Here is a 43,441-nt window from a genome sequence, read left to right as displayed (position 1 = left end):
ACAGAGCGGGGCTTCCAGGACTACGTCCCGCTAGCGCGAACGGCGGATTAGCTAACCAAACTTGCTCACTTGAACCTTGACAAACAAAGCCGGGATAGCCTCAAAAAGGCTACAGTAAAGCTACGGAGGCGGAAGCGCCGCCTGAAGGTTTCTGCGGGATTCTGGGCAAAATGCTCTTATGAGATCCGTGGAATTGTCCTGGGTTGGGATTTGACGCACGGGGAGAGAGGGGTATGGGCAAAGTCATCGGGATTGACCTGGGAACCACCAACAGTTGCGTGGCGGTTTTGGAAGGGGGCAAGCCCGTGGTGATCACCAACGCCGAAGGAGGGCGCACCACCCCCAGCATCGTCGGCTTTGCCAAGAACAACGTCCGCCTGGTGGGCCAACTGGCCAAGCGTCAGGCGGTTACCAACGCCGAAAACACCATCTTCAGCATCAAACGCTTCATTGGCCGCACCTTCGCCGAAACTGAAGAAGAGCGCAAGCGAGTCCCCTACAAGGTGATCCCTGGCCGGGACAACATGGTGGAGGTGGTGGTGCAGGATCGCGCCTACACGCCCCAGGAGATCTCCGCAATGATCCTGCAAAAGCTGAAGGCCGACGCGGAGGCTTATCTGGGGGAGCCGGTGACTCAGGCGGTGATCACCGTCCCCGCCTACTTTACCGATGCCCAGCGCCAGGCCACCAAAGACGCGGGCACCATTGCCGGACTGGAGGTGTTGCGCATCATCAACGAACCGACGGCAGCCGCCCTGGCCTACGGGCTGGACAAACAAGATCAAGATCTGCGCATCTTGGTTTTCGACCTGGGTGGCGGCACCTTCGACGTCTCGGTGCTGCAACTGGGCAGCGGCGTGTTCGAGGTACAAGCCACCGCCGGCAACAACCACCTGGGCGGGGATGACTTTGACCAGAGAATTGTCGATTGGCTCAACCGCCAGTTTTTGGAGACGGAAGGGATCGACCTCTCCCGGGATCGCATGGCCTTGCAGCGGATGCGGGAGGCGGCGGAGAAGGCCAAAATCGAGCTGTCCAGCACCCAGGTTACGCTCATCAACCTGCCCTTTATCACCGCCGACGACTCCGGGCCCAAACACCTGGAAGTGGAGCTGACCCGCGCCAAGTTCGAGGAGTTGGTGCAGGATCTGGTGGAGGCTACTGTTGAGCCCACCGAGCAAGCTTTGCGGGATGCCGGCCTCTCCCCTGAGGATATCGACCGCGTGCTGCTGGTGGGTGGCTCTACTCGCATTCCCGCTGTTCAGGAGAAGATTCGGCAAATCTTCAAAAAAAACCCGGATCGCTCCGTCAACCCCGACGAGGCAGTAGCCCTTGGCGCAGCCATCCAGGCAGGGGTGGTAGGCGGAGAAGTGAAAGACCTGCTGCTGTTGGATGTGATTCCCCTCTCCATTGGCGTGGAGACCTTGGGCGGGGTATTCACCCGCATCATCGAGCGCAACACCACCATTCCCACCAGCAAAACCCAAATTTTCTCCACCGCCACCGACGGCCAGACAATGGTGGAAATCCACGTCTTGCAGGGAGAGCGGGCTATGGCCAAGGACAACAAGACCTTGGGCCGCTTTCAACTAACCGGGATCCCGCCAGCTCCCCGCGGGGTGCCCCAGATCGAAGTCTCCTTTGATATCGATGCCAACGGCATTTTGAAAGTCTCCGCCCGCGAGAAGGGGACGGGGATCGAGCAGAGCATCAAGATCACCAACCACGGCGGCTTGAGCAGCAGCGAGATCGAGCGGATGCGTCGGGAAGCCGAGGCCTACGCCGAAGAAGATCGGCGCCGGCGGCAGTTGGTGGAAGCCCGCAACCAAGCGGACAGCCTGCTCTACAACTACGAGAAGACCCTGCAGGAGCACGGCAGTCGCCTTAGCGAGATCTGCCTCCAGAGGGGGGCCCAGGCGGCGGGCACATTGAGGGCGCTGCTGGCAAATGATAACGTAGACTTAGCAACTTTACGGAATGCAATGGAAGAGCTGCGGGCTGTGCTCCTAGAGATGGGGAGTGAGATCTATGGCACTCGCTGAGGATACTCGGCGAAGGCTTTTGCTCAGCTCTGGGGCATGGCAGAGGGGCATTGCCTGGGCCATCCGGCAAGCTGTGTTTCCGGCGTCATTCGATCCTTGTTCTCTGAAGCGCTTCTATGGCTCGTGACTACTACGAAATCTTGGGGGTTAGCCGTGATAGCTCCAAGGAAGAGATTAAGCGCGCCTATCGTCGGCTGGCCCGCAAGTATCACCCTGACGTCAACAAAGAGCCAGGGGCTGAGGATCGCTTCAAGGAAATCAACCGCGCCTATGAGGTGCTCTCGGACGACGAGCTGAGGGCTCGCTACGACCGCTTTGGGGAAGCTGGGCTGAGCGGTGCGGCGGCTGCCGCCAGCGGGTTCCAGGATTTCGCCGGAATCGGTGGCTTCGCCGACCTTTTCGAGAGCTTCTTCACCAACTTTGCGGGAGGGGGAGTTGGCTACAGCCGCAGCCGCCAAGGGCCGGTACGCGGGGATGACCTGCGCTTTGACCTGAAATTGGAGTTTCTCGAGGCCATCTTCGGCGGCGAAAAGCAAATTCGCATCAGCCACTTGGAGGTCTGCCCGGTCTGTGGGGGCAGCGGGGCCAAGCCCGGCACAGATGTGAAAGTCTGCCCCACCTGTGGCGGCGCTGGTCAGGTGCGGCGGGCCACCCGCACCCCCTTTGGCAACTTTACCCAGGTCTCGATCTGCCCCACCTGCGGCGGTGCCGGCCGGGTGCTGGAAGAGCCCTGCTATAACTGCAATGGCGAGGGCCTCGCCCAGACCACCAAGAAGCTGCGCATCAACATCCCTGCCGGCGTGGACAGCGGCACCCGTCTGCGGGTTTCTGGCGAGGGGGATGCCGGTCGGCGCGGTGGCCCACCTGGGGATCTCTACGTTTACCTCTTCGTCGAGCCGGATCCCGACTTCCAGCGGGATGGTCTCACCATCTTCTCGCAGGTGCGGGTAAGCTATCTGCAGGCCATTTTGGGGGCTAAAGTCTTGGTGCCCACGGTGGACTCGAAGGCGGGCCTGGAGGAAGAGGCGGAGCTGACCATTCCGGCGGGTTCCCAGCCGGGTACGGTGCTAACTCTGGAGGGCAAGGGGGTACCTCGCCTTGGCAATCCGATGTTGCGGGGCGACCACAAAATCACCCTGGTAGTGGAGATTCCCACCCGCATCAGCTCGGAAGAGCGGGAACTGCTTATGCGCCTGGCCGAGTTGCATGGGGAACGCATCAACAAGCGGGACGGTTTCTTGGGCGGGCTGTTGCGGGGGCTGGCCCAAATGCCCGGCAACCGAGAGCGAGAAGAAGAATGACGGCAGAGGCAATTCCCCCCCACGAGGTGAAGCTGGTTCTGGATCAACGCGGGATCCCCTGCCCGCTCAACTACGTGCGCGCCAAGTTGCGCCTAGAACGCATGGCGCCGGGGGAGGTGCTGGAGCTGTGGCTGGATGCAGGAGAGCCTCTGGAGCAGGTGCCCAAGAGCCTGACGATGGCGGGGCATTACATTGAAGGGCAACAAGCGGCGCCCGAGGGACACCACATCCTCTGGGTACGCCGTGGGAATTTGGCATGAGCCACCGGAGCGCCGTCCAAGAGGAGGGGCAGGGATCCACTTGCACTGGCTGGGTGCGCGCCGCCCAGGCCAACTTTTATCGCGTGCGCATCGATCCCGAGCTGGCTGCCCTTTTTCCTGAGATCGAGGCGCATTTCCCGGCCCAAAAGCCGATGCCGGCGGAGCTTCTCTGCACTGCTCGGGCCAAGCTCAAAAAAATGGGGCAGTCGGTGATGGTGGGGGACTGGGTGGAGGTTAGCTTACCGCCGGCTGCCGACTCTCTCTGGCCGGAGCGGGGGGCAATTGAGGCCATTCTGCCGCGGCGAACTCAGTTGCCTCGACCGGCCATCGCCAACATAACCCAAGTCTTGGTGGTGATGGCCCTGGCCGAGCCGGAGCCCGAGCCCAACGCCCTCAGCCGTCTGCTGGTGCAGGCCGAGGCCAGCCACCTGCGAGTTCAGGTGGTGTTCAACAAGTGCGATTGTGTAGAGGCGGCGGTGGCAGAGAGCTGGCGACAGCGTCTGCAGCGGTGGGGGTATGAGCCTCTATTGGTCAGTGCCCTTACTGAGGCAGGGATCCCCGAGCTGCGCCGCCGCTGTCGGGATCAGATTTCGGTGGTGGCTGGCCCCTCAGGGGTAGGCAAGTCAAGCTTGCTCAACCGACTCTTGCCGGCTGTTCAGCTGACCACCCAAGCGGTGTCAGAGAAGTTGCGCCAGGGGCGGCACACCACCCGCCATGTGGAGCTGTTCCCTCTGCCAGAGGGGGGTTGGATTGCCGACTCTCCGGGGTTCAATGCCGGCGAAGGGATCCCGCCGGTTTCCCCTCAGCAGCTAATACGTTGCTTTCCGGAAGTGCGGGAGCGGCTGGGCACCTGTCAGTTTCGCGATTGCTTGCACGATCGGGAGCCGGGCTGTGGGCTGCGGGAGCTGGACTGGGAGCGGCGGGGGTTTTACCTACAGCTTTTACATGAACTCCAGGAAGCGCAAGCGGCAAACTCTGCCCCAGCTTGCCCAGGTCTCAAGCGAAGGGGGGAGGGGCACCACCTGACCTGCCGTAAGCAGAGCCATCGCATCCTGACCGATTCCGACCTAGACTGGCAAGAGGATTGAGGCGGATAGAGCCTTTGGCCCTGGTTGATTGCCTTCGCCGCTTCCTTACATGATGATGCTCCTCCAGAAACGGCCTTTTAACCCCAAGGCCTAAAACTCCCACTGAGCAGCTCCTATGGTTCTCTCGGATCCCCTTCACCTTATCGTCCAAGAGGTGCAGCAGGGCGAGTACGCAGACCGGGTAAAAAAGCTGGTTTACTTCACCTGCACCCGCACTTGGACAAACGACGCTGTCAAGCTGAGCGGGGAGGAGCTAAAGGCTCTGCTGGAGCAGCTCTACCGCGAGCATGCGACCCTGGAGGACCTAGTCCGGCGTTTTCGCGACGCCATCAGCCAAATCAACAAGAAGGCTGAATACGCCCGCGTCGCCAAACTGCTGCTGAGCAAGCTCGAGCTCCTCTATCACCAGTCTCAATCGGATCCCGGCAGCCCTCTGACTGCTTCATCTGGGGATCTGCCGGCTTGGGTGGCGCCTGCGCCCAGCTTACCTGTGAGATACGGCGGCCTACAACTGCACAAGCAAGACTACGACCCGTTCGAGTTGCGGGCGGGGGTGATGCAGCAGACAAGTCCCTTGCGGGCCAAGCTGGTTTTGTTCACGGCTTTGCACCACAGGCTAGAGCCCACGGTGCAAGGGTTGGCGGCCCTACGGCGCTACAGTCTCGACGAGCTGCTCAGAGCCCTTTACGACGCCTGCAACTCCCCGCAGGAGCTGGAAGCGCGGCTGCAACAGGCGGTGCAGCAGCTCCAGGAGCCGGAGCAGGATAGCCAAGCAGCTAACGCCGTGCTGCAGATGCTGCAGCCTCTCTACGTTTACGTGTCCCAAGAAACAATGGCCGGTGGGGGGCTAGCTGCCGAGACTCTCGCCGCCGATCTCGATTGGCTCAATGGGGAAAATGCCGTCGGCACTGGCGGGACGGAGTCCAGCCGCATCACTTGGCTGGAGTCCGAAAGCCCGAACGAGGGGGAAGCGACAGCCGAGCCCCCTGCTTTTTCTGCTCCTGCCGTTCTGGCGTCAGAGCTTCCAGAACCCTGCCGCCAACTGCTGCACCGTAGCGCCGGATCCCTGATGGCCACCATCGAGAACACCCTGAGCGAGTTGGGCAACGCCCTGGACGAAGGGCTGCAGGACGAGGATCCGGACCAATACCTGAGCCTCAAACACCAGGTGCTGCGTGGCCTTCTGAAAGACGTAGAGGGATCCGCTGCCCTGTTCAGAGGGATCCTGAGTAGGCTGGAGCAGTCGGAGTGGGGTTTGCTGCGGCCCGCCGGCAATGCGGGACAGCCAGGAGAGATGGCCGAGATGCCGCTTCAGGTGGGGGATCCCTATGCCGCTCTGCGGCAGGTGCTGGCCACCAGCGAGCTGGCCCGCCAAAAGCCCCAGTTGGAGCAGGAAGTGATGCGCTTGGTGCGGCGCAGCATTGGCGCGATCAAAACCGCCATTGAAAATGCCCTGAGCGAGCTGGGCCAGGCCTTGGACGAACAGTTCCAGAGCCGTCCCCTAGAAGAAGCCTTAGTTCTCAAGTACCAGACGTTGCGCGCCTTTTTGCAGGAAGTCGAGGAGATCTCCACCAAGTTCGCCGCTTTCTTGGCCCGCATGGAGGAGGCAGAGCGCCGTCTATTTGGCCTGGTTTGAAAACCAAGCCCGCCATTCTGGGATCCCGTCAACTCGCCTGAAGTCAGAGAGAGCTGTAGCTGTAGGAGCAGCCCCCCTCTCCCAGTGGGAGAGGGGTGGGGGGTGAGGGATGCCGCTTCGCCGCTGCCAACATCCAAGACAGCGCCGGGCGCGAAAGCCCTGACCCTCCTCACCCTTGAGGGCAGAGATTCTTCGGAGTCCCGAAACGAACCTTCAAAGGCGCTGTCCAACCGCTCTGCTGTTACCCTGGCGGCCACCCTACTTTTTTGGTCGCGCCGGCGAGGCCAAGTCCTTTGCCTTCCCTAGAGCCGATAATGCTGGCGCTCCAGTGCAGTGTCTCGCTTTAGAATGGCCATGAGCGCGGGATCAGCTCTCTTCCATGGATTCTATGGATGCCAATGGATGCCAAAGATCTGCTCCGACTGTACCGGGCAGGACGGGTTAACTTTGCAGGCGAGAACCTGGCCGCTCTGGATCTGAGCCGAGCGGATTTGATCGGGATAGACCTTTCTCAGGCCGACCTGCATGGTATCAACTTGATCTTTGCCTACCTGGGGCGGGCCAAGCTGCAGAAGGCCAACTTGGTGGGAGCGAATCTCAGTGGGGCCAACCTCAGCCAGGCTGACCTGAGCGAGGCAGATCTCAGAGATGCGCATTTGCACGGCACCACGTTGCAAGGGGCGGACTTGCACGGGGCTAACTTGACGCTGGCTCTGTTGATCGACGCCAACTTGCTAGAGGCGGATCTGCGCTGGGCCAACCTCACCAGCGCCAACCTGGGGGGGGCTTGCCTGCGGGGGGCCAATCTCCGTTTCGAGAGTCGCCGGGCAGCCGTGCTGCGCAGCGCCAATCTCAGCCGCGCCGACCTGAGCGGGGCCAACCTGGCGGGAGCGGATTTGACGCGGGCCGACCTAAGGGGGGCCAATCTCAAAGAGGCCAGTTTAATCGGAGCCCACTTACAGGGAGCCAACCTACAGCGGGCCTGTTTGCGCGGGGCCCTCCTCAGCAACGCCGACCTGAGGGGAGCTTCCTTTCTGGGCGGGGACCTACAGGGGGTGCAGATGGGGCGGGCCAACTTGAAGGAAGCCATGCTCAGCCAGGTCAACTTGGCGGAAGCCAACCTCAGCGAGGCAGATCTGGCGGGAGCCGATCTTTCCGCCGCCTGCCTGCGCTCGGCCAAGCTGGCGCGGACGGATCTGAGTCGGGCTAACCTGGCCGGGGCCGACCTGAGATCGGCCAGCCTGGTGGATGCCTATCTGGGCCGCACCAACTTGGAAAATGCCGATCTCCGCGAGGCCATCCTCACCCGCGCCGACCTCAGCACCGCCAACCTCGCGGGAGCCAACCTGCGCGGGGCGACTCTGCCAGATGGACGGATTGGGTGAGCAAGACGGGGATCCGCCCTGGAGAAGGTGAGGTTTTCCGCTGTCCTAGAAGCTTCACAACCGCTAGCCTACAGGGGAAGGGTGGGATCAAAGGGATCCGTGAACAGCCGCCGATTTCTGTCCTTGATGGAAGCCTTGTGGGCCGCTCTACCCTTGCCAGAATGGTTGCCGGGGGCGGGAGAGCGCTCTTGGCAGCAGACGGTGGCAGCCCTGCTCCAGCTATGGCAAGAGGTTGGACAGTTTGGCGTGGTGATCGGGGGGCCGGTCTCCTGGTGGCCCCCTTGGGTGGTGCAGGATCCCTTACCCCAACTGCCGCTGCCCATGGATGCGCTGCATCTTCCCCGCCACTCTTGGGAGCCGGCACGGGAACCCCCCTGGTTGTTCAGCCCGGATTTTTCCCCTGAGTCAATCCTCACCCCTGGGCAGACGGTGATCCCTCTCCTGCCGCGGGATCCACTGGTGGAGGAGCCTTTTCTGTTGCTGCTCACCCCTGTTTTTTCGGCAGTAGCTGCCCAGGGTCACCATCCCCACACCCGGCAGAGGGGGATGATGGTCTCTTTTGAGCCGGAGGTGATCCGACGAGCCTGGCAGAGCCTGGAGCAACGGGTTCAACAGGGCAGGCCAGACCGGCTGGCCGCTTGGCAGGAGTTGGCCCGCCACTATCCCCTGATGCAGCCGCATGTACGGGTGTTGGCCCGCTTCAGCAGCTTCCTTCTGCTGGGTAACCTGGCCGAGTTTGGATCCCCGCCCGCCCGCCTGCCCCCTGCCAGGGCAGAACAGGAGGCTGCCGCTGTGCCTCCACCGCCACCAGCAGCAAGGCAGATCCCGGCTTCTTCATCTTCCGCTTCCTCGCCGGCGCCTGAGCCTCCCGCCCACGGCCGCTCCTCCGCTCCCCAAGCCGAGCCAGAGCAAGCGGGCAGCCTCTCGGAGGCGGAGTTGTTGCGGGCTCTCATCCACGAGATCCAGACGCCCCTCAGCACCATCCGCACCTTGGTCAGCCTCATCCTGAAGCGGCGCGACCTGCCACCGCGGGTGCGGGAATACGTGGAGAAGATCGACCGCGAGTGCACCGAGCAAATCAACCGTTTCGGTCTGTTTTTCCAGGCCACAGAAACGGTCATGCCCGCTGCCACGCCAGGCGAGGGACGTCGGTTGCAACTGGAGCCGATTGCGCTGGTGGACTTGGTGCGGCAAAACCTGCCCCGCTGGCAGGAACAGGTGGAACGGCGGGGATCCCGCTTGGAGTTGGAGATCCCTGCCGAGCTGCCCGATGTGGTCAGCGATCCCAAAGCCCTGGAGGCGGTGCTATTTGGAATTATCGACCGCCTAGCCCGTAGTACTCCCGCTGGCAGCCGCATCCGCGCCCAATTGCTCAGCGCTGGCGAGCTGGTGAAGCTGCAGTTCCAGGTAAACACCCCCGAGGGGAGCGACACCCCTAGCCTGGAACTTAAGTCCCCTCAGCCAATTGGCCAGTTGTTGGTGGTGCAGCCAGATACCGGGGCCATTAGCCTCAGCCTGCCAGTAGCCCGAACCCTGTTCCGAGCTTTGGGGGGCTATCTCACTGTGCGCCATCGGGCTCGGCAAGGGGAAATTCTCAATATCTACTTACCCCGCCAGCTCTAGTCCGCCGGCCTGGAGCCGGTCTGAAGTGGCAAATCCCAGGGAGGATGGGGCTAGGATCGATTTGCTTGCTCCAGGAGAGTTGAAAGAGGGGATCCATGCCGAGAGCGAAAAAAGTTGCCGAACCTCACCCAGAGCCTGAGCCCGTCTGTGGGGGCGGGGATCCCAGGCCTGGCGGGGGGATCACTCTATCTGCCCAGCAGCTCTCCACCTTGCTCCACGAGATGCGCAATCCTCTAACCGCCCTGAGCACGCTGGCCAAGTTGTTGCAAAAGCGTCTGCCCCCCGACGATCGCAACCACTGGATTGGCCTGAGCATTGAACAGGAGTGCAAGCATCTGCAGGATCTGCTGGCGGAGCTGGAGCGCTTGGACGGGATCCCGGCTCCTCTCCAACTTCGGCCCCTCTCCTTGGCCGACCTGCTGCGGGAGTGGAGCCCTATTTATCAGGCCCTGGCGGAAGCGCAGGGACATCGCTTTCAGGCCGTTCTTCCCCCTTTCCTGCCGCCGGTACTGGCAGATCCCCGCGCCCTGCGCCAGGTGTTGGATAACTTAATCGACAACGCCTGCAAGTACACCCCGCCCCCCGGCGATATCCAGCTCAGGGTAGAGGTCAAGCCCGCCGAGGAAGCGAGAGGCTCAAGCGCCTCCTCTTGCCAGGAGGTGTGGATCGCCGTCTGCGACAACGGCCCCGGCATCCATCCTGAGAACCTGGAGCGGATCTTCGATCCGTTTTTTCGCGCCGATCCCTCCAAGCCGGGGCAGGGGCTGGGGTTGGCCATCAGCCGCGACTTGGCCGCCCAAATGGGAGGAGATCTCGAGGTGGAAAGCTCCCCCCAGGGCTCCTGCTTCCGCCTCAGATTGCTCACGGCCCAGTAGGGCTTAAATGGAGCAGGCATGTCTCTTCCAGCCAAAATCTTGAAAGCTATCCAGGAGCTGCACAATGGCCCCCTCCGCTCAAGCCAAATCCGAACCTGCCTCGGCACGGGCCCGCATCTTGTTGGTGGATGACGAGCCAGGCTTGCGGGAAGCAGTGCAAGCCTATCTAGAAGACAGCGGCTTTGAGGTGATCCCGGCTGCCAATGCCCAGCAAGCCCTGCAACTGCTCAGCACGACGCAGCCACAGTTGATTATTTCCGACATCATGATGCCGGGCATGGACGGCTACCAATTTTTGGCGCAAGTGCGAAAACTCGATCCCTACAGCCACCTGCCCGTGGTCTTCCTCACCGCCAAGGGGATGACCGCCGACCGCATCCAGGGCTACCGGGCCGGCGTCGATGCCTACTTGCCCAAGCCATTCGACCCGGAGGAGCTGGTGGCCATTGTCTCCAATCTCATCGAGCGCTCCCGCGCGGCCAGCCCCTCGGAGGTAGTGGCCCGCGAGCTGGCCTCGATTCGCGCCCTGCTATCGGAGCGAACTCTCCCCCCAACCATTCCCTCTCAGCCCCCCACCCCAACTCCTTTACCCCCACCGATTAAGGTGGAGCTGACACCACGGGAACAGCAGGTGTTGGAGAAGGTAGCAGAGGGTCTGATGAACAAAGAAATTGCCAAACAACTGCAAACCAGCGTGCGCAACGTGGAAAAATACGTCACCCGCCTCCTCAACAAGACGGGCACCAGCAGCCGCACCGAGCTGGTGCGCTACGCCCTCACCTACGGTCTGATCCGGTTGTAGCCCTCACCGCCGGCCCCTCTCTTACGGCTGTGGCTTGGGCGGCACCGTGACCAGCAGCTCCAGTCCAAGGGCGTGATCTCCGACGGGGTAGCTGGTGATCCCCAACCCATCGATACGGGTCAGTAGCTCGCGGGCCTCCGGCTCCAAGCTTGCCAGCCCACCCGGCAAAGCGGCTTCTAGCACTGTGCGGATGCCGCGCCAGTTGAGCAAAAAGTAGCCGTAGTTGGGCTTGGGCAACTGCTCGTAGAGGGTCTTCAGCGGCTCGGTTTGAGGGATCCAATTGCCCTGGCGTTGGGCAAGGGTTTGCAGCGCCGCCGTGCTGGTGGTAACCATCAGGTAGTTGCCTTCCCAAGACCGCACCAAGAGCGGACGTTTAAACAAGGGATCCGCCCAGGTGACCTGGCCCTCGGCTTCTGTTACTCGCGCGCCCGACTCTTGGGCCAGCCGATCCAACTGGGCCAGAGCTGCGTTGGCCTTATCTTTTTGGCTGCTCTCGACGAGCAAAGCCGCCCCCATGCCCTGCAAGAAGGGGTGGGCCTGGGCATCGGGCGCCACCAGCAGGGCCATCTCCCCGTCCAGCCAAGCCATCAGGTCTTGATCCAAATCCAGGCGGGTATTGGCCCGGAACTCGGCCCGCAGCTCATCCAGCAACTCTTTGGCCTGGGGATCCTTTTCCAGTTCAGAGACAACCGCTTGCCAGCGCTGGGCCACCTGCTGGGTGGTGATCACCGCCAGGGCACTGCCGGGCAGCCGCCGGATCAGCTCGCCCCGGGCGGTTTGCCACTTGCCCAGCAGCGGGGTTTGGGGATCCAGTTGGGTGAGCATGCGCATCTGCAGGCCCTGCTCCCGCCAGTGGGCGGCCATGGCCAGAGAGCGCAGCGGCTGCAGGGATCCCAGCTCTTCCGGATCTAGATCCGGCATCCAATCTTTAAAGGATGTGGGGTCGTCGTGGAGGGCCTGGAAATTGAAGTAGGCAAAAGCCAGGGTGCCCGGCTTCTGGTAGAGATCGCCCACGGCGGTGCGGAAACCTTCGGCGCGGCTGATGGGCTCCGCCTCGCCGCGATAGACAGCAATCGCCCGCTGCATCACCTTGGGATCGTTGGCCAGGGCCACGAAGCGGTTGCCAAACTCCGCCGTCACCCACCGTTCGCCCGGCTTGCCGTTGGTTTGCACGTAGAGAGTCACTCCTTGCTCTTGGCGCTGCTCAAAGTTGGCCCCTTCTGCCTCTGCCTGTTGCCGCACTTGGGCCAGAAATTGCCTGGACAGATCGGCGTTGCGGGTGCTGGCTCCCCACAGGATCCCAGGCACCGGCTCCGCCGCCCCTGGCACCAAATTGGGGATCACCACCGCCAGCGTAAAGTGATCCCCGGCCCAAGCTTGCATCTCTTCCCGAGAAAACTCCTGGCCAGTGCTGGCCCAAGCTTCTGCCGTCCAGCTTTCCCAACGGGCCAAAAGGTCAGGGTGGGTGCGGAGCGACTCTTCCGGTTTGGTAGAAAGGGCCAGCACCAGAGGTGCCGATTGGGGAACCAGCGCCGTCTCGGGCAGAACATCGCCAGGCAACTGCACCTGGGGTGCCCTGAGCTGACAGGATCCCAAAAGCCAAGAGCTCCCCACCGCCATCAACGTCAGGGAGAGCGGACGAGAGCGACGATAAAGTTGGGCCTGCATACCCCACCTGCAACGAGCCGTCCTCTTGAGCATAGGCGATGGACTTAGCCCCTGTCTGTGATCCCAGGCCTTCACCGAAGTATCGAAATAAATCAGCTACTTGGGTCGGGCGCGGGCGACCAGCTCATCCACATATTCGTTCCAGCGCAGACCCCGATGGGCCGGGATCCAGGCCACCCGCACCTGCGGGCACTGCTGCTTGAGTTGATACAGCTCCTGCACCAGATCCAAGTTTTCCACCGGCCCCGTGCGCCGCCGCCACCCCTGCGCTGCCCAGCGCTCCATCCAATCGTTGTAGGTCTGTACGCAAAGGTGGGAATCGCTGTAGATGGTGTCTATGCTGTTGCTCTGGGTGTCGCGACAATATTGCAAAGCCCGAATGAGGCCGGTCAATTCCATACGGTTGTTGGTGCTGGCGGGATCCCCTCCGTAAAACTCATCCACAATCTGGTCATCCTCAACCACCACCACCGCCCATCCCCCTGGCCCTGGATTGGGGGAACAGCCCCCGTCGGTAAAAATGCCACTAGGAGGGCAATCGGCCAGCCGTGGGGGAGGTGCTACTTGGCGGTTGCCCGGACGTAAGCTCTTGGCCATGATGGGATCCCTAGCCGACACCGGCAACTGCATTCTACCCCCTGGAGGGCCTGTCGGCGCCGTCGTGGCTGGAAAAGTATCTTTTCGCGCTACCGGCAGCATAAGCCTGTAGAGGCATCAGAAGCCGAGTTATTTGGCCAAACAGCGCGAATAAAAACCCCCAGAAAAGCTGGGGGAGGAGTGGTGTGTTGAGGTGATGAATACTTGCATGATATCTCTTGAAGCCGGTGGGTAGCCGCAAATGGCAAACGATCTCTGCGTTTTCTTGCAGAAATCATTGCAAACGGGAGCAAGCGCCAGACACTAGAAATCAGGACGGTAGAGAAAATCTGTTCCCCCTTGGTTACAGATAGTGTTTCTCATCTGAACATATGCCTTACTAAGGGCTAGATGTAGAGAAGCCCTAGATAACTTTTTTATGCACCTGCTGCCGACGCTAGGGATTGTGTCAGGCCCAGATGGGCATAAAGGCGGGAAAAGTCAAAGTTTGCTGACATTAACTCCTGGATGCAGCGAACCTTAACCTCCTCGTGCAGGCGGATCTGGCCGAAAACCCGCTCGATGCGATTGATAGTGGTGAAGGTATCCAGATCCACGGAGAGGATCGGCACTTCCAGTTCTTCGGCCCGCGCCCGGATGCGGGGATCCAGAGGCAGCTTGCCGGTCAAGATTAGGCAGAGGGTGGAGGTTTCCAGGGCGGCCAGTTGAATATCGGTGCGGTCGCCGCCGGTGATCACCGCCTTGTGCTCCAGCTTGCGGAAGTACTTCAAGGCGGAGTTGACGTTCATCGCCCCCACCGCGATGTCTTCGACCATCAAGTCCATCCGATCCGGGCAGCAGAGCACCTCGGCCTCCAGTTGCCGCGCCAGCTCCCCAACGCTGATGCTGCGCAAAATGCGGTGGGAGGGCAAAATGCCCAAAACCGGGATCCCTTGCGCCTCCAGAAAGGGTCGAACGATGGTCTTTGCCGGCTCCATCTGGTCGGGTGGCACATCGTTGAGCAGCACGCCGGCCAAATGGGATCCCAGTTGGCGGTGGGCAAAGAGAAGAGAATCGACCGCCAAAGGGGAATGGTAGCGGCTGATCAGCAGTACCTGAGCATCCAGGGCTTGGGCCATTTTGGCCAGGGAGAGGCCGAACAACTCGCCCTCGTAGAGATCGGCCGGGCCCTCTAGCAGGATCAAATCCGCAGCGGATCCCGTGGCAAACTTCAGCAGAGGGGCGACAGAGCGCGCGGGATCTGGCTCCCCCGGAGACTGCTGGATATGGGTCAGCAACGCCTCTTCGTCGAGCTGGAAAAGCATGGGTGGCATCTGGGTCAGCCGCAGCGTCTCCGCTACAAAGCGCATATCCGGGTCTATCCCTTCCGGGGATCCATCCTCCCGGGCGCAAGATCCGAGCGGCTTCCCATAAGTAATTTTCACTCCTTGTTGCTGCAGATGCTTGGCCAAACCCAAGACAGCCGCCGACTTGCCGCTGAAAGGTTCGGTAGAACCGATTAGGAGGAACTTGGACACGGAAAGCTCCCAATACGCAAGGGACAACGAGGGTGTAGCTGAGGTTACCTGTTACTCAGTCTAGCGGAGGCCGCTTGGGGGAAACCTCGGGGCTGCCTCCGAGGGAAGCTGGAGATTTCCCGGCGGGGCTGTGAGCTGGGGAACCACCTCCAACCTCTGCTCTCCCCCTTTGGATTTCCTTGTCCTCTGGTCAGGAGATTACCCGATTAAAATTGGCTCTTCCGGGTAGATCACCAACTGACGCGGTTGCTGCTGGGCCAAAGCCAGGACAATGGTTAACGCCCCCAGCCGGCCCCAGAACATCACCAAAACGATAATCAGTTGGCCGAACAAATTCAGCTCCCCCGTGAACCCCGTCGAGAGGCCACAGGTAGCAAAAGCGGAGATGACCTCGAAGAGCACCGGATCCAGCCTGCTGTGGTGGTGGGTAATTAAGATCAGCCAAGTTGCCAATAGCACCACGAACAGAGAGACGGTCAACACCGCTGCTGCCTTGCGCACCATCGAGGGATCCAAACTGCGCCCCGCAATCTGGGCGCTGGGCAAACCGCGGGCATAGCCCCACAAGGCCAACACCAACACTGCCAAGGTGCCGGTGGTGATGCCACCCCCCATGGAAGCCGGAGCTGCCCCGATAAACATGAGAGCCATCAGCAACAACTGACTTGCCGGGGTCAAATCCTCAATGGGGATCCCGGCAAACCCAGCAGTGCGGGCCGAAACCGACTGAAAAAATGTCAGGCCCAAGCGGCGGGGCCAGCTTACCTCCTGCAAGGATCCCTGGGGCAAGCTCTCGGCCAAGAACATCCCCAGTCCGCCCGTGCAGAGCAAGACCACCACCACGACCAGGGTGATGCGGGTGTGCAGAGAGGGGCGGTGGCCCCGGGGCCAAGTTAGCAGATCCGACAAAACCGGGATGCCCAAGCCGCCGATAAAAATCAGAGCCGCCAAGATCGCCAGCGACAGGCCATCCGTAGGGATCCCTTCGGCGCCAAATAGATCAAACCCCGCATTGCAAAAGGCCGAGACCGCGTGAAAAATCGCCAGAAAAACTGCTCGCTCCGGCCCGTAGAGATCCCGCCAGTGCACCCAGAGCAGCAAAGCTCCGCCCAGCTCAATCAGGGTGACCCCGATCAACACCCGCCGCGTCAATTCGAGAATAGCCCCCGGATCGATCAGGCCCAGCGAGTTGCACAGCGCCAAGCGGTTGAGCAGGGAAATGCGCCGCCCGAGCAGTTGAAAGACCACCACCGCCAGCACCATGAAGCCGACCCCGCCAATTTGGATCAACAGCAGCAACACGATCTGGCCGAACAAAGTGAGATCCTCCGCCGCCACAATCGTCGAGAGACCCGTTACGCTCAGGGCGGACATGGCCGTAAACAGCGCCTCATTCCAGCTCAAGGGATCCCCGCGCCCAATTCCCGGCAGCATCAGTAGCAAAGTCCCCACCACCGCCAGCAGGCCCAACCCCGCGACCAGGCGCAGGGGCGGCGGCAGCGGGCGACGCCTGTCCCCAAAAAAGAGCCGGTGTAAGCGACTGGCCGGGATCCAAGGGGACTGAGGCAGCGTCGGGCGAGGGGTTCCTGAAGATCGGGGAGACACCCATCCCTCAGCCCCCTCGGGTTGCGGCGGCGGGACGCAGCCCTCTCTCATCGGATCCCCCGTTACATCTCGTTCAGCCGCGAGATGTTGGTATTGGCCCCCAGCACCACCAGCAGATCCCCCTTCTCCAGCAGGTAATCTGCCGGGGGAGAAACCACCAACGATTGTTTTCGCTTCACCACCAAAACTGTGATGCCGAAGCGGCGACGCAAGTCCGACTCCGCCAGCGTATGGCCCACCAGCGCCTCCGGCACCTCCAGCTCGGTGATGCTGTAACCCGGCTCCAGCTCCAATTGATCTAGGATCCCTGGTGCCGTCAGCACCTGAGCCAAACGTCGCCCCGCCTCCTGCTCCGGCAACACCACCCGATCCGCTCCCACCCGCAAGAGAATCGAGCGTTGCCGCTCTGTCGAAGCCTTGCAAACCACGTTGCGCACCCCCAAACTCTTGAGGGCCACCGTCGTCAACAGATTGCTCTCGAAATCGCTGCCGATGGCCACCACCACGGTGTCGAAGGAGAGAATATCCACCGCCCGCAGGGCATCCTCATCGCTGGAATCCAGCGCCACCACCTGCGTTAGCTGATCCGCCAGACGCTGCACAATCTCCCGGCTGCGGTCGATCCCCAAAACATTGTGCCCTCGCTCCATCAGCGTGAGGGCCAAGCTCGTGCCGAAGCGTCCCAGACCGATCACCGCATACTCGCGATCCGCCCGCCCCATGCGCCCCCTTGCCCTTCCTTGCAAGACCAAACACTGATCATATGCCGACGCAGCGGGATCCAGCAGGGCTGTGACCCTAGGCAGACTCAGGTTTAGGCAGGGTGGAAGGGTGAGGGATCAGCTCGTGCGTGGAACGGCGCTCCACCATCTCGGCCGTGATGCGCACGTATTTGATATCCCGGCGAGAGGGAACCTCGTACATCACGTCCAGCATTAGCTCTTCCACAATGGCCCGCAGCGCCCGCGCCCCCGTTTTGCGACGGTAGGCTTCCTTGGCAATGGCAGAAATGGCAGCCGGCTCGAACTCTAGCTCCACCCCGTCCATGCGCAACAGCTTCTGGGCCTGCTTGAGGATGGCATTTTTAGGCTGCGTCAAGATGGCCTCGAGGGCCTTCTCGTCCAGGGGATCCAGGGTAGCCACCACCGGCAGCCGCCCTATGAATTCTGGGATCATGCCGTACTTGATCAAATCCTCCGGCTCCAGCGCCTTGAGGGCATCGGCCAGGCGTTGCTCACGGGTAACTGCTAGCTGCTCCCCTGGCTTGATAAAGCCCATCGACTTTTTGCCAATGCGCTGCTCGATCACCTTCTCCAGGCCGACAAAAGCGCCCCCACAGATGAAGAGAATGTTGGAAGTGTCGATTTGAATGCAGTCTTGGTAGGGGTGCTTGCGCCCTCCCTGCGGAGGCACGTTGGCAATAGTTCCCTCCAGCATCTTCAACAAAGCCTGCTGCACCCCTTCGCCGGAAACGTCGCGGGTAATGGAAGGGTTTTCGCTCTTGCGGGCAATTTTGTCGATTTCGTCGATGTAGATGATGCCGCGCTGGGCTTCTTCCACATCCATGTCCGCCACCTGCAGCAGGCGCAACAGGATGTTTTCCACATCTTCGCCGACGTAGCCGGCTTCGGTGAGGGTAGTGGCATCGGCAACGGCAAAGGGCACATCCAACATGCGGGCCAGGGTTTCGGCCAGCAGGGTTTTGCCGGAGCCGGTGGGGCCAATGACCAAAATGTTGGACTTTTGCAGTTCCACCTCATCCAGCTCCGCAGCTCCGAGGCTGTTGGGGTTGGCCTTAGCAGCCAGCCGCTTGTAGTGGTTGTAAACCGCCACCGACAGAACCTTCTTGGCCTTCTCTTGGCCAATCACGTACTGGTCAAGGTAGCGCATGATCTCGCGCGGCTTAGGCAACTGTGCCAGAGAAGGCAAGCTGCGAGAGGATTTTCTAGGGGTTTCGCGACGGCTGGCAGCAGGGGCTGTGGCAGGTGGGGTATTGCCGTCGTAGAGTTCCTCCTCCAAAATCTCGTTGCACAGCTCCACACACTCGTCGCAGATGTAGACCCCCGGCCCCGCAATCAACTTACGCACTTGATCCTGGGACTTATTACAGAAGGAGCATCTCAGGTGGGAGTCATGCTTGGCCATGGGATCCTCGTTGCTGTTTGCTCTTGGCTATTGTGTTCGGCGAATTCCAGGAAAGACAGGACGCTCTGGTGCTGCTTAAACGTGGGGCGCGGCCGCAGAGGCGTAGGAATACTGAAGGGACAGAACTTACTGACCTACTAGTCTAGCACTTCCTTCCAGCTTGTGGGCTTCCTAAGCCGGCTGTAGAGGATAGCTCTGCGGCGATTGGATAGAAAGTTGATAAGAAAACCGCCCGACTCGACGTCGAGCGGCGGATGGTGTGAGGAGTGAACGGAAACATGCGTCTCCGCTACTCTCATGATAGTGGAATGTTCCTAACTCTGGCAAAGACGGTCGTCGGAAGCAAGTGGGCTTTTTGGTTCGGTTGGATACCCTCTGGAGCGGAACCAGGGTAGATCTTGAGCACCAAAAAGGGGAAGGGACTGTCCGTGTTTCGTCCTCTTCCCCCTCTGGCGTCCACTCCTCACAGAATCGCATGATAAACCATCGCCAGGGCGAGGACAAGCCGGCCTTCCCAAATTTTTTCTCGTCAAGGATGGAGATCACTTCGGATCCAACGCCAGCAGCTCCGCCTCGCTCAGGAGAGGGATCCCCAAAGCCTGGGCCTGCTTGAGTTTGGAGCCGGGATCCGACCCTACCACCACATAGTCGGTTTGGCGGCTGACGCTGGCGGTCACTTTGCCGCCGCGGCTTTCAATCCAAGCCTTGGCCTGCTGGCGGGAGAGAGTAGGCAGGGTGCCGGTGATGACAAACTTCTTCCCAGCCAGAACCTGGGAGACGGCAGGGGCCGCTTGCCGGGGCAGGGCAGGGATCCCCAGCTCCCGCAGCTCCTGCAGCAACTTCTGGTGGGCGGGATCGGCAAACCAGGCCACCACCGCCTCGGCAATTTCCGCCCCTATCCCGTAGATTTGGGCGATGTCTTCAGCCCTGGCCTGGGCCAAGAGTTCTGGGGCGGGGAAATGCTGGGCCAAAATCTGGGCGGTCACCACCCCCACATGGGGGATCCCCAGCCCGTAGAGCACGCGCTCCCAGGGCTGTTGACGGGAGCGCTGGATGGCCTGCACCAGCTTCTGGCTGGAACGGGATCCCATCCCCTCCAGGCTCTCCAAGTGTTCCGGGGTGAGGCGGTAGAGATCGGCCACGGTGCGCACCCCCAGCTTTTCTACTAACTGGGCCACCCGCTTTTCCCCCAGGCCCTCGATATCCATGGCGTCGCGGCTGGCCCAGTGCTGCAGTTGCCCCCTGATCTTGGCCGGACAAGCTGGGTTGGGGCAGCGGGTTATCGCCTCGCCGGCAGGGCGAACCAAAAGGGTGCCGCACTCGGGACAGTGGCTGGGCAGGCGGTAGGGAACGGCATCGGGGGGGCGCAGCTCCTTGAGGATCCCCACCACCTCAGGGATGATCTCCCCGGCCTTGCGCACGATGGCGGTGTCGCCGATGTGGACATCCAGCTCTTCCAGGCGATCGGCATTGTGCAGGCTGGCGCGGCTGACGGTGGTGCCCGCCAGAAGAACCGGCTCCAGCTCCGCCACCGGCGTGACGGCTCCGGTGCGGCCTACGCTGGCCACGATGGCGCGAATGCGGGTGGGGACTTCCTGGGCAGGGTATTTGAGGGCAATGGCCCAGCGGGGGAATTTTTGCGTAAAGCCGGCCTCCTCTTGCAGCCGCAGGGAGTTGAGCTTCACTACCACACCGTCACAGGCATAGGGAAGCTGGGCCTGCCGCCACCGCTCGTAGAACTGGACCACCTCCTCGAGGCCCCGGCACACCTGGGACAGAGGATTGACGGGCAATCCCAGGTCTTTTAGCCGCTGCAGACACTCCCACTGGGTTTGGGGGGGATCCCCGCTTGGCCACCCCTCCGGCCAGTGGAGGGCATAGGCGAAGAAGCTGAGCTTGCGGGCGGCAACCACGCGGCTATCCAACTGGCGCAAGGTGCCGGCGGCGCAGTTGCGCGGGTTGGCAAAGGGGGGATCCCCGGCGGAGCATCGCTCCCGGTTGATGCGCTCGAACTCAGCAATGGGGAGATAGGCCTCTCCTCGCACCTCCAGGACCGGCGGGGGAGCGGCGGTTGCCAAGCGCAGGGGAATAGAAGGGATGGCGCGGATATTGGGGGTAATGTCCTCACCTGACTGTCCATCGCCGCGGGTGGCCCCCCGCTGCAGCAGCCCATCCACATAGGTAAGAGCCAGGGCAGCGCCGTCAATTTTCAGCTCGCACACATATTCCAGCTCCCCTTCCTCAGGGGTGCGCCCCAGAACCCGCCACAGGCGCTCTTGCCATTCCTTTAGCTCTTCCAGGTTGAAGGCGTTTTCCAGACTGTAGAGGGGGATGCGGTGGGAAACGGTGGGGAACTGCTCGGCGGGCTTTTCCCCCACCCGCTGGGTGGGGCTGTCGGGGGTGATGAGCTCGGGGTAGGCCCGCTCCAGCTCCTGCAGCTCGCGGTAGAGGCGGTCGTAAACGCTGTCTTCCAGAATGGGGGCATCGTGGACGTAGTAGGCAATGCTGGCCTTCTGCAGCAGAGCGCGCAGCTCGCGGGCGCGCTGTTCCAATTTTGGATCCATACTCTTGTTGCACCGTTGGCTAGGTCTAGCTTAGGTTCAACGCTCTCATCTCTCTCAGGCTGCCGCTGCTCTGCCCCCTTGTCAGCCTAACCCCCAAAAAGCTGGGCAATGCAGATCCCAGCTTGCAGTTGCAGGCGAGATGAGGCGAGAACTCCCCGTAGAAGCGGGCTGGCGGTGCCGGAAGCAGAGGCCGGCTACCACAGCGGTTGCCACCCATGGAGCGCCTCGTAGTGGCGCCTACCTTATTTCCTGCGACTGCAAGTGCCCGTAGGCTTGGGCCGCAGCGGCCATTTCTGCCGCCTTTTTGGAGCGCCCCTCGCCGCGGCCCCAACATTGGCCGTGGCCCCAAACTTCCATGGTGAAGTGCGGCGGGTGTTCCCGGGCAGCCACCAGACGATATTCCGGCAAGGTGCCCCATAGGCGTTGGGTCAGTTCCTGCAGCGCGGCTTTCGGGTTGCGCCGAGTGGGATCCTGGAACCACTGCTCCACCCGTTGGCGAAAGTAGGGATCCAGCCAAGGATGCAGCCGGGCCAGGGTGTGCATGCCCCAGCTCAGGTATAGGGATCCCAACACCGCCTCAAAAGCATCGGCTAAGCGCCGCTCCCGTCCGGCCAGGTCGTTTTGGGAGCTGGATCCCACCTCAAGGTAGCGCTCTAGGCCATGCAGATCCGCCAGTTCCGCCAGGTGGGCATCGCTGATCAGATCCGAGCGAACTGCGGTCAGCTCTCCCACCGACAAGTGGGGATAGGACTGGAACAAGAACTCAGTGGCCAAAATGCGCAGGACAGAATCCCCTAAGAACTCCAGCCGGTCGTTGTTGCGCTGGCCATCCAGAGAAGGGTGAATCAAAGCTTGATCCAACAGATCCCAGCGCAGTTGCTCCAGCCAGGCGGGATCCTTGAACCCCAACCGGTTCAGCAGGTGCTCTAAGGCGCGGCGACGAGGTGGGATCGGCTCAACCATAAAACCTGCGGCAAAATCTCTACACCTAGAATGCTCTCAGTGCTCACCTTGTGCTACAGGAGTAGTATAAGCCTTTGGAGAGGATCCCTGCATGCATGCCCACGCCCACCCTCGCACTCCCACCACCGAGATGGAGGTGACCAGCATTCGTCTGGAGCGGGAACTGAAGCAACGACTGAAGGCGTTGGCCGGCGGCCAGGGCTACCAGGCCTTGATCCGCGAAATTCTCTGGGGCTATGTCTTGCGCCACTCTCAAGAGGCTGCCACCCTCACCGCCGAGGATATTCAGGCCAGTTTCCCCGCCACGGCTCAGCGGCCCCAGCGTTGCGCCCTCACTGGCCAGGCCATCCAGCCACAGGAGCCGATGCTGCTGGGGTTGACTACGGACGGGAAATTGGTTCCCCTCAGCCCTGCCAGCCTCTGATTCTGGAACTCGAGTTAGTCCAGAGAGCCCTGGAGCAACCGACTCGACCGGCTTCTGCTAAGTTCCGCGGATTTCTCGATATCTTCTGGCGCGTTCTTCGGCGGGATCAGGGGCTTGCGCCTTGGCAACGGCCTCTTGCAGTTGTGCCATCACTGCTTCTGGGGGGTCGGCAGAGCGGACGACGTAGAACATCAAGTTAATGGCTTCGGCGGCCGTCAGCTTAAGGTTCTCTTTTCCTTTTGGCACCAGCGCGATCTTGCCGTCTGTTGTCGTAATCGCCGTATGGGATCCTTTGGCAAGAATCTCCCCAGCTTTTTCCAGAGTGACAAGCATATCCGTGCCTCACCTCAGCAGGACACCTATCATCCTATCGGATGTCTTGTGCGAGCAAAGCCGGAGGGATTTAAGCAGTTTGGCGGATTATAAGAGATGCCCTCGCGCTTCCAGCCAAGCGTACAGGTAGGGAAATAGCTTTTGGTTGGCTGCCGGAAAGGGAAATTGCGACAGCTCCGCCGGCTCGACCCAGCGCACTTCGCTGCATTGCAGGGCTTGAGCTTCTCCGCGCAAATAGCGGCAGATAAAAGCAATAAGGGTGATGGTGAAATGGGTGTAGGCATGTTCGATGGTGGCCAGCGGAGCCACCACCTCAATGTCGATGCCGATTTCTTCTTTCACCTCCCGCACCACACACTCCGCAGGGGTTTCTCCCGGCTCGATTTTGCCGCCGGGGAACTCCCACAGGCCGCTGAGCATGGAGCTTTCCAGCCGCCGATCGATGAGGATCTCTTTCCCTCGCAAAACGATGGCCACCGCGATCTGTTTGTGAGGGCGCGAGGGACGGGGCTCAGACATAGGCAGGTGTTGCTGTTGACCTCGATTGTAGGCAGCGCAATCGGCCTGCCAAGGACATTGGCCACAGCGAGGCTGCCGGGGCCGGCAGATGGTCGCGCCCAAGTCCATCAGGGCCTGGTTAAAGGTGCGCGGCTGCTCGGGATCCAGCAACTGCTGCGAAAGCCGCCACAACAGGGGCAGACAACGGGCCGGCGGCTGGGGCAAAGCCACCAGGCGGGCCAACACCCGCTTGACGTTGCCCTCCAAAATCGGCAGGGGCAGGTCAAAGGCGGCGCTGAGAATGCCGCCAGCGGTGGTGCGCCCGATCCCCGGCAGCGCCAGCACCTGCTCCAGATTCCTGGGAAACTGGCCCCCGTGTTCCTGCATCAGGATTTGAGCAGCTCTGTGCAGATTCAGCGCCCGCCGGTAGTAGCCCAGCCCTTCCCACAGTTTCAGCACTTGTTGCTGCGGAGCCGTCGCCAACTCTGGGATCCCGGGCAGAGCCTCCATCCAGCGCTGAAAGTAGGGGATCACGGTTGCCACCTGGGTCTGTTGCAGCATCACCTCCGCCACCCAAATGGCATAGGGATCCCGCGTGCGTCGCCAGGGCAGATCTCGACCCTGCTGGCAGTACCAACGCTGCAAGGACTGCCGCAGGCGCTGCAAAACTGCGCTGCTCCAACCTAGCGACTGCTCGCCAGCAACCGCAACCTCGGACTCTCTTCCAGTCCGTCGAGAAGGAACCTGGGATCTCAAGCCGCGTAAGCGAAGTGCAACGCCCACCAGATCAGGGCCGAGACCACCCCCGCCACAATGCTGGCCGAGATCAGAACCACAATTGGGCTATCCGCCCCCTTGAACCTCATAATGCCGCGGTTGTAGTCAGCCATTGTTGCCTCCCACCAGCTTCGGCTTTGGGGTGTCGAGGATCTCACTTGGGATACGTGTCGCGATGGGGAAACTCCGTTATCGACCAACCCCCTCATCTCTAGGATAGCCAATTTGGCCCGGATCCGAGCCGCCCCCCAAAGAGGGATCCCCGTCGGGCAAGCCCTACCGCCTCCGCTGGTCGCAAAAGTTAGAGCACAGGAGCCGCCCAGGCAGAGGCTTGGGCAGCCAACTTCCCTGCTATTTAGACAACCTGCCGACGGCGGGGCCCTGCAAGAGACAGTCCACCCGGCCCAGCAGGTATAAAAGGTGCCCTCCCAGGGCTCCGCGCCGCCTAGGCGGCTGAGAAGTCGCCTCTCAGGTTTAGCGAGGGAAAACCACCTGGGCCCGCAACTCGCCGGCAGGATTGGCTTGCGTATGGATGTTGAGGTAGTAGGCCCCGGCCAAGAAGCTGGAGACCTGCTCAACAGATAGGGTACGGGCGGTTTGGTTTAAAGTGACCACAGCACTGCCGCTGGCGGAGCTGGGCACCGCTACCGGCGGTACTTCGGCAGCAGGAGATAGGGTCAAGGTAGCCGTAGAGACTACAGCTCCCGGCGCAGGGGTCGCCGAGTTGCTGCTCCCGCAGCCGCTGAGAAACAAGTCAGCAGCTAGGCAGACGCCCCAAAAAGTTTTGAAGACAAAACGAGGCCGCAAGGCCGAATCCAGCAAAAGCGTCAACAATATGGAAAAAGCTCCTCGGTCGGAGAACAAGCCACCTCAAGTACGGAGCAGGCCGAGCTTCGGATTCACCCTCGGAGAACAAGGTCGCGATTGCCTGAGGAGTTGCCCCTGTTTCTCCGCGATCTTCTTCTCGAGGGGCTTCCCAAGAGGTCGAAGCAGCCCGACTGCCGACTCAGGAGGGGTGGAGGGCCGGAGATGGCCAAGCTCCAAAGCTCTCCCTCGCCAAACTTTCCCAGGCCAGGTTCGCCGATCTGTGGGTTTAATTGAACCGGGCTCGCCGGCGCAAGTTCAGTAAAATTGTCGCGATATCGGTCATCAAGACCTTCGTTGGGGCAGTCGTTCTTATGGCGAGGACAGGGGAGGGGAAAGGCAGCAGCTTAGCTCGAGAAAGGTCTCGGGATCCGGTGCGTCGTCAGCGCCGCTTCACTCAGGCTGCCTCCCCTTCTCGCCACTTGCTGCCTGCTCCGGCTGCCGAGGGATCCCTCTTGGCTTCCCGCCCCCAACCGCTGCGCCTCTCTCGCCAAAGAGCCATTGCCCGGATGCGCCAACGAGCTGCCCAGCCTCGCTGCCTGAGGCGGTCTCCGGCCCTGTTGGAGGTGTTGCTGCGAGGCCTGGGCCTCAGCCTGATGTTGGGCCTGACGATGGCTGGCCTATCGCAACTGCTGCAATCGACCACTCCTGCCCGGCCAGAACAGGATGCGATGCAGGAGCTCCCCTCCACCTTGCCCACAGACCTGTTAAGAGGACAGGAAATCCCCGCTTTGCAGGAGCGCTTGGCTGCTCTGGCCGATCAGCCGGGCCTGACAGCAGGAGCCCTGTTCTGGGAGGTGGAAAGCGGCGCCTTTGCCGGGGTGAGGCCGGATCAGGTTTTTCCTGCCGCCAGCGTCATCAAGATCCCGATTCTCCTGGCTTTTTTGCAGGCAGTGGAAACGGGTCAGGTGCGGCTGGACGAGAGGCTGACTTTGAGAGAAGACCTCAGGGGCGGGGGAGCTGGCGTATTGCAGACCCGTCCCCTCGGATCCCGGGTCTCTGCTCTGGAGGCAGCTACCCTCATGAGCACCATCAGCGACAACTTCGCCGCCAACCTCATCATCGATCGCCTCGGCGGTCGGGAAGCCCTCAACCAAAAGTTTCGCCAGTGGGGGCTGCAGCACACGCAAATTTCCTGGTGGCTGCCGGATTTGGAGGGCACCAACACCAGCAGCCCGCGCGACATGGTCTGGCTGCTCAGCCAGGTGGAGCAGGGGCGAATGCTCAGCCGCCGCAGCCGCGACCGCTTTTTGGACATCCTCTGGCGCACGCAGCGGCCCTCCTATTTTCGCCCCAACTTGGGCCAAGAGGTGCGCATTGCCCACAAGACGGGAACTCTCAGGTCGGTGGTGGGAGATGCCGGCATACTCGATTTGCCCAACGGGCGACGCTACGTGGCAGCAGTGTGGGTAAAGCGGGAAACTCCCAACGATCCCAAAGCCGAAGAGCTAATCGCCAAACTCTCCCAGGCTGCCTATGAGTTTTGGTCTGCCGAAGGCGAGCCCACCGCTTCGGCTGCTGCCGATAGCCCGTAGCCCTAGGGGATCGCCCATCCCGGCAGAGCAGCAGCGTCAAAATTAAAAAGTTGGATCTTAAAAAGTTGGATCAGCCAACATCCAAGCCAGAACGGTGAGGTTATGGCCGAGACTCTTCCCCCTTCCCAAGCTCCTCCAGCAGGGGATCCCCTTATCAAACTGGATCAATTTCTCAAGCTGACGGGAGTTGTGCCCACCGGCGGGCAGGCCAAGCAGCTCATCCAGGCGGGGCAGGTGCGGGTCAACGGCGAGGTGGAAACCCGGCGAGGGCGCAAGTTACGCCTGGGGGATGAGGTGGCAGTAGCGGGCCAAGTTTGGCAGGTGGGCTGGGATGGGAAGAGGATCCAGAGCTCTGCCACAGGGGGAGGTCGGGTCTGCCTCTAGTCAGTCAGGGTTTTGCTGAGAAAAACTGTTCGCGTCAGCGGGACGGCGTCCTTACGTTTCAGGGATGCTCAAGAACCACAAGTTGGTAGGCAGCATTGCTGACTGTGGGTTCTATGAGTTTCGGCGACAGCTAGAGTACAAGTGCAAGCTCTAGAGCTGTCAGTTGGTTGTGGTGAACAGGTTCTTCCCTTCCAGCCAACTGTGTTCAAGGCCTACGGCCCGCTGCCGCGAACGACGGGAAGTTACGCCTGTGAAGACTCCTCTGCCCCCCTACATCCCCCCGTATACGGGGGGACTAAGGGGGGGTTGGGCAACCAACGAGGTATGGGTCGTGGAAGTAGAAAGGAAGCAACGACGCTGGACAAAAGTTCGTTTTTGTTTAGCGTTGTGTAAGTCTTGCGGAGCGGCAAGGTCAAGTAGCCGAGCCCTTGCTCCCCAACTGCAACCAACTCCACAACCGCTGACCTAAGCTGGGAACAGTTTTCTTTTCTTTTTCTCGCTGTGCCTGCGTCCCCTCAGCCTCCTGTGCAGCAGGATTTTCCTCCCTTGCCCCCGCCACCTCCCCGCTCTCCGGCTCTAAGGGTGGTGGAGACAGCTTTCTTAGCCAGCACTGCTGCTTTGATCTGGATCTTGAGCTACACGCCGCTGGCCCCGTTTATGCGTCTGTTTTTCCCCATTCCGGTGGCGCTGGCGGTGATGCGCTGGGATCCCCGCACCGGGGCGATGGCGCTGGCGGTCTCTGCTCTGTTGCTGACGGTGCTGATGGGGCCCACGCGCAGCATTCTCTACGTCATTCCCTACGGCCTGCTGGGCTACTGGTGTGCCCGCCTATGGCGGCGGCGCCTTTCCTGGTATGTCTCGGTGGCCAGCGGCGCTGCCCTCAGCGCTTTCGGCCTCGTTTTCCAGTTGCTGCTCTCCTCGCTGTTGGTGGGGGAAAACCTCTGGACTTACGTCACCATCCAACTCACCGGCTTGACCAACTGGCTGCTGGATGTGTCTCTGGCCAGGCTGGGCGTGTACTGGGTGGCAGAACCCTGGATGGTTCAGGTGGTGGTGGCAGGGTTTATCGCCTTTAACTCCCTGGTCTACGTCTTCACGGTGCATTTGGTGGCAGCTCTGGTGATGGAGCATTTCCGCTGTCCGCTGCCGCCGCCGCCGAAGTGGGTGCAATTTTTGCTGGATTAGCAGCCGCCTATACCTCTAAGGTGACTACCGCCATGGGATAAACTTGTAGACCCTACCCCCATAGCTTCTACCCCTGTTCCTGATGAACCCACTGCCCCCTCCTGCCTACCCCTACCAGTTCCGCGCCCTGGGCTTGATCAAGGGATCCCTAAAATCGATCCCGCAGACTTATGCTCAGGCGACGCTGGTTGCCGCCGATGGCGTAGAGTATCCGGCCACCCCTGGCCGCGCGGAGCTGCTGCGCCCTTTCACCTATTGCATCGAGAGCGGCCACACCTACTGGTACTACGTGCAGCCCCAGCCGCGGTCGGGCGGCACTTTGGGCCTGAGCGTTATCCGCATCCTGGCCTTGCCGGAGGAGGAGCAAGATCCAGATCTGGACGAGCCCTTTCTGCCTGCCCCCGAGGATGTAGAGGAGGGCTTTAACATTCGCGGCATCGTCGAGCCCCACGACGGCTTCATCTGGGTGACGGTGCGGCGCAAGCCCCAGGGGAACAAGCAATTCCCCCCCCTGCAGCTGCGTCTGGAAGGGTTCTTGCCGGGGGCCGTCGCCGGCGAGTTTTGGGATCTGTTGGCGGAGCGGGAGGGTCATAAGCTGCTGCTGGTGGATGGCAGCCGCCTCTTGACAGCGGTGGCCTAACTGCCTAAAACTAACCCAACCTGCTACCCCAGATCCCCAACTGATGGTGTCTGCTGCCGGCTTGTCCCAACGGGTTGCTCGTCTCTCTCCTTCCGCAACGCTGTCGATTTCGGCTCTGGCCAAGGCCATGCGGGCAGAGGGTCTGGATGTCTGTATCCTGAGCGCTGGCGAGCCGGACTTCGACACCCCTGAGCACATTCGGGCTGCCGCCATCCGCGCCCTGGAAGAGGGCAAAACCCGCTACGGCCCCACTGCCGGGATCCCCACCCTGCGCCAGGCGGTGGCAGACAAATTGCGCCGAGAAAACGGCTTGGACTACAGCCCCGACCAGATCCTGATTAGCAACGGCGGCAAGCAAACCCTGTTTAACCTGGCCATGGTGCTCCTGGATCCCGGCGACGAGGTGATCCTGCCCGTCCCCTACTGGGTTAGCTATCCCGAGATGGTGGCTCTGGCCGGGGCCAAGGTGGTGCGGGTGGAGACGCAAGAGGGCCAGGGGTTCAAGCTCACCGCCGACCAACTGCGCCAGGCCCTCACCCCCCGCAGCAAGTTGCTCATCCTCAACTCGCCGGCCAACCCCACCGGCGCTGTCTATCACCGGCAGGAGCTGGCAGCTTTGGCAGAGGTGATCCTCTCGGTTCCCCATCTCTATGTGGTCTGCGATGAGATCTACGAAAAGCTGGTTTACGGCCAAGCCCGCCACATCAGCCTGGGATCCCTTTGCCCTGACTTGATGCCGCGACTGATCCTCAGCAGCGGCTTCGCCAAAGCCTATGCCATGACCGGCTGGCGGATTGGCTACTTGGCGGGCCCTAAGCCCATCATCGAGGCGGCCATCAGCCTGCAAAGCCACAGCACCTCCAACGTCTGCACCTTTGCCCAGTACGGCGCCCTGGAGGCTCTCACCAGCCCCCTCTCGGCGGCAGCGGTGGAGAAGATGCGCCAAGAATTCTGGCAGCGACGGGATCTGATGGTGCAAGGGATCCGCACCTTGCCGGGGGTGACTTTCCCGGAGCCGGAGGGCGCATTTTATGTGTTTGTCAACATCGGCCAAACCGGCTTGGGTTCGGTAGAGTTTTGCCAACGGCTGCTCAAAGAACATCACGTGGCCGCCGTGCCGGGGGTGGCCTTCGGGGCAGAGTCCTACATCCGCCTCTCCTATGCCGCCGACCGCGCCACGCTTGAAAAAGGACTGGAACGGCTGCACCGCTTCCTGTCTTCCCTCTGAGGGGGCAGGAGGAGGGCTGAAGACAAGGGCTGGCCGAGACTTCTCTACAAAACGGTGGCGCAGCAAACCAACAGCAGGGGCTGGTGCCTGGCAGAGGCAGGAGAAGACTCTTGGCTCAGGCCTACCGTGAAGTCCTCGAGGCGATGCTGAGGGAGCGCTAAGATGGCTCCCACCCAAAAGTCTCCCAAAAAATTGCCCGCTGGCTTTACCCTCAAATGGTCTGCCGAGAGTGTGGAAAAGCTGGGATCCCTCTTGCCGGGCGAGATCTTGCTGGCAGTCCTGCTGGACCATTGGGAGCAACTGCCCAAAGCATTGCAACAAGAGTGCCTGCTGCAGGCCCACCGCATTCGCGTGGAACGGCTGGTGGTCAGCCAAAACTTCACCATCGCCACCATTGAGCAACTGCTAAGCAACTGTTGAACGAGACCCGTTGATCCCGATCCGCTCGGTGGGAATTCCGCTCCAAAGGATCTCTGTCCTAGAGTGCCAGGCAACGGCAGAACCACGTCCTGTGCTACGGTCAGAGTAGGTTAGTGCTCTTCCCCGGCTTTTCAACCTGTGCTCCCTCCCCCGCTAGCGGACGGCCATCCCAGCCTCTCTCTTTTCTACTCCTCGCTAAAGCTCTCCATCGTCTGCGAAGCAGCAGCAGGGCAGCAAGGGGAGTGCCATCGCTATTTTTTAAGGGTCGCATAGCGTCAGCGCGCTGTGAGACGAGCGGGTTTTGATTGGGGCACTTACTTCTTATGAAAGCAGTGGATTTGGCCAAAGCTATCCAGCAACGGCGCACCTTCGCCATTATTTCCCACCCCGATGCCGGGAAGACCACCCTTACGGAAAAGCTGCTGTTGTACGGGGGGGCGATTCAAGAAGCAGGGGCGGTGAAGGCCCGTCGCGCCCAAAAGCGGGTTACCTCCGACTGGATGGAGCTGGAAAGACAACGGGGCATTTCCATTACCTCGACTGTGTTGCAGTTTGACTACCGCAACATTCGCCTCAACTTGCTCGATACTCCCGGCCACCAAGACTTCAGCGAAGACACCTACCGCACCCTGGCGGCGGCTGATAACGCTGTGATGCTAGAAGACGCCGGCAAAGGGCTAGAACCCCAGACCCGCAAGCTGTTTGAAGTCTGTCAACTGCGGAAGTTGCCGATCTTTACCTTCATCAACAAGATGGATCGCCCCAGCCGGGATCCCCTCGAGCTGATGGACGAAATCGAGACGGAGCTGGGCCTCAAGCCCTATCCTGTAACCTGGCCGATTGGCTCAGGGGAGCGCTTCACAGCTTTGTTTGACCGGCGGACTCAGGAGTTTCACTTCTTTGAGCGAGTCTCGGGGGGGCGGCTGCGGGTCAAAGATACCGTCGTTAAACTCGGGGATCCGCAAATTGAAGAACTGATTGAAAAGGATCTCTATTACCAATTTAAAGAAGAGCTGGAGTTATTGGATGGCCTCATGCCCAGCTTGGATCTCAAACAGGTTCATGCTGGCCAGCAAACCCCCGTCTTTTTCGGCAGCGCCATGACCAACTTTGGGGTGGAGCTGTTTCTCAATGCGTTTATCGAGTACTCCCTGCCGCCAATGCCCCACGAGAGCACGGCAGGGCTGATCCCACCCGAACATCCTGAGTTCACCGGCTTTGTCTTTAAGCTGCAGGCCAATATGGATCCCCGCCACCGGGATCGCATTGCTTTTGTACGCATCTGCTCCGGTAAGTTCGAGAAGGACATGGTGGTCAACCATGCCCGCCTCAATCGCCCCATCCGTCTCTCCTATCCCCAAAAATTGTTCGCCCAAGAGCGCATCTCCATCGATGAAGCCTATCCTGGCGATGTCATCGGCCTCAACAACCCCGGCATCTTCAGGATTGGGGATACCATCTACACCGGCCCGAGGTTGCGCTACGCCGGGATCCCCAGCTTTTCGCCGGAGCTATTTGCCTATCTGAAAAATCCCAACCCCTCCAAGTTTAAACAGTTCCAGAAGGGGGTGGCGGAGCTGCGGGAAGAAGGGGCGGTGCAGATTATGTATTCCCTCGACGAGTCGAAACGGGATCCGATCGTGGCGGCAGTGGGCCAGTTGCAGTTTGAGGTGCTGCAGTACCGCCTGGAACACGAATACAATGTTGAAACCCGACTGGAGATGCTGCCCTACACCCTGGCCCGCTGGGTAGAAAACGGCTGGGAAGTCCTCCAGAATTTCCCCAGCCTGTTTAACACCCTCATTGTCAAAGACATTCAAGATAGGCCGGTTCTCCTCTTTAAAAACGAGTGGACCTTGCAGCAATTTATCAGCAGCAACCCCAAAATTAAGCTGAGCAAAATTGCTCCCATCGCGGATCTTGGCCCCGAATCCAAGGACGGCTCCTAAGGCCACTCAGAGCAACCTTCTCCGGGAACCTGCAAGTTCCGCTACCTGACCAAAGCTTTGCTGCTGTCTGGGATCGGGGTTGACATCTTCTCGCTGCCTGGCAATCTCGTTTTTGTAGATCCCAGCAATTTCTTTTTCTTCTTTTTTGGGTCATGCTTGCCAGGTCTTATTTCCAAGGCAAACCCATGGCAGTCGATAAACCGCTTTGCGACCGCTCGTTGTGGGGGCTGGATCCGCAGGCTATTTTTTTGAATCACGGCTCCTACGGCGCGACCCCGAAAACGGTGCTGCAGGCCCAGCGAGCCTGGCAAGAGCGCCTAGAGGCCCAGCCGGTACAGTTTATGGGGGAAGAGCTGCCGCGGGCTTTGCGGGCGGCGGCGGCAGAGCTGGCCCAGTTTGTTGGGGCTGAGCCTGAAAACCTTGTGTTTGTGGAAAATGCCACCGGCGGCGTCAATGCCGTGCTGCGCTCGCTGTCGTTTCGGCCAGGGGATCAGATCGCCTACACCAGCCACAGCTATGGGGCCGTCCGCCAGGCGTTGCGCTATGTCTGTGAACGCTGGGGGGCGGTGCTGGCGGAAGCCCAGGTTCCCTTTCCGATTGCGGGGCCGGAGCAGGTTTTGGCGGCGTTTGCGGCCATTCTCACCCCCCAGACTCGGCTGGCGGTGCTGGATCACCTCACCTCGCCCACGGCTCTGGTCTACCCCTTGGCGGAGCTGATTGGCCTCTGTCGAGAGCGCGGGATCCCAGTCTTGGTGGACGGGGCCCATGCGCCGGGGGTTCTCCCGTTGGAGTTGGAAAGCTTAGGAGCCGATTGGTACACCGGCAACGCCCACAAGTGGCTGTTTGCCCCCAAGGGCTGTGCCTTCCTGTGGGTGGCCCCCCACCGCCAGGCCCAAACCCATCCCCTGGCCATCTCCCACGGCTACGGGCAAGGGTTCACAGCCGAGTTCGACTGGGTGGGCACCCGCGATCCCAGCGCCTGGCTGGCCATCTCGGCAGCCCTGGCCTTTATCCAGGAGCTGGGGGTGGAGAGGCTGCGCCAGCACAACCACACGCTGCTGCTGCAGGCGCGGCAGGTGCTCTTGGAACAATTGGAAGGGATCCCACCTGCCCCGGAGCGGATGCTGGGCTTTATGGCCACCCTGCCCCTGCCACCCTTCTGGCAACAGTGGATCCCGGAGCTGCCTTTGGCGGAGCGGGCCCGCCGCCTGCACGACTACCTCTGGCAGGTGCACCGCATCGAGGTTCCCATCCTTCCCTTTGCCGGGCAGCTTTGGGTGCGCATCTCGGCCCAGGTCTACAACCACCTGGCTGAGTACGAACAGTTGGCGCTAGCCTTGCAGCGGCTGCCGGAGTGATGTGCGCCCTCACCCCCAACCCCTCTCCCTCCGGGAGAGGGGAGATGGAACGGTCTCGCCACCCCCGTCTTGGGTTTGGGTTGCCGGGAAAGTTCGGCTAGAGTCAGATCAGTAGCTGCGTTCACTTCTTGCTCGGATCCTCATGCTCTCTCTGGCTGCCACGCAAGCCCATCTAGGCCCGATCGATCTGGATCGCCTGCTCACGCCTGAGATCCAGCGGCCAGCCCGCTACCTGGGGAAAGAGTTCGGCGCCGCCCACCGCCCCTGGGAGTCGGGGCGGGTGCGGTGGGTGCTGAGCTACCCGGAGCTGTACGAGGTGGGGGCCTCCAACCTGGGCCACCTCATCCTCTACAACATCCTCAACGCCCAGCCAGACCAGTTGTGCGACCGCACCTACCTGCCGGGACCGGATCTGGCGGCCCGGATGCGGCAGTTGCAGATCCCGCTGTTTGCCGTAGAATCGCGCCGCCCCTTGCGCGCTTTCCACATCATCGGCTTCAGCCTGGCCTACGAGCTGGGGGGCACCAACATCTTAGAGATGCTGGATCTGGCCGGGATCCCCCTCAAATGGTGGGAGCGCCAGCCCTTTACCCCGCAAGAGTGTCCCCTGATCTTTGCCGGCGGGCCCACCGCCACCTCCAACCCAGAGCCCTTTGCCGACTTTTTCGATTTCTTTGTCTTCGGGGATGGGGAAGAGGTGCTGCCGGAGATCGGCCAGGTGCTGGCTCAATCTCTAGCCAAGCCCCGCCGCGAGGTGCTCTTGGAGCTGGCCCAGGTGCCGGGGGTGTATGTGCCCCAGTTTTACGAGGGGATCCCGCCCCGCCCCATCGTGCCCGGCGTGCCGGAGCGCATCCGCCGCCGCGTGGCCCTGCCCCAACCGCAGTACTCCATTGGCCTAGTACCGCTGGTGGCAACCGTCCACGACCGCCTGGTCATGGAAGTGCGGCGCGGCTGTACCCGCGGCTGTCGCTTTTGCCAACCCGGCATGCTCACCCGCCCGGCTCGCGATGTGGATCCGCAAGCGGTGGTGGAGGCGGTGGTGCAGGGCCTGCGCAAAACCGGCTACAGCGAATTTTCCCTTTCTTCCCTCAGTTGCTCCGACTACCTCTCCCTGCCGGCGGTGGGGGCCGAGCTGCACAATCGCCTGCTGGGGGAGCACGTCGCCCTCTCGCTGCCCAGCCAGCGGGTGGATCGCTTCGATGAGCAAATTGCCGCCATCATGAAGGGATCCCGCCGCTCGGGGCTGACCTTTGCCCCAGAAGCCGGCACGCAACGGCTGCGGGACATCATCAACAAGGGTCTTAGCGATGTTGACCTCATTCGCGGCATTCGCACCGCCGTCCAGGAGGGCTGGGACAAGATCAAGCTCTATTTCATGATCGGCCTGCCGGGAGAGACTGACGCCGATGTCATTGGGATTGCCCGCACGGTTGAGATGCTGCAGCGAGAATGTGCGGCCTTGGGTCACAAGAAGGTGGAGTTTACCCTCACGGTCTCCAACTTTGTCCCCAAGCCCCACACCCCCTTCCAGTGGCACCGGGTGGACTACGCCGACGTGCAGCGCAAGCAGGCCTTGCTGCAAAAGGAGCTGCGGCGGCTGCGGGGGGTCAAAGCCCACTTCACCGACATCCGCTTCAGCATCCTGGAAGACTTTATTGGCAAGGGGGATCGCTCCCTGGGCCACATGATCGAGCAGGCCTGGCGGGCCGGCGCCGGCCTGGACGCCTGGTGGGAAAACATCGACGCCGCCTATGCCGCCTGGGTCAAGGCCTACTGCGGCGAAGCGGTGGATCCCAGCGCCGATCCGGTTGCCCTCTGCGCCCATCTCCCCATGCGCGAATTGGGCCTGGAGGATCCCTTGCCCTGGGATCACATCGATACCGGCATCGACAAAAAATGGCTGCAGAAAGACTACCGCCGCGCCCTGGAAGCCATCACGGTGGAAGACTGCTCCTTTGAGAAGTGCTCCGCCTGCGGCATCTGCGGCCCCGGCTTTGGCCACAACATCGTCATCCCGCCCCCGCCCGTCCCACCCCTGCAAAGCCGGCCCACCCCCACCCCAGATCCCCTGGAGCCGCAGCCGCCCGCCCAGCGCTTCCGCATCACCTACGGCAAAACTGGGGATCTGCGCTGGCTGGGCCACCTGGATCTGATGCGGCTGTGGGAACGGGCCTGTCGGCGAGCGGGGCTGCCTCTGGCCTTTAGCGGCGGTTACCACCCCATGCCCCGCCTGGCTAACGCCAACGCCCTGCCCATCGGCCAGGAAGGCTATGGGGAGATCCTCGATCTGGAACTCCTGGCCCGCCCCGGGGCTCCCTTTACCCCGGAGGAGCTGCGCGCCCTGCTGGCCGAGCAACTGCCCCCCGAAATTCCCATCCAGGCCATTCAAGAGATCGGCCTGCGGGATCCCTCGGCTACCGAAGCGGTTTACGCCGCCGAATATCAACTCAGCGTGAGCTGCGAGTTGCCCGAAGCCGACTGGCCGACCTGGGTTACCCAGATCCTGGATGCGCGGGAAATTTGGATTGAAAAATCCACCAAATCCGGCAAACCCTGTCGCTTCAACGCTCGCCCCCTGCTCTACTACCTGGAGTTTCAGGGCCTGGCCCCCGACGGCAGCGCCCGCCTCCTCTACCGCGGCAGTTGCCGCAACGACGGCGCTTACCTGCGGCCCAATCAACTCGTGCAAATGGCCGAGTCCTTGGGCTTGCCCCGCTGGACGCTACAGATGGCCAGGCGGCTGCGTCTGCTGTGGCAAGACGGCACCTCCGATCCCGACTGAGGAGCGGCCTCAGGATCGACCGGACAAAAAGGAGACCAAGGCTGGGCTCTGCCCCTGTCTGGAGGGGGGGATCCGACAGGCGCTATGTTGTCTATTGCTGGCTTCTGCCGCTGCGGAGCTTGCCGGGATCAACTTGGCCAAAGGCAGGGCAGGCAGCAGGCAACAGTTTGATCGGATTCTGAAATGGAGACCCAGAAGGATAGCTTGGCGGCCCTGTACTTTAGTTAGTACGGTGCGGAAAAGCCCGCAAGCAACTTCGGTTGCTCGCCAATGGTGCTCAGGGAGTTAGTATACTTGTTGATGAGGCGTACCGTTTCCAGGCGAGCACCTAATCACGGTGAAAAACCCGACCGGTGGCAAGCGCCGAGGAGATGTCAACGTCTCAACCAACCTGATCAGAAAAGGTAAGCAGAACCTTGGAACTTTGCCCCAAGGAACTGTCCAGAGGCGGCTTGACAACGCCTTTACGAGTTCGTCTGTGGACTGCGTAAGAATCCCCCGCTTTCAGGCGGAGGGAGTGTCAACCCTAACTCAGTACCCAGGGCAGGTAACGGGCGCAACAGGGCCCAGTCGATAGGCGGTACAGAGAGGTGTGCCCCTGTGGCCTGGCTCTAGCACTATATTTTTTCTCCTGAGAAGGTGTTTCTTTCCGCGTGCAAACCCTGTCTTTCTGTGGATCTAGGCTGGCACGATTGGGGTTCTGCCACGAACCATCGTCTAATCTCTTCTGGGATGTCTGAGGCGGAGGGGTGTCATCTTGCCTCCTGAGCCTATCCATCAATCCCCATGCAAATCCCACCCAATCCTAAGGATCCGATGAGCTTGGACTCACCTCATCAATGGTGGAGTGGAAGCCCAGCAAATCGGTCATCCTCCGTCAAAGCAGAGCTTAGGGTAATGGACAGCCTCATGATGAATCGATTCTGGCTAAAAAAACTTGAGCGGATCCCGCCAAAAGGACAGCGCCTCGCCGCAAGGAGGGTTCAATCCACAACCGCAGGCCCTGGGGGCGGGGAGGAACGTTAATGCCCAGGCAGATTGTAATTGATGAGCAACACCGCGTCGCTGCTGTTTTTGCCGAAGACCAAGTCCAAGAGCTGATCGTTGCCAGTGGCACCTACCAGGTGGGAGACGTCTACGTCGGGATCGTCGAGAACGTCCTGCCCAGCATCGACGCTGCCTTTGTCAACATTGGCTCCGGCGAACGCAACGGGTTTATTCACGTCAGCGACCTAGGCCCGCTACGCCTCAAGCGCAACCATGCCTCCATCTCGGAGCTGGTTCTGCCACAGCAAAAGGTGCTGGTGCAGGTTATGAAGGAGCCCACCGGCAACAAAGGGCCACGCCTCACCGGCGATCTGGCCTTTCCAGGGCGGTACTTGGTGCTGCGACCCTACGGCAAAGGGGTTCATCTGTCCCGCCGCATCGAGGATCGGGAAGAACGCAATCGCCTCAAGTCGCTGGCTATTTTGATCAAACCCCCCCAGATGGGCCTGTTGGTGCGCACCGAGGCCGAGGGGGTGTCTGAAGAGGCGATGATCGAAGACCTGGAGCAATTGAAAAAGCTCTGGGAGGATATTCAACAGCAGTATCAGGCGGCACGGGGTCCGGGGCTGCTCAGCCGAGATGACGATTTTATCCAGCGAGTGCTGCGGGATGTCTACTCGGAGGACGTCAACCGCATCGTTACCGACTCGCCGGAAGGGGCGAAGCGGGTGCGTAGCTATTTGCAAGGTTGGAACAAGGGCCAGATGCCGCCCGGTGTTGTGGTCGATGCCCACCGCGAACCCACCCCCATCCTGGAGTATTTCCGGGTCAATGCAGTCATCCGGCAGGCGCTGCGACCCCGGGTGGATCTCCCCTCCGGCGGCTACATCGTCATTGAGCCCACCGAAGCCCTGACGGTGATCGATGTCAACTCTGGCTCTTTCACCCAATCGGCCACCTCTCGCGAGACAGTGCTGTGGACCAACTGTGAGGCGGCTACCGAGATTGCCCGTCAACTGAGGCTGCGCAACATTGCCGGCGTGATCGTGGTGGATTTCATCGACATGGATTCCCGCCGCGACCAGTTGCTGGTTTTGGAGCACTTCAACAAGGCCCTCTCCAGCGACAAAGCTCGCCCCCAGGTGGTTCAGTTGTCGGAATTGGGGCTGGTGGAGCTCACCCGCAAGCGGCAGGGGCAAAGCCTTTACGAGATCTTCGGCCACTCTTGTCCTACTTGTGAGGGGCTAGGGATCCTGGCCCGCCTGCCAGGAGCTGAGCCAGGACGGCTGTTGACGGTCGAAAGTGGCCTGCCGGTAACGTTGCCCACTGAGGGGGAGGACGGTTCCAGCCCAAGCCTGCTCCAGGAGGGCGACTCGCAGCGGGCGGGCCTGCGGCTGGGGAGCAATGGGGTGTCGCGAACCGAAGGCCGTGTCTCCCTGAGCCGCTCCCGTACTGCCCCAGAACAGCGACCGGATCTGGAGGAATCGCGAATTGAGGTGGGGCGCAAACGCTCCCGCGACGAGTGGGTGGATCCCCGCGTAGGCCAGCGCCCGGTTTCCCGGAGCGGAGAGGCAGAAGGGGGCAGTCTGGAGGTGCCTGGGGAAGATCTCTTGCAGCCGGCAGGGGGCGGGGCGGAGCAGAAGCGCAAAGAATCCCGGCGTCCCAGCCGGGGAGAAGATGGGGAAGAGCAGGGCTCCCACAGAGACCAGCCTACCGCGGGGCGATCCGCTCGCGCCGGTGGGGTGGAGTCCTCAGAAAGCCGTCCAGCCCGGCAAGCCATTACTGTGGAGATGACCCCCTTGCAACAGCGGGTCTACTCAGAGTTAGGGCTGTCGCCGCTGTTGCTTCTGGATCAGCCACCGCCCTCGGGCCGCGACACGGTGGTTATGGTGGCCCTGCCGGGCACTGTAAAGATGGCCAGCCCGGAAGAGGCGGAGGCCGGTGCAACTTCTGCCAACGGCACGGCGGAGACGGTTGCCCCTGAAGCCGCAGCTTTGCCGGAGCAGGAGCCGGTAAATACTCTTCCCCCGCCAGCACCCTCCGAGCCGCAAACTCCTCCGCCTGTATCATCGATGGCGGAGCCGCCGGCAACGGTGACGCCCCAGGAGGTAGTCATCGACCCGTCTCAGCAATCTCCGGCGGCCTCCAGACGACGGCGCTCCCGCAGCAGCTAGCCGGCCCGCTGAGCCCGGGAGCAAACCTCGCCGTTGGTCGGTTGGCTCGGTCAAGAGGATGGTTGGCTCCGGAGTTGGGGGTGTGGACAAGGTGGTGCAGCCCAGCCTGAAGTGGGAGGGATCCCTGTGGCAACAGGGGATGCGGCGGGTGGCAGGCGTGGATGAGGTGGGGCGGGGGGCCCTGGCGGGGCCGGTGGTGGCGGCGGCGGTGATTTTGCCGGCCCATCTGGATCCGGAGGCGCTGTCAGGGGTGAGAGACTGCAAACAACTGCGCCCGCCGCAGCGCGCCCACTGGGCGGAGCGGATTGCCCAAGTAGCCCTGGCCGTAGGCATTGGCAGCGCCTCTGCCGCCGAGATCGACCAGCTCAACATTCGCCAGGCCACGCTGCTGGCCATGCAACGAGCTCTGGCGCAGGTGGGGGAAGTGGAGCACATCCTGCTGGATGGGTTGCCGTTGGCAGAGCTGGGATCCCGGCAGACGGCCCTGGTCAAAGGGGATCAGCTTAGCCTCTCCATCGCCGCCGCTTCCATCGTGGCCAAAGTCTGGCGGGATACCCTGATGCAGAGCTGGGATCACCAGTACCCCGGCTACGGCTGGCGCACCAACGTCGGCTATGGCACGCAGGAGCACCGACTGGCGCTGCAGCGCTTGGGGCCAAGCCCCCAGCACCGCCGTAGCTTTGCCCCCCTGCGAGACTTGCAGGCAGGCGAAATTGGAGGGTAGGATAGAGTCCACGTACTGCCCACGTAGCTCAGCGGACTAGAGCACTGGGTTCCGGTCCCAGGGGTCGGAGGTTCGAATCCTTTCGTGGGCGTTTCTTCCAGAAGCAGACAGCGAAGGAGCACTTCTCTCAGCAGGATCTGGATCTAAGCCTTAGCTAGGGGCTCGCAGTGGGTTCTGGTAGCACATAAACGGACTCCACCTGGCCTCCTGCTGCTGGCACGGCCTGGATGGTGCCTTTTTCGATGTGATAGATGACTTTTTCTGCTTGCAACTGATTTTCCCCTTGGCGGATGGTGACCTGGCCCTCCAGCTCGATCCGCTGCTCCCGGCTGTAGTACACCGCTCTCTGGGCGCGGGCCGTGAGGCGCTCGGCGGGAAAGCTGAGGGTGACATTGCCGGTGGCTACAAACACCCCCGTGTTGGCATTGGCCTCCTGGACATCGGCGCTGATGCTGAGGGCACGCGGGTTTTGCCCCCAAGCCAGGCTGGGGATCGCCAGCAGCAGCGCCACCCCCACCGCCCAGGCTACCCCCCTTAGCTGGCACCTGTTTTTCTGCTCAAGGTCGATCCCGACCGCCATGCGCCTCACCCCAATCAAACCACCCCACCTGCGAGTCTAGCCCGGGATCCCTGGCCCCGCTGGCGGGGCAGCGCGTTAGTCCTTACCATTTCCTCCCTTGGGCAGGCCTTGGGCCAGTTGCTTTTCCAGCTCGCTGACCCGCTGCAGTAACTGGCGGTTGGTTTCCAGCAGCTCGCGGGCTTGGCTGCTGAGATAGGGATCCGATTCCCACCAGTTGATCCCAATCTCCTTGGCCTTGTCCACCGAAGCGATCAGCAGCCGAATGCGCACATTGAGCAGCTCCACATTGCCCACCGAAACGGTGATATCCCCGGCGATGACAATCCCCTTGTCCAAAACCCGCTCCAAGACATCGGCCAGAGAGGAGCCATGCGTTGCCGTGGCCAGGGGTTGAGAGGTAATAGGCACAGAGAATTTCCCTCCAAAGTGTGCGAAAGCATACAAATATCAGCCGGGCAGTTGATCCAGCAAATAGTTGAGCACCTGGGCTCCTTCCTCGTAGCGCTTGCCGGCCCTGGGCAACAGCACGTCGGCGCACAGAGCGCGAAAATCGGCATTGTCCTTGCTCACCGCCAGCTCGTGCTCCTTGACAATGCGTCCGATCATCAGACAACTGCGCAGGCTGGGGTGGCGGGTCAGATCCAATTTGCGGCGAAAAGCGCGGACGATGTGGACGATCTTGAGCGCATCAGGGGCAGAGAGACCGATGCGCGCGGTGAGGATCTCCTTTTCGGTCTCGATATCCGGCTCGCCGATATCGATGGTGATCATCCGATCCAGCAGCGCATCCTGGGCCTTGTGAACTCCGGTGTATTCCTCTGGGTTGGAGGTGAAGATGGCCCGGAACTGGGGATGCACCCGCAGATACTCCGAGCGGTTGCTGTCCGGCGGCAACACCAGCAGCCTCTCTTCCAAAGCGCTCAGGAGGGCGTTGTTGGCCTCCGGGCGGGAGCGGTTGAACTCGTCGTAGATGAGGGTGAACCCCTCGCGGCAGGCCAAGGTGAGGCGGGCATCCACCCAGCGCTGCTGCACATCCTCCTCCGTCTTCACCACCGAGTGGATAAAGTTGTCCACCACCCGCCGATGGGTAAAGCCGGTGCGCCCCCCGATCAGGTCGGAAGAATCGAAGCGATCGTCGCCGTAGATCAGCATGATGGGACGGCCCAGCAGGCTAGCCAGATGCATCGCCAGGGTAGTCTTGCCCGTGCCCGAAGGGCCCCGCAGATGCACCGCAAAACCCGATTGCAGATAGCGCAAAGCGCGGCGGGTAATCCGCTCGATGTAAGGAGTGTTTACGAACTGGCGGGGACGCGCCTGCAGAACCGTGGCCATAGCAATACCCAACTCTCAATTGCCTTGACGCTCTTGCCTCGACTATAGCGGCAACGGTCTTCTTGCGCTCACAGGTGTTAGGCCGGGATCAGATGGCAACCGTCGCTGACACCATACGCCGCAAGGTGGCCAGGATCTCGGAGGGATCCACCCCCAGATCCACCGCACCGCGGGCCAGCAGATCCCGCACCCGCTCCCGATCCCCGATCACCTGCAGCAAAGTTAGATCGGGAGCCTGCGCTTGCAGGTTGGTTACATAGTTGTTGACGTAGGCCATGATGCGATCCGAACTTGCCTCCTGCGGGGGCGCGGGCCGAACTGGAGCAGGTTCAGGTGGTGGCGGAGTCACCACAGGCTGAGGGGGAGGAGGAGCCGCCTCTTCTGAGACCGCAACCACAGGCTTTGGCAGGGAAACCTCAGCCGAAACCGTTTTCGAGGCATTGGCCGAGCTCTCAGACTTTTCACCTTCCAAGCCCTCAGAAGGGATGATGGGTTGGGCCTCTGGGATCCCATTCCCCCAGACCTGCTCGTGCAACGCCCTGCGGAAAGCCGCCAAAGCTTGCCGCAGAGCCTGGGCCTCTGCCCGCTGATCCTGAGCGACCTGAGCCAGCTCCTGCCGCGCGAGCTGCTGCAAAGCCTGTACCCGCTGCCGCAACTCAGCATAAAAAGACTGGCGAGCTTGTCGAGTTTGGCCGGCCATGGTCTGCCGGGCCTGTGCACAGGTGCTCAGCAATCTCCCCACCGTCGCTGTCAAGTTGGCTTGAAAAGTCTGCAGCTCCTGCTGCTGGGCCTGCGATTGGGCGGCTCGCTCTTGAGCCATGCGGGAGAGAAGCTCCGCCACCGCTTTGACCCGCTGGGCCACAGCCTCCATGCGAGAATGCTCGTCCAAGGCCCGCTGCGCCGCCCGGCTCTGGTTGAAGCTCTTCAGTTGCCTACGGGTTTGCTCCCTCTGTTGCCGGATTGCCTCTTGTCGTTCCCGGCGGCGTTGCTCCAGCTCGGCTATCAGAGCTCGGTGCTGCTCCAGACGCTGCTGCCGGGATTGACTGAACAAACTTTGATTCTGGGCCACCCGTTGGTTGTGGGCCATGGCCCACTGTTCCCGCAAACTCATGGCGCTCCCTCTCTCCTGTTGGTTTTTACTTTGACACTCCCACCGCCTAAAGGCGGGGGATTCTTACGCAGTCCACAAAAGAACC

37 protein-coding genes and 1 tRNA gene are annotated in these 43,441 nt (G+C 61.5%); 22 read left to right on the top strand and 16 right to left on the bottom strand.

Going from position 1 to position 43,441, the window contains the following annotated elements; genetic code table 11:
* Window positions 1–233 precede the first annotated feature (233 nt).
* The 9 genes from dnaK to NW848_RS13025 all read left to right on the top strand — a co-directional run bounded on the left by dnaK (window position 234) and on the right by NW848_RS13025 (window position 11,012).
* Window positions 234–2,042 (top strand): molecular chaperone DnaK, encoded by a 1,809-nt coding sequence (gene dnaK / locus NW848_RS13065; RefSeq protein ID WP_011429677.1) that lies wholly within the window; start codon window positions 234–236, stop codon window positions 2,040–2,042.
* 116 nt (window positions 2,043–2,158) lie between these two features.
* Window positions 2,159–3,343 (top strand): molecular chaperone DnaJ, encoded by a 1,185-nt coding sequence (gene dnaJ / locus NW848_RS13060; protein WP_011429678.1) that lies wholly within the window; start codon window positions 2,159–2,161, stop codon window positions 3,341–3,343.
* Window positions 3,340–3,603 (top strand): sulfurtransferase TusA family protein, encoded by a 264-nt coding sequence (locus tag NW848_RS13055; protein WP_011429679.1) that lies wholly within the window; start codon window positions 3,340–3,342, stop codon window positions 3,601–3,603. The genes dnaJ and NW848_RS13055 overlap by 4 nt, the downstream gene beginning before the upstream one ends.
* A complete protein-coding gene (gene rsgA, locus NW848_RS13050; RefSeq protein ID WP_011429680.1) occupies window positions 3,600–4,691 on the top strand; it encodes a ribosome small subunit-dependent GTPase A in 1,092 nt (363 codons plus the stop codon). Before NW848_RS13055 ends, rsgA begins: the two co-directional genes overlap by 4 nt.
* Window positions 4,692–4,806: 115 nt before the next feature.
* The gene (locus NW848_RS13045) at window positions 4,807–6,327 is read left to right on the top strand and encodes a hypothetical protein (protein WP_099812353.1); all 1,521 of its coding nucleotides are present in this window, start codon (window positions 4,807–4,809) and stop codon (window positions 6,325–6,327) included.
* A gap of 398 nt (window positions 6,328–6,725) precedes the next feature.
* A complete protein-coding gene (locus tag NW848_RS13040; protein ID WP_168173314.1) occupies window positions 6,726–7,712 on the top strand; it encodes a pentapeptide repeat-containing protein in 987 nt (328 codons plus the stop codon).
* A 126-nt stretch (window positions 7,713–7,838) separates the two neighbouring features.
* Window positions 7,839–9,335 carry a sensor histidine kinase gene (locus NW848_RS13035; protein ID WP_240527965.1) on the top strand — a complete coding sequence of 499 codons (1,497 nt, stop codon included), beginning with the start codon at window positions 7,839–7,841 and terminating at the stop codon, window positions 9,333–9,335.
* A gap of 95 nt (window positions 9,336–9,430) precedes the next feature.
* Window positions 9,431–10,210, top strand: coding sequence for a sensor histidine kinase (locus tag NW848_RS13030; RefSeq protein ID WP_011429685.1), 780 nt, complete (start codon window positions 9,431–9,433; stop codon window positions 10,208–10,210).
* A 64-nt stretch (window positions 10,211–10,274) separates the two neighbouring features.
* Window positions 10,275–11,012: a response regulator gene (locus tag NW848_RS13025; protein WP_414390766.1), complete on the top strand. Its 738-nt coding sequence runs from the start codon at window positions 10,275–10,277 to the stop codon at window positions 11,010–11,012.
* A 21-nt stretch (window positions 11,013–11,033) separates the two neighbouring features.
* Here NW848_RS13025 and NW848_RS13020 read toward each other — a convergent pair whose 3' ends face one another.
* The 8 genes from NW848_RS13020 to rnc all read right to left on the bottom strand — a co-directional run bounded on the left by NW848_RS13020 (window position 11,034) and on the right by rnc (window position 22,071).
* Entirely contained in the window at window positions 11,034–12,680 is a 1,647-nt protein-coding gene (locus NW848_RS13020) for a DUF3352 domain-containing protein (RefSeq protein ID WP_414402352.1), read from the bottom strand.
* A 96-nt stretch (window positions 12,681–12,776) separates the two neighbouring features.
* On the bottom strand, window positions 12,777–13,310 hold the full coding sequence (locus NW848_RS13015) for a ribonuclease H family protein (protein WP_240527720.1): 534 nt from the start codon (window positions 13,308–13,310) through the stop codon (window positions 12,777–12,779).
* Between the two features lie 383 nt (window positions 13,311–13,693).
* A complete protein-coding gene (locus NW848_RS13010) occupies window positions 13,694–14,794 on the bottom strand; it encodes a phosphotransacetylase family protein (RefSeq protein WP_099835615.1) in 1,101 nt (366 codons plus the stop codon).
* 198 nt (window positions 14,795–14,992) lie between these two features.
* Window positions 14,993–16,399: a TrkH family potassium uptake protein gene (locus NW848_RS13005; RefSeq protein ID WP_414508642.1), complete on the bottom strand. Its 1,407-nt coding sequence runs from the start codon at window positions 16,397–16,399 to the stop codon at window positions 14,993–14,995.
* 62 nt (window positions 16,400–16,461) lie between these two features.
* Window positions 16,462–17,121: a potassium channel family protein gene (locus NW848_RS13000; RefSeq protein WP_011429691.1), complete on the bottom strand. Its 660-nt coding sequence runs from the start codon at window positions 17,119–17,121 to the stop codon at window positions 16,462–16,464.
* A gap of 76 nt (window positions 17,122–17,197) precedes the next feature.
* Window positions 17,198–18,544: an ATP-dependent protease ATP-binding subunit ClpX gene (clpX, locus tag NW848_RS12995; RefSeq protein ID WP_011429692.1), complete on the bottom strand. Its 1,347-nt coding sequence runs from the start codon at window positions 18,542–18,544 to the stop codon at window positions 17,198–17,200.
* A gap of 542 nt (window positions 18,545–19,086) precedes the next feature.
* On the bottom strand, window positions 19,087–21,108 hold the full coding sequence (ligA, locus tag NW848_RS12990; protein ID WP_011429693.1) for an NAD-dependent DNA ligase LigA: 2,022 nt from the start codon (window positions 21,106–21,108) through the stop codon (window positions 19,087–19,089).
* Window positions 21,109–21,345: 237 nt separating this feature from the next.
* Window positions 21,346–22,071: a ribonuclease III gene (gene rnc / locus NW848_RS12985; RefSeq protein ID WP_011429694.1), complete on the bottom strand. Its 726-nt coding sequence runs from the start codon at window positions 22,069–22,071 to the stop codon at window positions 21,346–21,348.
* Window positions 22,072–22,162: 91 nt separating this feature from the next.
* Here rnc and NW848_RS12980 point away from each other — a divergent pair, with 91 nt between their 5' ends.
* Window positions 22,163–22,495 (top strand): hypothetical protein, encoded by a 333-nt coding sequence (locus tag NW848_RS12980; RefSeq protein ID WP_011429695.1) that lies wholly within the window; start codon window positions 22,163–22,165, stop codon window positions 22,493–22,495.
* A 57-nt stretch (window positions 22,496–22,552) separates the two neighbouring features.
* Here the strand turns inward: NW848_RS12980 and NW848_RS12975 are convergent, their stop codons facing one another.
* From NW848_RS12975 to NW848_RS12960, 4 genes are all read right to left on the bottom strand, one after another.
* Window positions 22,553–22,828 (bottom strand): hypothetical protein, encoded by a 276-nt coding sequence (locus tag NW848_RS12975; RefSeq protein ID WP_041438897.1) that lies wholly within the window; start codon window positions 22,826–22,828, stop codon window positions 22,553–22,555.
* A gap of 87 nt (window positions 22,829–22,915) precedes the next feature.
* Complete coding sequence (gene mutY / locus NW848_RS12970) at window positions 22,916–23,992, bottom strand: A/G-specific adenine glycosylase (RefSeq protein WP_414346862.1); 1,077 nt, start codon at window positions 23,990–23,992, stop codon at window positions 22,916–22,918.
* Between the two features lie 86 nt (window positions 23,993–24,078).
* Window positions 24,079–24,216 carry a hypothetical protein gene (locus NW848_RS12965; protein ID WP_041438154.1) on the bottom strand — a complete coding sequence of 46 codons (138 nt, stop codon included), beginning with the start codon at window positions 24,214–24,216 and terminating at the stop codon, window positions 24,079–24,081.
* A gap of 361 nt (window positions 24,217–24,577) precedes the next feature.
* Window positions 24,578–24,937 (bottom strand): CHRD domain-containing protein, encoded by a 360-nt coding sequence (locus NW848_RS12960; protein WP_041438159.1) that lies wholly within the window; start codon window positions 24,935–24,937, stop codon window positions 24,578–24,580.
* A gap of 404 nt (window positions 24,938–25,341) precedes the next feature.
* On the opposite strand from NW848_RS12960, the gene NW848_RS12955 reads away from it, so the two are divergent.
* The 12 genes from NW848_RS12955 to NW848_RS12900 all read left to right on the top strand — a co-directional run bounded on the left by NW848_RS12955 (window position 25,342) and on the right by NW848_RS12900 (window position 40,424).
* Window positions 25,342–26,502 carry a serine hydrolase gene (locus NW848_RS12955; protein ID WP_414402355.1) on the top strand — a complete coding sequence of 387 codons (1,161 nt, stop codon included), beginning with the start codon at window positions 25,342–25,344 and terminating at the stop codon, window positions 26,500–26,502.
* 102 nt (window positions 26,503–26,604) lie between these two features.
* A complete protein-coding gene (locus NW848_RS12950) occupies window positions 26,605–26,886 on the top strand; it encodes an RNA-binding S4 domain-containing protein (protein WP_011429702.1) in 282 nt (93 codons plus the stop codon).
* Window positions 26,887–27,387: 501 nt separating this feature from the next.
* A complete protein-coding gene (locus NW848_RS12945; protein ID WP_011429703.1) occupies window positions 27,388–28,071 on the top strand; it encodes a DUF2232 domain-containing protein in 684 nt (227 codons plus the stop codon).
* An 82-nt stretch (window positions 28,072–28,153) separates the two neighbouring features.
* A complete protein-coding gene (locus tag NW848_RS12940) occupies window positions 28,154–28,711 on the top strand; it encodes a hypothetical protein (RefSeq protein WP_011429704.1) in 558 nt (185 codons plus the stop codon).
* A gap of 43 nt (window positions 28,712–28,754) precedes the next feature.
* Window positions 28,755–29,939: a pyridoxal phosphate-dependent aminotransferase gene (locus NW848_RS12935; protein ID WP_011429705.1), complete on the top strand. Its 1,185-nt coding sequence runs from the start codon at window positions 28,755–28,757 to the stop codon at window positions 29,937–29,939.
* Window positions 29,940–30,101: 162 nt separating this feature from the next.
* Complete coding sequence (locus tag NW848_RS12930) at window positions 30,102–30,359, top strand: hypothetical protein (RefSeq protein WP_011429706.1); 258 nt, start codon at window positions 30,102–30,104, stop codon at window positions 30,357–30,359.
* Window positions 30,360–30,682: 323 nt separating this feature from the next.
* A complete protein-coding gene (locus NW848_RS12925) occupies window positions 30,683–32,308 on the top strand; it encodes a peptide chain release factor 3 (RefSeq protein ID WP_099812341.1) in 1,626 nt (541 codons plus the stop codon).
* Window positions 32,309–32,493: 185 nt separating this feature from the next.
* Window positions 32,494–33,666: an aminotransferase class V-fold PLP-dependent enzyme gene (locus NW848_RS12920; RefSeq protein WP_041438899.1), complete on the top strand. Its 1,173-nt coding sequence runs from the start codon at window positions 32,494–32,496 to the stop codon at window positions 33,664–33,666.
* A gap of 142 nt (window positions 33,667–33,808) precedes the next feature.
* On the top strand, window positions 33,809–36,448 hold the full coding sequence (locus tag NW848_RS12915) for a TIGR03960 family B12-binding radical SAM protein (RefSeq protein ID WP_414511181.1): 2,640 nt from the start codon (window positions 33,809–33,811) through the stop codon (window positions 36,446–36,448).
* 1,025 nt (window positions 36,449–37,473) lie between these two features.
* Window positions 37,474–39,609 carry an Rne/Rng family ribonuclease gene (locus tag NW848_RS12910; RefSeq protein WP_414511180.1) on the top strand — a complete coding sequence of 712 codons (2,136 nt, stop codon included), beginning with the start codon at window positions 37,474–37,476 and terminating at the stop codon, window positions 39,607–39,609.
* Between the two features lie 58 nt (window positions 39,610–39,667).
* Window positions 39,668–40,333 (top strand): ribonuclease HII, encoded by a 666-nt coding sequence (locus NW848_RS12905; RefSeq protein ID WP_011429711.1) that lies wholly within the window; start codon window positions 39,668–39,670, stop codon window positions 40,331–40,333.
* 17 nt (window positions 40,334–40,350) lie between these two features.
* Window positions 40,351–40,424 (top strand) — tRNA-Arg (locus NW848_RS12900).
* A 63-nt stretch (window positions 40,425–40,487) separates the two neighbouring features.
* Here NW848_RS12900 and NW848_RS12895 read toward each other — a convergent pair.
* From NW848_RS12895 to gvpC, 4 genes are all read right to left on the bottom strand, one after another.
* The gene (locus NW848_RS12895) at window positions 40,488–40,913 is read right to left on the bottom strand and encodes an LptA/OstA family protein (protein ID WP_011429712.1); all 426 of its coding nucleotides are present in this window, start codon (window positions 40,911–40,913) and stop codon (window positions 40,488–40,490) included.
* 75 nt (window positions 40,914–40,988) lie between these two features.
* Complete coding sequence (locus NW848_RS12890; RefSeq protein ID WP_011429713.1) at window positions 40,989–41,321, bottom strand: gas vesicle protein; 333 nt, start codon at window positions 41,319–41,321, stop codon at window positions 40,989–40,991.
* A gap of 39 nt (window positions 41,322–41,360) precedes the next feature.
* The gene (gene gvpN / locus NW848_RS12885) at window positions 41,361–42,245 is read right to left on the bottom strand and encodes a gas vesicle protein GvpN (protein ID WP_011429714.1); all 885 of its coding nucleotides are present in this window, start codon (window positions 42,243–42,245) and stop codon (window positions 41,361–41,363) included.
* Between the two features lie 88 nt (window positions 42,246–42,333).
* A complete protein-coding gene (gene gvpC / locus NW848_RS12880; RefSeq protein WP_099812338.1) occupies window positions 42,334–43,356 on the bottom strand; it encodes a gas vesicle protein GvpC in 1,023 nt (340 codons plus the stop codon).
* Window positions 43,357–43,441 lie beyond the last annotated feature (85 nt).

Source organism: Synechococcus sp. RC10A2 (assembly GCF_047502605.1).
Note: the sequence above shows the minus strand (reverse complement) of the source record. Positions and strands in the feature narration are given on the sequence as shown.

Bases quoted from the DNA above. Each gene is read 5' to 3' on its own strand.
- NW848_RS12915 (WP_414511181.1), top strand. From the start codon at position 33,809: ATGCTCTCTCTGGCTGCCACGCAAGCCCATCTAGGCCCGATCGATCTG.
- gvpN (WP_011429714.1), bottom strand. From the start codon at position 42,245: ATGGCCACGGTTCTGCAGGCGCGTCCCCGCCAGTTCGTAAACACTCCT.
- dnaK (WP_011429677.1), top strand. From the start codon at position 234: ATGGGCAAAGTCATCGGGATTGACCTGGGAACCACCAACAGTTGCGTG.
- NW848_RS12935 (WP_011429705.1), top strand. From the start codon at position 28,755: ATGGTGTCTGCTGCCGGCTTGTCCCAACGGGTTGCTCGTCTCTCTCCT.
- ligA (WP_011429693.1), bottom strand. From the start codon at position 21,108: ATGGATCCAAAATTGGAACAGCGCGCCCGCGAGCTGCGCGCTCTGCTG.
- NW848_RS12905 (WP_011429711.1), top strand. From the start codon at position 39,668: ATGGTTGGCTCCGGAGTTGGGGGTGTGGACAAGGTGGTGCAGCCCAGC.
- NW848_RS12925 (WP_099812341.1), top strand. From the start codon at position 30,683: ATGAAAGCAGTGGATTTGGCCAAAGCTATCCAGCAACGGCGCACCTTC.
- NW848_RS13030 (WP_011429685.1), top strand. From the start codon at position 9,431: ATGCCGAGAGCGAAAAAAGTTGCCGAACCTCACCCAGAGCCTGAGCCC.
- NW848_RS12930 (WP_011429706.1), top strand. From the start codon at position 30,102: ATGGCTCCCACCCAAAAGTCTCCCAAAAAATTGCCCGCTGGCTTTACC.
- gvpC (WP_099812338.1), bottom strand. From the start codon at position 43,356: ATGAGTTTGCGGGAACAGTGGGCCATGGCCCACAACCAACGGGTGGCC.
- NW848_RS13040 (WP_168173314.1), top strand. From the start codon at position 6,726: ATGGATGCCAAAGATCTGCTCCGACTGTACCGGGCAGGACGGGTTAAC.
- NW848_RS12950 (WP_011429702.1), top strand. From the start codon at position 26,605: ATGGCCGAGACTCTTCCCCCTTCCCAAGCTCCTCCAGCAGGGGATCCC.
- NW848_RS13025 (WP_414390766.1), top strand. From the start codon at position 10,275: ATGGCCCCCTCCGCTCAAGCCAAATCCGAACCTGCCTCGGCACGGGCC.
- clpX (WP_011429692.1), bottom strand. From the start codon at position 18,544: ATGGCCAAGCATGACTCCCACCTGAGATGCTCCTTCTGTAATAAGTCC.
- NW848_RS13000 (WP_011429691.1), bottom strand. From the start codon at position 17,121: ATGGGGCGGGCGGATCGCGAGTATGCGGTGATCGGTCTGGGACGCTTC.
- dnaJ (WP_011429678.1), top strand. From the start codon at position 2,159: ATGGCTCGTGACTACTACGAAATCTTGGGGGTTAGCCGTGATAGCTCC.
- NW848_RS12965 (WP_041438154.1), bottom strand. From the start codon at position 24,216: ATGGCTGACTACAACCGCGGCATTATGAGGTTCAAGGGGGCGGATAGC.
- NW848_RS13035 (WP_240527965.1), top strand. From the start codon at position 7,839: ATGGAAGCCTTGTGGGCCGCTCTACCCTTGCCAGAATGGTTGCCGGGG.
- NW848_RS12910 (WP_414511180.1), top strand. From the start codon at position 37,474: ATGCCCAGGCAGATTGTAATTGATGAGCAACACCGCGTCGCTGCTGTT.
- rsgA (WP_011429680.1), top strand. From the start codon at position 3,600: ATGAGCCACCGGAGCGCCGTCCAAGAGGAGGGGCAGGGATCCACTTGC.
- NW848_RS12895 (WP_011429712.1), bottom strand. From the start codon at position 40,913: ATGGCGGTCGGGATCGACCTTGAGCAGAAAAACAGGTGCCAGCTAAGG.
- NW848_RS13020 (WP_414402352.1), bottom strand. From the start codon at position 12,680: ATGCAGGCCCAACTTTATCGTCGCTCTCGTCCGCTCTCCCTGACGTTG.
- NW848_RS13055 (WP_011429679.1), top strand. From the start codon at position 3,340: ATGACGGCAGAGGCAATTCCCCCCCACGAGGTGAAGCTGGTTCTGGAT.
- NW848_RS12975 (WP_041438897.1), bottom strand. From the start codon at position 22,828: ATGCTTGTCACTCTGGAAAAAGCTGGGGAGATTCTTGCCAAAGGATCC.
- NW848_RS12940 (WP_011429704.1), top strand. From the start codon at position 28,154: ATGAACCCACTGCCCCCTCCTGCCTACCCCTACCAGTTCCGCGCCCTG.
- NW848_RS13045 (WP_099812353.1), top strand. From the start codon at position 4,807: ATGGTTCTCTCGGATCCCCTTCACCTTATCGTCCAAGAGGTGCAGCAG.
- NW848_RS12920 (WP_041438899.1), top strand. From the start codon at position 32,494: ATGGCAGTCGATAAACCGCTTTGCGACCGCTCGTTGTGGGGGCTGGAT.
- NW848_RS13015 (WP_240527720.1), bottom strand. From the start codon at position 13,310: ATGCAGTTGCCGGTGTCGGCTAGGGATCCCATCATGGCCAAGAGCTTA.
- rnc (WP_011429694.1), bottom strand. From the start codon at position 22,071: ATGGTTGAGCCGATCCCACCTCGTCGCCGCGCCTTAGAGCACCTGCTG.
- NW848_RS12980 (WP_011429695.1), top strand. From the start codon at position 22,163: ATGCATGCCCACGCCCACCCTCGCACTCCCACCACCGAGATGGAGGTG.